The sequence below is a fragment of the Bacillus sp. FSL E2-8900 genome (genome assembly GCF_037966225.1).
Taxonomy (GTDB): domain Bacteria; phylum Bacillota; class Bacilli; order Bacillales; family Bacillaceae_G; genus Bacillus_A; species Bacillus_A cereus.
The window spans coordinates 2857924-2915594 of the sequence record NZ_CP150193.1 but is presented as its reverse complement, the minus strand read 5'-3'; the positions used below and the strand labels follow the sequence as shown (position 1 = coordinate 2915594).

Below are 57671 nucleotides of genomic sequence, written 5' to 3'. Positions count from 1 at the left end.
CATAATGCAGGATCATTAAGTGCGGATGCTGTTAGGGGTGAATTAGTTAACCTTGATACAGATTCAGAGAAAAATATATATTGGAATTATCCAGATACCGATCCATATATTGAATGGGTAAATAAGAATATTGTTAGAATTGGAGATCAAACTTTAGATATTTCACAGAAAGAAACCTATGATTGGCGTGATGATGATAAGCACGTTAAAGAAATGCCTAAACAGTTTAGTAGATAAAACAAGAAAATTTAAATTTATTTAATCTTATTCGTTTAACTATAGATAGGATTATATGAGTGAAAAAGTCCATTTAGATCTTCTAAATGGACTTTTTTAGGTTTCTAGATACGACTACTAATAAAAATGGAACAAACTTGTTATTTAGGTTGTCTATTAAGTATACGTATAAAACAGGGGTTCATGATAGTTCACTCATTTTATGAAAAGTGAGATGCAAGAGAGTGATATCCGATACACTCTTTAATTGTATCGATATGTATAACACCTAAAAAAACTATATATTCTTGAAAGAGGTTGAAAATGTATGATAGTCTTAAACAAGTTTTTTAACATTTTACATTACAAAAAGATGGTACCTGTAGTATTTCTTTCATGTGCAACGCTTATAGGCTGTTCCGATGGTAATACTCAATCTGAATCACTTAAACAAACGAAACAAACAAATCAAATCAAACAAGAAACTAATGGTAATGATTCTTTTGCTAAACTTGAAAAAGAATTTGATGCTAAACTTGGTATTTATGCATTGGACACTGATACGAATCAAACCGTTACGTATCAATCAGATAAACGGTTTGCATACGCATCTACCCACAAAGCTTTAGCTGTGGGAGTACTTTTACAAAAGAAATCAATAGAAGATCTAAATCAAAGAGTTTTGTATACTCGTGAAGATCTTGTTAATTACAATCCAATTACAGAAAAGTATGTTGATAGGGGGATGACTCTGAAAGAGCTTGCAGATGCTTCCCTTCGATATAGTGATAATACTGCACAAAATCTTATTCTTAAACAATTAGGTGGACCTAGCGAATTCAAAAAATCACTGAGAGAAATAGGAGATACCGTTACAAATCCTGAACGTTTTGAACCAGAGTTAAACGAAGTGCATCCAGGAGACGTACATGATACTAGTACCCCAAAGGCATTAGCTACTAGTCTTCAGGCTTTTGCGTTAGGAGATGTACTTTCAACTGAGAAACGGGATTTATTAATAGATTGGATGAAAAGGAATACTACCGGAGACAACTTAATTCGTGCTGGAGTTCCAGGAGGATGGGAAGTAGCTGATAAGACGGGCTCGGGATCTTATGGAACCAGAAATGATATCGCAATTATTTGGCCACCAAATAAAAAGCCAATTGTTCTTGCGATACTTTCTAATCATGATAAAGAGGATGCTAAATACGATGATAAGCTTATTGCAGAAGCAACCAAAATAGCGCTGGGTGTCTTAAAAGCTAAAAATAAATAATAATAGTATTAGTTATTGAAATTTTCCTGTTTTTCCGTCACAATACTGTGACGGTCTTTTTGTGTATTTTACAAAGAATCGTCTTAATTAAAGAAAAAAAGATAGAAACTATCTCTAGTAAGTTTATTAAGTAAGTAACAACAAATATATGCTTTATTGTATACTTATTGCATTTAATGTGGAGGAATAATATGGAGTCAAAAATTCTTATTGTTGATGATGATAAAGAGATTAGAAATCTTATCTCTGTATATCTAGAAAATGAAGGCCTAAAAACTCAAAAGGCAGAAGATGCTATACAAGCTTTACAACTGTTAGAAGAAAAGGAATTTGATTTGGTTATTTTAGATATTATGATGCCGAATATGGATGGCATTGAAGCATGTATGAAAATTAGGGAAGATCGCAATATGCCTATCATTATGCTATCTGCAAAATCTGAGGATATAGACAAAATTCAGGGCCTAGCCTCTGGTGCAGACGATTATTTATCAAAACCGTTTAACCCATTAGAATTAATCGCTAGAGTGAAATCCCAATTAAGAAGATTTAAAAAATACAATACGTCCGTAGAACATAATAAAAGCATTCTAGAAATTGGTGACTTAACCGTAAATACAGATACACGTCAAGTATGGGTAAGAGGAAAAGAAACAAGGTTAACTCCAAAAGAGTTTGCTATTCTCGAACTACTTGCCCGCAATAAAGGGAGTGTTATGAGTGTAGCAAAAATATATGAAGCAGTTTGGAAAGAGGTTTTTTATAAATCAGACAATACCGTCATGGTGCATATTACAAAAATAAGAGACAAAATTGAAGAGGATTCTAAACATCCCATTTACATTAAAACTGTTTGGGGAATTGGGTATAAAATATGAAGAATGTTAGTTTCAGAAATAAGATCATTATAAAACTTCTTGGTGCTGTTGCAATTAGTTTTTTTATTTCATTTGGTTTAACAATCCTCATTTTGGCATACGTCATAGATCCATTATTTATAAAATACGAAGAATTTGGTATGTTTGAATTCAATGTCGCAATGTTGTTCTTATTCGCGTTCGCAATCTTTACCTTTATTATACTTTTTTTGATATTGGTTCGAAAGAAAATAGTATATTTGAAGCTTATTTCTGATAACGTGAATGATATTGCCAATGGAAAACTAGGTCTAACAATTGGGATTAAGGGGAAGGACGAATTGACCCAACTTGCTCAAAATATCAACTATATGTCTAAGGAATTGGAAAATACATTTGAACAAGAAAGACGATTAGAACGTACAAAAAATGAACTCATAACTAACGTATCTCATGACTTACGCACACCGTTGACATCTATTATTGGTTATTTAGATTTATTAAAAAGAGGGCAATACAACAATAACACACAACTACAGGAATACCTTGAAACCACTTATTCAAAGTCACAGAGATTGAAATATTTAATTGATGAGCTGTTTGAATATACTCGTTTATCAGGCATAGATGCTAAGTTAAATCTTAATGAAGTTGATTTATCAGGTCTGTTGGAGCAAATAGTTGGAGAATACATTCCTATATTTGAAAAGGAAAGTTTAATCGTTCAAAAATCAATTACACAAGAAATAATACCTATCTTCATAGATGCAGAAAAAATGGTACGTGTATATGAAAATCTGTTTATGAATGCGATAAATTACAGCATGAAACCATCCCAATTATTCATATGTCTTGAATTAATGGATAACAAAGTAATTTTAAAAGTATCAAATATAGTCGAGAGACCGCCTGTTAGCGATCCAAATAAATTGTTTGAAAGATTTTTCAGGGGTGATAAGGCAAGAAAAAATGATCAAGGAAATGGACTGGGACTTGCTATATCAAAAAGAATTGTTGAACTTCATGATGGTAATATACATGCAGAATATAAAGATGGCTGGATGTCCTTTATTGTTGAACATCCAATCAAATAGACCGGCTTATGGAATTACAGGTTCCATAAGCTTTTTTTTAAAACTTAAGAATTCTTAAGGATTTTAAGGGGTGTTTCCTAATTTTCATAGTTTATCATGGGTGTATTCAAAGTGATGAGGTGAGCAAAGAAGAAAAAAGGAAAGACTTCATTGTAGCTTTAGGGTGAATGCAACATGACGATTTTATTAGTAGTAAACAAACGTAGTTAGCTTATTGTAATGAAATAAAAAAATGTAGGAGGATATAAATGATAAAGCCAGTTGTAGATGTAAAAAACATTCAAAAATTGTACGGTAAAAAAGGTGAGAATCAATCACATGCATTAAAAGGTGTATCATTCTCAATTCAAGAGGGGGAGTTTGTCGGTATTATGGGGCCTTCTGGTTCTGGTAAAACAACATTATTAAATGTAATTTCAACGTTAGATAAAGCGACAGGCGGCATTGTTGAAATTGCAGGAACGGATATTACGAGAATGAAGCAAGGTGAACTTTCTGATTTTCGTTCACAAAAGTTAGGGTTCATTTTCCAAGACTTTAACTTATTAGAAAATTTATCTATCTATGAAAATATCGCACTCCCACTTTCACTTCAAGGTGTTTCATCTCGTAACATTGGAAAGAAAGTAGAAAAAGTAGCTGATATGTTAGGCATTACAGCGATACTTCAAAAATATCCTTCTGAAGTATCTGGTGGACAAAAGCAACGTTCTGCAGCAGCACGTGCGTTAGTTCATGAACCAGCAATTATTTTGGGAGACGAGCCGACTGGAGCTCTAGATTCTAAAAATGCAACGAGTTTACTTAATGCCATGACAAGCTTAAATAAAGAGCAAGGTGTATCCATTATGATGGTTACGCATGATCCTTATAGCGCAAGTTACTGTCAGCGTATTTTATTCATTCAAGATGGTGAGTTATATAAAGAAATTCATCGCGGTGGTACCCGTGAAGAATTCTATAAAGAAATTTTAGACGTGCTTGCAAACTTAGGCACACAAAAAGCGTAAGGAAGGAAGTTCAATCATGTTATTTAAGCTTTCTATGTCAGGCCTAAAAAGTAAGTTGCAAGATTACATTGTTTTACTTGTTGGTCTTATTGTCTCTATTTCAACTTTTTATATGTTTCAAACGCTAGCATCCAATAAAACGTTCCTTGAATCTAACTCTTCTATTAGGGATATTGTGGCTGTCTTTAAAATTGGTTCCTTTTTGTTAGCAGTTATCACATTTTTTTTTATTTTATATGCAAACTCTTTCTTATCAGCTCTTCGTCAAAAAGAATTTGGTATGTATATGATGTTAGGAGCAAAAAAGCATAAAGTTACATTACTTATGTTTATCGAAACAATCGTATTAGGCGCTGCGTCTCTTGCGATTGGTATTACAGTTGGTGTGGGACTTGCAGAAGGGATCGGTCAGTTATTAATGAAACAACTCGAGTTTGCTGGTGAAGGTTATAAAGCATTTTATCTGCCATCAATAGCTATTACTTGCGTCTTCTTCTTTGTACTATTTGTATTATCTGCAATTATGAATAGTATTAAATTATCGCGTATTTCTGTACTGCAACTTGTACATGCAGATGCACAAACAGAACGTGTTGCCATAAAAGGAAAAATGACAGTTGTAATTGCATTCCTTGGTATTCTTTTATTAGGTATTGGTTATGCATCACTGATCTATATGTCATATGCAAATTCGCTAATTGCTTTGGGATTAATGGCCGTTGGATTAATCTCAGCAACCGCTGGTACTTACCTTATATTTGGATCCCTTCTCCCAGTTATGATTAACAAGCTAAAGAGTAATAAAAAACGTAGTGAAAAAGGCCTCAATGCTTTTACTTTTGCACAATTAAATTTCCGCATTAATAGTCTAACAAATGTGCTTGCAACAGTAGCAATTTTAGTGGCTCTTGGTGCTGGTGGAATTGCTTGTGGTATGGCATTTAAAAACAACATTATAAACATGACAGATCAAATGCGAATTTACGATTCAGTCATTCATAATCCAACTGCGGAAGAAAAGACAATTTTGGGTGGTATCTTATTTCAAGAAAAATTTGAATACCATTATAAAGTTGATGATAGGTATGTTTATTATCTTAAAGAAGATGTAGAAAAAAATCGCCCTTTCTTGCAAGGCATGAAAATAGAAAAAGTTTCAGAGGAAATACCAATTGGTGCATTTTCAATAAAATGGGTTAAAGGAGAAATCGACACAAAACAATGGATTCAGGCTTTCAGAACGATCCAGCCAAATTATATGTATCCTCATTATGAAATCAAAATTGTAGAACAAAACATATACGATGGGTTGAAGGGTAAAGAAAGTACTGTGTTTATAGGGAAAACAGATGATTTTGGATCATACATAAAAGAATGGAAAAAACTTGATGAATTACAGATAGCAAAATATAAAAATGTGAAAGCGGAAGAATTGGATAGTAAGTATCAAAAATATATTATGAGTCATGATTTTGCCAGCGGACTAATGTTTATGGGTTTCTTCGTTGGAATTGCATTTTTAGCAATGATGGCAAGCTGCTTAATGTTTAAAGTTCTGTCGGGAGCATCAAAAGATGTAGCACGTTATCAAATGCTTCGTAAAATTGGTGTTCGCCAAGAATTATTAACAAAATCAATCTATAAAGAGTTATTCTTCATATTCTTATTCCCAGCAATTGTGGGGATTACTCACATATTAGTTGGTATGAACATGTTCAGCGTTCTTTTGGCTGATCCGTACTTTCGTATTTGGTTACCACTTGTTATTTTTGTAGTAATTTACTCGATTTATTACTTGATTACAGTTCAATTATATAAAGGGATTGTACTCCCTAAAAAGGATTAATGTAATGATGTTATTTATACGAAGTATAGACATAATCGGACCTCGTTTTATTGATTATCTTGAATCGGTACAAGAAATTTAGAAATAATAGGTGGACTAGCACTACGGTCCATAAACTATTTATTTTAGATTTTAAATTAAAAATTTATCTTTTATCTAAGAAGGGGCGCGGCAACGATTACTACTTTTAGGGGCCATTGGCAAGTTTTATTTAACAGGATTAATTTGTATGAGTTTTTTTAAAAGCTTGTAATGCTATAATCTCATAAGTTAAAGTTTTACCCTGAAAATCTATTATTTATAATGAGTAGCCCGAAAGAGAAAGGATTGTTGCCGTGTCCTATCACCATCGAGCAAGGTTGATAGGTATGCGTCACTACGCCATATAGTAAAAATAAAGGCTCAAAAACGGCTTTTATTGATTTAAAAGCTGCACGGATTTGTTTAATTTTATGAAAAAAAGTAAGAATCACCAATATAATTGGCAGTTCTTACTTTTTTTTACATACATATTATTAGCATGATAACATTAAAAATTTTTGTACGGAGAGAGAGGTTTCTATATGCTCTATGATGAAAATATAAGTTTAACAGGACGTATTGTATCGCCTGGTGAAGCGCAATATGATTCAGCACGTCAAGCGTTCAACACATTTTTTAATAGATTCCCTTTTGTTATTGTCTTTGCACAAAATACTCAAGACGTTGTGAATGCAGTACGATGGTCGTTACATAATAACGTACCTATCCGAGTACGTTCAGGAGGGCACAATTATGAAGGCTTGTCAGTTTTAGATGGTGGTATTGTAATTGATGTCAGTGAGATAAATCAAATAAAAATAGATCCAACATCAAAAACTGTTACAGTAGGAGCTGGTTGTAAAAATCTCCATCTAGCTGAGCTTCTTGGGAAAGAGGGATTAGCTATTCCTAATGGGGTCTGTCCTAAACCAGCTATCGCAGGAATAGCGCTAGGTGGTGGGCAAGGTATTCTTTCTCGACCATTAGGACTATTACTTGATCATGTCGTAGAAATAGAAATGGTTGATGCTAACGGCTGTGTATTGCAGGTTAATGATCAGGAGCATCCTGATCTATTTTGGGCTTTACGTGGTGGAGGCGGAAGTTTCGGTATTTGTACATCTTTTCGCTTTCGTACTCAGGAAATTAAGACTGTTGGTTTTGTTGAAGTTAGTTGGAGGCATCAAGATTTAAAAGCCGTTATACAGGAATGGCAAAAGTATACTCTACCTACTTCTGATAAACGCTTTACTCCTACATTATTATTGTCTTCAGAAAAGACAGCTCCTGTGTTGATGCATGGGATTTTTCATGGATCAGTTACAGACTTACAGAAATTGATACAACCACTTCTCAAAATTGGATCACCTATAAAGGTAGACATAAAAGAACTCTCTTATTTAGAAGCTATAACGTTAATATCCAATCATCAGCCTACAACTCCTTTTCCATTTAAAAGCGTAGCACCTTTTATGGATTCTTTATTACCTGAAGAAGGTATTGCTACGATTCAACATTTTATGAGTCAATCTCCACCTAATTCTACTGTTTCTATATTTTTTCAGGGCTTAGGGGGGACTGTTTCTGCAGTACCCAAGGAAGCAACTGCTTATTTTTATCGAAAAGCTCTAATGAATATGGTGTTATTTTCCACTTGGGACAAACCTGAGGGAGCTGCACAAGGGATTCGTTGGGTAGAAGCTTTTCGTCACGCGTTGATTCCTTTTACGAAAGGTGTCTATGTTAACACACCTGACCTCTCAATGAAAGATTGGTCGGATTTATATTATGGTGAAAACTTTAAACGATTGACTCAAGTGAAAGCTAAATACGATCCAGAAGATATTTTCAATTTTCCACAAAGTATTCCACCTGTTTATAAAAAATAGAAATCCTTTGCCGACCTTAAATTTTGCAATTTATAAAGAATGATAGATAATCCTTTTTGGAAAGAACAATTAATAGAGAGATAACATTAATTATCGACTGTATCAAAAGTTAAATCACTTCTTTACAGAAGGAGATGGAGAATTAAGTCAATCGAATGAATATTATAGCCTGCTAATATCCCAGAGTATGTTATAAATGATATTGCAACTTGGGTGCAAGGAAGAGTGAAATGAAATTAGCAACTATATTTTTAAATGACTATTTTCAGAGACAACAAGTGAATTAGGGGGGACTGGTTTAGAGGAATCCCCACATGAAAAGACCTAAAACTGTCTTCCGTATAGCGATAATAAAGATGTTTAATTTCTAATATAGAAAACAATAGCGTTGCTACATTCAATACGTAGTAACGCTATTTAAATTTTTTAAAACAGGGTTAAATTTTTCAAAAAAATTACCTATCAAAAATGATATTCAATTAAATTCATAAGTTTATCCCGCATTAACGGACAGTAAGACCCCCACCTCAAAATTCACCGGAAGCAAAGAAGTTAGGTAGGGGCGGCCTGCCCGTAAAAACCCGATTGGTGAGGGCTGATTAAAGTTTCACTTTATCCTTTACTGTATCTTGTAACTACATTTTGCCTTGCTGTAGAGAAACAAAAAAACATTTTTCTTATTCAATAATTCCAATTTCTAGAGCCTTTTGAACAGCTTCTTCTTTGTTACGGACTCCCAGCTTTGTATAAGCTGTAGAAGCATAATTTCTGACCGTACCATTCGATAAATATAACCTTGATGCTATGGTAGTGTATCGAAGTCCCTTGGCTACTAGTTGCAATATTTCTATTTCCCTAGCTGTTAGCTCATAAGCGGCTGCTTTTGATTGTGGTGTCTCTTTTTGCTCATCAAATTTCTCAAATATTTTGTGAGACATTCCCTGATCAATTAGTGTCCCACCTTTGTGAATAAGTCGGATCGTATTGGCTAGCTCCAACGTTTCAATAGATTTAAGTAAAAAACCATCCGCACCGTTGCGAAGTGATTCCACTGCCTGTTCGGTATCTTGAAACGTTGTAAAAATCAATACGCGGATATGTGGCCATTGTTGCTTAATCTTTTTGGTTGCTTCGACTCCATCCATGTGCTGCATATCTAAATCCATAAGTATAACATGGGGTTGAAGGCGCCCACACAAATCGATGGCTTCATTGCCATCTTCAGCTAAACCGACTACATTTAAATCTTCATATCTATCGAGTAGTGTCCTCAAACTTTCCCGGACAAATGGCTGATCGTCTACAATTAACAAACGAATAAGTCCATCTTTTATTTCAGTTTGTCGCGGTATGGTACAAGTAACAAGCATTCCTTCCTCAGGCTTTGTATATACAGACAATTGACCTTGCAAGTTCATTGCCCGTTCTTTCATCGCATTCATACCAAAGCCTTCCTGCCATTCTACATTTCCTTTTCCATTATCTTGAACTTCTAACCTCGTATATTGTTCGTCAAACTGCAATGAAACTATAATTTCAGTTCCCTGACCATGACGTACTGCATTCGTAAGGGACTCTTGTAAGCAACGAATGAATGCGATCTTCGCTTGCCGAGACAGCTGATATTCCTCTCCGAATGTCCTAAAACTTACATTTACCTGAGCGTGCTCCTGAAATTCGGCTCCAAGATTTTGTAGAGATTGAATTAAGGAAGGCGATTGACATGGAGAATCCATTTGATGTAGGTAACCTCTCACGTCCTCGATACTTTTCCGTCCCATTTCAAGCAGAGAGTCTAGCCTCTGTATACCCATTTCAGTAGAAAGTTCGGTACGCAACGTTTCCATCCCCATAATAATAGAAGTATAAGCATGACCAACTGTATCATGAAGCTCACTCGACAGTCTGTTCCGTTCTTCCGCCAGTGTGATGCGTTCAATCTGAGACATATATTGCTCAAGTACCGCGTTTTGTTTACGAATTGATTCATTTTGTTTATGATTGACGATTAATAAATGAAAAGCGAAGCCCATTACATATGCGAATCCATAATAGGTGACCATAACCCAATAGCTATTACTTGCCGCAACCGCATAGAAAATTCCAGTCGTTATAAAAACCGTTATTGGAGCTGTCCAATAATAGGACAAATGCTTACTATTCGCAGCAATTAGAAACACTGATATAAGAAATGTGTTGTAAGCTCCTGGAAATAATGAGGTTAAATATATACATAGTCCACCATACAGCAGTATTTCTGTGAACAAATAATATTTATAATTGAATAGTAAGGCTACCCATGGAATAGAGAAGGCAATAATTTCCCAAAGAATAATACTCCAAAGTGGTAATGTTAAACCATCCTGAAAATTTAATGTAGCTAGAATGATAGACACACTAGCAAGTAGGCGTACCCCCAACATAATCCAATCATACCAAAACCAATACTTAACCATATCTAACAAGTTCTTTACCCCCTAAATGGCCTACCATTTTCTTCCTATACTATAATTTAATTCTTCCTGTCTTATTATACTTTTTAATTTAAAACTACGATACTACTCACAGACTGCAAACTTTTATTGATTTAGTTGCCGAATCATGCTACGTGTATAGCCCCCAATTTTCTTTGTCCAACCATCTACTATTCTAATACTTATGGCGGTAAATACTATACCCATAAACATTACAAAAAGTGACTTGGAAAACGTATCTATCTGTATGAAAATAATATTCATTTCAATGTAGCGATACAGTAGTGGTGCCAACAGGAGCATAAGTGGCATTACATAAAAAACGATTGCACTAATGAGACTGAAAATGCCAATCACTAATTTCTGCATTAACCAAAAGACAGCAGACCAAGTACGACGATCTGTAAGCACTAATTTCACCTGAGCCCAGTTCGATGTATCCATTGTTATACTTTTATCATAAGAGTCTGTTGAAATATCTGTATAAATTTTCGTCTGTATGCGCTCGAATTGGATAAAAGGTGTCGTAGTCTGTAGTACGCGCATAATTAATGGAATCCCAACAACAGTAAATGAAAGGGTTAAACTAAATAGCAGAGCTATAAGATAAAAACAAAAATAAAACAATCCTGTAACGAAAGTTAGCAATAAAAAATAACCATTCTGGATGAATTTTGATTTCATAAAGTTCATCGCTCCTATCTATGTAATAACCGAATCATACTGCTTTTTTTGTCATTCTCACTAGTGTAAAAGTGTCATATGACAGTTCTAAATGATATTAAAAAGGGGGAGAGCAGTTTACTTCTAGTTAACAAAGATGCTTTTATCCCGCTATTTGCCAGGCAGTAAGACCCCCGCCTCAAAATTAAGCGTTAGGTGGGGGGCAGGCTGACGGTAAACGCACGATTGGTGAAGGCTAATAATAAGTGGGGGATGAACAAAAACTTGCTGATTAAAGTTTCACTTTATTAATCCCCACAAAACAATCCCGTTCTTACATCTGCAAGAACGGGATTGTTTTGTACTTTTATTTAATATGAGATGGACTTGTTTTTCGAATATGAAAAATAATATCAAATTGCTCAAGCAATGAAGTATCAAAGTATACCGAACTGTTGGGGATGATTTGTCCTCCTATACTTAGTAATGGTCTTTTTGCTTTAACCCATTTCTCTGCTTGTCCTTTAAGGTGACGGTTATCCAATAAAAACGTTTTATAGGGCACTTTTCCGAGAGTGTAATTGAAACTTTTTACATCTTGTGGAATAGCGTCTGTTGTAATCTTACCTCCGGTGGAAGGATTATATTCGCTATATAAGGTGAAATTCCCCTCCGTAGTTGTACTACCAATTGTGACATAATTATCGTCTAAACGTTCCTTTAAAAACTGCCCCGCAACATCAGGATATAATTGCTCATCGATAATTCCTTTAGCTATATGAATATTGTGTCCCCATACCATCGTTTTACCACCAAATGTCTCTTGTGCCCACATTGCATGATCGGCCAAGTATTGCTCATGTAGCTTTAACATACTTGGATAGTCGTTAGGAATTAGCATTGTGGTAAATTTCTCTATTGCACTTGCCGTTGCTTGCGCCCAGATGTACTCGGGTGAAGCTATTTCTGTGTTGGCTTGCCCATTCTCATCTTTTAGTAATTGGGCTACTCTCTCAGCGTTTGCTTTGAACTTTTCTTTTATTTCAGGAGCAAGGTCCATATATTCCTTTGTACTTCCATTAAAAGCCGACAATTCTTTATAATTTTCTTCTACTTCTGCCAGCAAATCTGGTCGATGTAGTCTTACATAATCAATCACTTTATTAAAGCAACCTTGGTCCAACTCCTTTAAGTCGAGGCCAATAAATTGGATCTTTTTTTTATTGGATGGATCAGCATTATAATCTTTCATCCACTCAATCATGGCTATAATTTCATCAGTAGGATATAACAAGTTTAAAAATTCCCTAGGGTTTCCTTTTCCTGTTTGGATATATTCATTTAGTTTTAAGCCGTTTCCCCAATCTTCTTCCATTGTGAAATTTGTAAAACCCATCTCAGTAACCAAATATTTCACAAGGCGAAACTTCATAGTGAAAATTTCAGAGCTTCCATGAGTATTCTCTCCTAATCCTACATATTGTGCGCTCCCAATCATTTTCTTAAGTGGTTTTAAATCCTCAAATGATTTTGACGGCTCTATCGTTTTTAATGGGTAAGCCTGTGATTGTATGGATTTAACTATATTTTTTTGTATTGATTGACTTGAATTTTCGACTGCTACTGTTTGAGCCTTTCCTACTTCCGCGCATCCTGTGACTAATAAAGCTGTACTAACCATTGCAATTATTTTTTTCTTATTCATTTTTTTCACCTCAATTGAATTATTTGTAAAAGCAAGAATGATTCATTGTACTTGCACGAATCAATTGCCTTAATTCAATTGTTATTTATTCCATATCATATTTTCTAGTTACATAGTGTCATAAGGTTAATTGACACAGGTCATAGACTAATCATTACACTTTTGTACTATCGGTTATGACAACTTATAAATAATAATTACATGGATGAGTTGCAAGTAAAACTAGATTATAAATTTGGGAGTGATGTTAAAGATGAATGAATCTGTATGCCAAAATATTTTTATTCTAAGGTGTGTCTGTAGAAATGACAAGAAGTAAATTCGATAAACAAGTGAATGAAAGGGGAAGGGCGGATTACAATGATATTACACGCAAAATCGTTCCACAATAAAGATAAAATCCAACGTGCTAAAATAGGACTTCAACTCTTTCTGAGTATCTTAATCATTACTTCTATTATCCTAAATGTAGTAATAATAATTACGAAAAGTATGCCGCTTATTGTGGTATATATGTTTACCCCAGCATTATCTTCTATTTTGACTCGCATAATACTGAAAGAAGGGTTTAAAGATGTATCTTTTAGTCTCGGTAACTTAAAGATATGGAAGGGGATCGGTTTTGCTCTGCTAATCCCTATGATTATTTGTGGAATTACTTATTCTATCGCCTGGCTGAGCGGAATTGCAGGGTTTCAGCATCCTGAAGGTGGTATGTTAGAACCGATCTACAATATGCTTGGACTTCAGTATGTAGCGGCACCATTCAGTTTCATTTATCTAGTTGTATTGAGCGGCGTCTTCGGAAGTTTGCTTAACTTAATCCCAGTTTTGGGAGAAGAAATGGGTTGGCGAGGTTATATGCTCACAAGGCTAGTCGATGCAGAGTTTTCACGGCCGATCCTTATTAGTGGATTGATTTGGGCAACGTGGCATGTTCCAATTGTTATTGCTGGTCTATATGTAGAGGGACCATCTGTCCTACTTTCAGTGCTTGGCATCTATTTTTGTATTGTGCCATTCAGTTATATTACAGCTTATTTACGACTAATCACAGGTAGCGTTTGGCCTTCGGTTATCATCCATACTACTTGGAATGCCATTATTCAAGGACCTTTCGCACGTGCAAGTACAGGATATCAAACTGAGATTTGGGTTGGAGAATCTGGCTTGATAACCGCTATTATTATTTTAATTACTGCAATAATTACGTCTCGAATCGTAAATTTTACTAAATAGCATACGGATGTGTTTTAAATTCAATTAGTGAAATATGACGAGGCGAAATAAGATGCTCCTAAAAATATTAGAAAAAATCTAGTTGAACAGACTCTTACTTAATCTTAGGCTGCTGGATATGTGGGTACATCAAGCTAAGAAAATAAACTTGGTTTGCCATAAAAAACATAATGTTTTCATTTAAAGGCTATGAAATGAAATTTCATCATCTTCATCACGTTTGACCTTCAGGAAATAAAAAGTTAAACGATTATCAAATACTCTAACTGAAAAAACGATAGTCCTTCTACATTTTAGATAGAAGGACTATCGTTTATTTTTTTGACAAAATTAGGAGGTGATGTTTATAAAATGGATAATATAATTCGTATTTTACGTAAAGAGAAGAAGTTTTCCGAAGAAGATGTAGTTAATTCCTTTGGTATAACGGTTGATTGAAATTTCATTTTATGACTTGTAAAGGACTGTTCAATGCATCGTACTATTAAAAAATCTAAATTTAATCATTAAATTGCGATAAAATGTGTTCGGAAATAATGAAATTTTAGGAAAAATAAGGTACACTAGTTTATGATTTTAGTTGAAAATCGTTTGACGTTAATGCATACGGGGGAAAGATTGATGAACAACAATACAACAAATGAATCAGTTGAAGAAATTGATCAAAAACGAGTAAGATCAAAAAAACGTTATACAAATTGGAAGTTTATCGCAGTGGGTATTGGTGTAATTGCACTTCTTATTGGGGGAATGAGTTATTATCAGGCAACTCACTTCAATTCGAATGTTACAATTAATGACACAAAAGTTGGTGGTCTGAGCGCTGATCAGGCAATACAGAAACTAAAGACATCTGGACTAGCAAACAAAGTCTATGTTGATCAACAACAAATTTTAGATGAAAAAGATACAAAAACGGAACTTACAGAAAAAGATTTGCCTCAGGTTAAGAAACTATTAAAAAGTCAGTGGACATTTTTTCCTTCCTCAAAGGGAGAAAATTATTCATTGCTACCAGAGAAGGCAGATCAGTATCGTAGTGAAACGATGAAAAAACTTGTAGAAGAAAAGCTCATCTCTATGAATGAGAAATTAAAAGCGCCTCAAGATGCTATGGCGAAGCTAGAACAAGGGAAAATTGTTATTTCGAAAAGTGTTGAAGGAAAACAGTATGATGTTACTAGTCTACTGAAAGATTATGATAAACAAAAATATAAAAGCGAAATTCATCTGAAGTCTGCATACATAAAACCTATTAAAGAAGACGATCCGATTGTCAAAAAAGAGGAGAAAGCACTACAGAATCTTCTTGGGCAGTCTGTTGAGTATAAAGTGCAGGATGAAGTTTATCCTTTAAAAGCGAAAGATTTAATTCAAAATGCCTCTATGTCAAAGGATATGAAAGTTACAATTGATGCGAGTGACATTAAGAAGAAAATTACTGAAATTAATAATGCCAAATCAACATTAAATAAAGATTTCTCATTTAAAACTCATTCCGGTTCAGTCATATCAGTAAAAGGACAAGGATACGGCTGGGCACTAGATGTTGAAAAAGAAACTAAACAAGTTCAACAAGCCTTTGAGAAAGGCGACAAATCGCTTTCTGCTTCTAATATTCACGGGAATGGTTGGGAGAAGGAAGGTATCGGTTATAAAACAACATCGAATAATGGCATCGGAGACACGTATGCAGAAGTTTCAATTGCAGAGCAACAAATTTGGATTTACAAAGATGGAAAATTAGTTGTTACAACAAATGTAGTAACTGGTAAACATAGTACTGGTGAAGATACATCACCAGGTGTGTGGTACGTCCTTTATAAACGAACACCATATACGCTAAGAGGTAACGCAGTAGGAAAAGCTGATTATGCGGTTAAAGTAGATTACTGGGTTCCATTCACAAATAGTGGTCAAGGATTTCACGATGCCGGCTGGCGAAAAGACTGGGGAAATAATGCTTATTTAACAGGAGGATCAGGTGGGTGTGTGAACCTTCTTCCTAATGTTGCAAAAACTGTATATGATAGTTTGAACACGTATGATCCAGTTATTGTGTATTAAAAAATAGCTACGTATCAAGAAATAAACAAAGCAGGAAATCTTACCTGATGGTATATGAAAAAACACCTCTTGCATTCGCATACTAAGTGTGCAAATGTAATGGAGGTGTTTTTGTTTGAATATAAAAGTGTGTTGCTTATAAGAAACAAAGTAGAAAGAAATAATAAGTATTCAAATAGTCAATAAAATTGACGATGAATATCATTTTCATTTAATATAGAATCGTTGCATGTAATTAGACATGAATTTTTTGTTAATATAATAGATTTCTATTAAGTTGTCACATTTAAGAACTATCATTAAATATTTTAAGAATTTAAACGTAGGAAAGGGTAATATAAAATGAACTGGAAAAAAGGCGGATTATGGGTTATTATTTTTTTTGTTGTAAAAGGCACGATTTCTACACTTTTAATCGTTACAGGTGCTAAATATTTTGATTTATCATTTATGCAACTTATCTTATTAATTCTGACCTTATTAGTGATTTCTCTAATAAGCCGAAAATTGCTGTATAGACATAAACAAAACAAAAAGCAAAAAGAGCTAAATATATAAGGAAGCCCCAGAGACCGTTGGATTTCTGGGGTTTTATTTTGATAGTTTTTTCGCATGTATATCAATTTAACAGAATAGGTTGTCCAAAATGATAAAATCGATGATGTTTAAAATGCGTCAGTTATTTTTAATAACGATTGATACCCGTATTTCTACAATCTATATAAATGGCTCAAGCTTCACATCTTATGAATTCCTTGAAGCGCTAAACTTAAGCAAAATAATGAACTATCCTATGGAAGAAAGTTGAGGGAGCCAATCGCATATGTTTTATTGAAAGGATGTGATTGAATTATGGAACGGCCGAATTGGGGAATTGGAGGATTAGTATTCGTTGGCTGTATGTTTCTTGGTGGAGGAGTGGGATCTATGTTAGGTAATGCCCAAACTGGATGGCTAATAGGAATGGGCGCTGGATTTCTTGGTATGGCTTTAACGAGACTGTTCAGAAAATAATGTAACTGGGATTCTTCTTCTGGTAAATAAGGAAATATGTAAGTAAGTCATGACATAAGAGTTCTATAAATTATAGTTAGAATCTTCTCTTTTGTATTTGTTTTTTCTAAATTTCTCCATACATAGATACGATTCTCAAGTCGGAGGATAGCACCTTAGGGTGTCTTTTTTATGCTTTTTAAAAATGTCTTACCATATAATAGCTGAGTTTTGCTTTCAGTCTCCGATGCCCATTAAGCATAGAATAAAAATTCTGCACCATTTAAACTCTGATAACAATTCATACAATCAAGAATAATTGAGTTAATAGCTTTCGGTAGATTGCCATCATTTTTTTTATAATAGATTAGATTCATTGCCGTTTCAGACCTATGTATGAATTCATAATCTAATAGTAAAAGGAGGAATGATTAAAGGTATGGCGGTTAATGAGGAATCAATTTGTCAACAGTTTGCAAGAATCATTGGCGGTCAAGAAGGATTCGCCGGTGGGAAATGCGTGGCAACAATAAACCGAGATGAAATACGAGCAACAATCTTGGGAAAACGTTTTAGAGTAACAACTTCCTTTTCATTCGAATCACGAGACAATAAAACCGGACGGGCATTATGCCTAGGCCGAGTAGCACTCTTACAAAAAGAAGTCACTGAATTTGTGGCGACAATTATTAAACAAGGAATAATCGTTTCGTCTATACACAATGAGTGGTTATGTGATGATCCAAATTTAATTTACGTTAATATCGAAGACGTTGATGATCCACTAAATTTTGCAAGAAAAGTGAGAAGAGCGTTATGCACGTAATCAATTTCTTTAGTTAAACGAGTCATTATATTAAATTGAAAAGTTCAGCGTGTTGGATGGTTTTATAAAACGAAAGAAGGTGTTTCATATTTGGAATGCCTTTTCTTTATGTTTTCGTTACTAATGTGGGTGGTTAACTGATTACATGCTGTTTATCTTGCAACAGCAAGAAAACTGGATGAGGTATCTTTAAAGGTGTTTGACTGTCTATAGATACCATATTTTATCAAATGTTATTAGCATATCATAAAACGATAAGGGAGAAATCGCCAGAGAAATACGTCAAATTAGTCATTCCTTCTATAATCTAAAGGGACGATTTGGTTTTCGAAAAATAATAGGTAAATCATTTGACAATTAAAATAATCTACTTTAATATATGTGCCATAGCATATATATGGTGAAACAAATACATTCATTGTGAATGATTGACTGGTATGCTGTATCCTTTTATATCTTAATTTATAGAGGTGATATATGAACTTACATGATTTAATAGGCTATCTTGTTCACCGTACTGATGTGAAAATGACCAATTATTTTACGAAGAAATTAAAGCCGTATGGAGTTACGCCAGAGCAGTGGGGGATTATTAGTGTTCTTTGTAGCCAAAGGAGCACTACTCAAAAAGAGTTGGCGGAAGCTATTGATAAAGATCAAACTACTGTTGTTAGAATGATACAGTCAATGGAGAGAAAAGGGATTGTAAGGAAGGCTTTGAATGACCAAGATAGGCGTTCACATAACCTTTTTTTAACTGAAAAAGGCGACGAGCTAAAGAAAACAATCTTGCCTGTAGTGAAAGACGCTCACCATTTCGTTACGAGTAATTTGAGCGAGGAAGAAATTAAAGTATTACAATCGTTATTAAACAAATTGTATGATACACACTATTAATATTTGTTCCTTATTGATGCTATGCTATTCATAAGGAACAAACTTTGTTTTAGGTATTATATATGCTGTAGCATATAATTTTTTGTTTGGACGAATGGGAAGATAACTTTATTTTGTATGATATCTGATTCAGGGTCACTTTTTTGCTTAGTACCAGTCAAATTTTTTGTATTATATATGCTATAGCATGTAATTTCTGGCCCTTTAATATTGAAAAGGGTAATGTAAATTGAAGCGACTTCCATACGGGTAATCTCAGGAAATAGGATAAAGGTAGTGACTACTATCTGAACAATACTGAGTTTTTACCAAATAATAAGAAAGGTGTGATTACTATTTTAATTTTCATCAATATTGTAAAAGTAGTGTTGTTTCTGTTCTTTTTAATGACAGGAACGAAAATTATATCCGGGAAAATGGCAGATGAGTTCAAACGATTTGGTTTACCTTCGTTTTTTAATTTCTTAACTGGAGCTTTTGAGATTGTAGGAGCGATTGGAATGTTGATAGGAATCTGGATTCCAGTAATAGCTTTATGGGCAGGAGTGTTATTAGCTGGTACGATGCTTGCAGCCGCATTAACTCTAATTGTATTAGCGAGAGATCCCTTTAAGAAAGCGATACCTGCACTTGTTTTGTTTGTCCTTAGTTTAGGGATAAGTTTGTATCACATTTTTTAAAAATAACCGAAAACTATTAAACTTTCACTTTATGCGTTCAAGTTACTATCATTATGTGATTATTTTACAAATAGGGGGATTCTCAAATTAGTGCTTGAATAATAATAGCAATACGGATTTAGACATTACTATCATTTGAATCATAATCAGTAAAAGAACGGGAAGAATTTTATATTAAAATAGGAGTGAGTGAAGGTGGCATATTTACTACAAGTTGATTTTCCGTTTGAAGGTCCTTTTGGTGAAGAAATGGAAAAAACATTTTGGGATTTAGCAAATAGTATTAACGAAGAAGAAGGATTTCACTGGAAAATATGGACTGAGAATGAAGAAAAAAAAGAAGCTGGAGGCATTTATGTATTTGAGGAAAAACAAGATGCTGAAAAATACGCTGAAATGCACAAGAACAGACTTGAAGCAGTTGGTGTTAAAGATATTAGAGTAAGAATTTTTAACATCAATGAAAAATTAACGGAACTGAATCGTGGGTATATTAAATAATTTCGACAGTCGGAGCAAGCGTAAAAAGGAGGGGGGATAATCCCCTCTTTTTTAATTCTTAAATTGACGGTGAGGGGACTTGCACAAAAAAATCCCTATATAAATAGGGATTTGTATATCGGTATATTGTTCCTTGGAAAAGGATGTATGAAGTGTAATATATGAGAGTTCTTACATTTGTGAAAGTGATGTAAAAGTACTTTAAAGAAATTTTATTGAAATAATTTCTTCTCCTTTAATTCTTTCAGTCTGCTTTTTCTTAACGTTCCATGCCCATCAAGCTAAGAAAACAGATGAACCCAAAAACAAAAAAACTTCGCAAAATTTGTGAGAGAAAAGGAGAGATAAAGGTATTTTAACCTTATCTCTCTTTTTCTATATTAATTTATTTTCAGGTAAGGAGTTGATTAGTTATTACTAGTAATAAGAACGTGAAGAAGTGTTGATGCCGGTTGGAACTGTTGTAAAGGTTGAGGGGGGATGCAAGGAAATATCAGAGATGTGCATGATGATTTGGCGCAGGGGTATTAATCCATCTTCTATGAAATCGTGGGATTATATAAGCAGTTATTATCCTGGGGATTTTAAAATAAAACCTACCTAATTATAGAAGTGATTTGAACGTAAGGAAATTGTAAGAAATGCATAAGAAAAAAGAAATTTTTATTATGTAGGATACAAATATAGAGAAGCACAAAAGAGGGAGGATAAATAGGATTTATTTATACGAAAACCAAACTAGTAATAAGTACATTCTAAATAAAAAAATCATTTATGGTACTAACATACATGTGAAAAAGAGAGGTTTTACCGTTTGTTACGACAGTAGGGATAAAGCCAGAATAGTAGTTTATGTGATGTTTGTAATTGAACAAATAAAAGATGAAATTAATCATTTATCTAAGGAGGCATTTTTTTATGGAAAATAAATTATCTGGGGTGTTAGCCGCTACTTTAGCTCTAACGATGAGCCTGCCAACAGGAGCGATAGCGTCTTCTAGCAGTAAGGCTCCGGTTGTATCTAGCCAAGCAGTTGCTAGCAAAGATTTGGAGAAGATTGCTGCAGAGAACGCTGAACTACTCACGAAGTCCTATGAGACGACTAGCGTGCAGTATGCGCTGATTGATAATGGTAAACTTATTTTGTCGGGGCAGACAGGCAAGAACGACATAGAAGGGAAAGAACCATTAACTAAAGATACTCTATACGGAATTGGTTCAACCAGTAAAGTATATACAGCAGCGGCTGTTATGAAACTAGTAGACGAAGGAAAAGTTGATTTGGATGCTCCTGTTACTGGCTATATTCCTGAGTTCAAAATGAAAGATAAACGATATAAACGCATTACACCGCGTATGCTGTTGAATCACTCCTCAGGTTTGCAAGGTTCGACGTTCAATAATGCATTTTTATTTAAAGATAATGATGCTTATGCCCATGATATCTTGTTGCAACAATTGTCCAACCAAAACTTGAAGGCAGACCCTGGCGCGTTTTCAGTATACTGTAATGACGGTTTTACGCTGGCTGAGATCTTGGTAGAAAGAGTCAGCGGTATGAGTTTTACTGAATTTCTACATCAAAAGTTTACAGAGCCATTAAAACTGAATCAAACGATAACATCGCAAGACAAATGGGAAGACGAAAAGCGGGCTGGACAGTATTCTCCGACATACCAGGGACAGCTTCCAAGTGAAATGGTAAATGTGATTGGTACGGGAGGAATCTCCTCTACTGCAGAAGATGTGGTGCGATTCTCACAAATATTTATGGGACAGGGAAAAGAAATTCTCTCTAATAAAGCAATCAAGGCGATGGAACAAGAAGAATATAAAAAAGGAATGTGGCCAGGAGATAGCGGAAATATGTTCAACTATGGTCTTGGCTGGGATAGTGTGAAACTATACCCATTCAGTGAATATGGGATAAAAGCGTTGACTAAGGGTGGGGATACGATGCTGCAACATGCTACATTGGTCGTGCTTCCAGAACAGAAGATGGCAGCAGCTGTATTGTCCTCCGGTGGGAGCAGCATGACAAATCAACTATTGGCAAATAAATTACTGCTAGCTAGGCTTAAAGAGAAAGGGGCAATTAAGGATATAAAACCAGATAAATCCTTCGGCAAGCCAGTCAAGGCTAAAGTGCCTCAAGATGTGGTAAAAAAAGCAGGATTGTATGGAAATATCCAAAGCCATTTCAAAATAGAGATTACGAAGAAGGGAGAACTGTTTTTACCAACTAAACCGGAAGAAAAATATGTATATACGGCGGATGGAAGCTTTATAAATGAAAAGGGTACTTCCAAGCTTAACTTCGTCACTGAGAAGAATGGAAAAGTTTATTTAAGAGAGAGCACATATGAATTATCACCGGGATTGGGGCAAAATGTGCTGACTCACTATTTAGCTCAGAAATTAGAAAACAATGTGTTACCGAAGAAAACAGCTGCTGCATGGGCGAAGCGCGAGGGCGGCAAGTTCTACCTTGTTAACGAAAAATTTAATTCTATAAATTATCTAGGACAACAAATACCTCTTAACACACAAATTACGATCAAGGATGGCTATTGGGACGGCAAAAAAATTACAGGTCCGAATACGGCGACGCATCAAATTCAGATTCCTGTGATGAATGGGAGGGATACGAAGGAAGCTCATTTCTATACAGAGAATGGTACTGAATATATGGAGATGGCCAGCTTTTTATACGTCAGTGAATCTAACGTAAAATCCCTTGATGCAGGTCAATTATCGAAAGTTACACTGCAAAAAAATGGGCATGCGAAATGGTTTACGATTCCGCAAGAGGTAGCAGGGAAAACGATGAATGTGGAGTTGCCATCAGGAAGTTCATTCGCGGTGTATGATGGGAATGGAGTATGCGTCAATTTTAGCGTTGTTAGTAATAATAACAAAGTGAAACTACCAGAGAACGGAACAGTTGTATTTGCTGGCGAACCGAACTCCGAATTTACAGTCGCATTGAACTAGCTATAACTCGGGATAGACTTCAATAAAACAGTGCGACATGGAAAAGATATTTTATCTGTATCTTAAGTATTACCTTAAATGATATTACACTTAAATTCTTAGCTTAATAGCAATGGGATAGCACCACATGTCTACTAACCTAAGAAAATAAATCAACCCCATGTCCATCAAGCTAGTAAAAATAAATACCCCAAAAATAGTAAAATTGACATTCTCATAGTAAAAATGTAAAAAATTATTGTTTAGGGGCAGCGTAAAACATTAGTTTGATAGCGATATGGCGCTACTCATAAAAAAAGAAATAGGATAGAATATCCTATTTCTTTTTATTGATATAATAAAATGTAAAGAATAGATCCAAAGTAATGATAATAATTAGAAGTAACAAGTGTATAAGTGCATCAGTTTTTCCGTTTAGTAAAGACTTTACAAAGAAATCCCATTCTGTTTCATAGGGAGATTCTACCCAATTTCGTTGCAGACCTAACACCATTCCATTTATGAAATAGAAAATGCTTAATAGAATCCTTCCAACAAATAAGGCAACTATTTTTATATTCCAATCCTTTATCTTGATTACATAAAGGATTGGAAATAGTATCAGTATCCAAAAAAACAATAATAAAGACTGTATTTCCCATTCTCTCCTCCTAACAAAATGATTGTGTTTTTAATCTTGGTAAATTCTTAGGTTGGAGGTATGTTTCATTGTTACTGGTTAAAAACAAGGGGCGGAATTCCGGCTCCTTTTCTATCCCGCAAAATAAAGGTTTGCTTTATCTCTCCGTCTCAAAAAACTCAATCCACTCTCCATCAGGACCAGCGAAGAATATGTAACGTGTTTCATCTGGTAATGTTTCGATTTCTTCTCCTAGTAAAAAGGTTACTTTTTGTTTCTTCAGTCTTTCGATCTCATCCTCTAATGAATCCACTTTAAAGCAAATGTGATGTACTTTTCCTTCTGCCGGAAGAGAAGAGTTGTAGCCTTCAATGAGTTCTAGTATCGTTTCTTTTGATTCTTCCACACCTAAAAAAGCGAGTTTTAAGTCTGGATTTGGATGACCCATACGTTTCATGAGCTGTAAGCCGACTACTTCTTCATAAAATGAAATAGATGTTTCTAAGTTTGCAACCATAAGTCCAACGTGTTCAATTCTTCTAACTGGCATGTAGATTCCTTCTTTCTGAAAATTATACACAATATATTATTGAAAATTAAGAAAATAAGCAAGATAAAAACCTTACAAATTTTAGCGTGTTATATGGTATAGTGAGAAAGTATGTTTGGGGAGAAGGAAGGAGATTATACGATGAATACAACTACTCAAACTCCTTCATTATCGGAAACGATGAAAGAGTGGCATTATGCATTAGCATATGAAATTAAACATTGGAAAACGATAGGTGGTAGTAAAATTTCTATCATGAATGGTCGTTTTTTATATACAGATTATGAAAGTACAGTATACGTATTTCAGCTTATTTCGGAAGTAAGCTTACCTGAAGGTTCACCCATTCGAATTGAGTTTGATGGTGAGGAAGCGACAGGAGAAGTATTGTCTGTACATGGATTAGAAATAGAACTGAAATTAAATGATTATATACAAGGTGAAATACGAGAAGCTGTTTTATATAGTGAACCGTGGCAATTGTTAGAGCAACTACAAGAGAGGTTGAAGGAAGCACGTAAAGATAAGCTAAAACGTAATCGTATAAAGCGTCTTGTTGATGGGACGAGCAGTCCGAAACATATTGAGAAGATGAAAAATCCGAAAAATGAATTGGCATATCGTGCGTTTTATAATCCAACAACTTACGTATGGGGACCACCAGGAACAGGGAAGTCTTACAATTTATCACGTATTATTTCGGCTCATTATCAAAAAGGAAAATCGGTACTTGTGTTGGCTCATAGTAATGCGGCAGTAGACGTATTAATGAGTGAAGTAACGAAGCAAATTGAGAAGAAAAAGAAATGGATGCCTGGCGAAATTGTTCGTTACGGTTATAGTCAACATGAACATATACGAAATCATGAAACGTTACTTGCGTCGAAGTTAGTTGAAACGACGAACGGATCTTGGGGTGAGGAAAGACTCTATTTAGAAGAGACACGACAAGATCTTCGTGAAAAAATCTTATCGTATAAAGCAACATCTGCTGATAAGAAGCGTATACAAGAGATTGAAAGTGATCTTCGAAAGCAAAAGGCTAAAATTAAAGAAGTAGAAAAAGAATATATTGAAAATGCGAAAGTAATTGGTGCAACTTTATCAAAATGTGCCATTGATTCACTTATTTATGAGCGCACATTTGATTTAGTTGTTGTAGATGAAGTAAGTATGGCATATGTTCCGCAAATTGCATTAGCTGCTTCACTTGGAAAACGTATCGTCGTTTGCGGTGACTTTTTACAGTTACCTCCAATTGCGATGGCAAATCATGAACTCGTTCGCAAATGGCTTGGGGAAGATATGTTTTACCATGCTGGGATTGTTGAGTCTGTTAATAAATCAGAAGCACACCCAAACCTATTTATGTTGCAGGAACAAAGACGTATGCATGCGGATATATCGAAGTTTACGAATTCGTTTATTTATAAAAATAGAGTATACGATCATCCGTCTGTTTCAGAGCGTAAAGAACTTGCGCAATTGCAGCCGTTCGCAAATGAAGCGAGTGTTTTATTTGATACGAGCCAAATGGGAGCTTTTTCGTTAAAAGATGCTGCTTCTGGTTCACGTTTTAACATTATGTCTGGTTTAGTAGCAATGCAAATGATGTTAATCGGATTGTTAGACGGTGTGCAATCAATTGGTATTGTGACACCTTACAGGGCGCAGTCACGCTTTTTATCAACGTGTATTAGAGAAATGTTGCAGAGAACAAAATATCAAAACATACCAGTTTTAGCGGCGACAGTTCATAAGTTCCAAGGTTCTGAAAGAGATATGATGATCTTTGATACGGTTGACAGTTATCCGCAAGAACGACCTGGTGTATTATTCTTTGATCACAAAAACCATCGCCTCGTCAATGTAGCAGTGACAAGGGCGAGAGGGAAGTTCATTCAATTATCAGATTGCCATTATATGCGTAAAAACCTTTCTAGAAAACAAGCGTTATCACAATTAACAGCTCATATAGAACGTCACGGAGATGTGTATGATCGCACGACATCAAGACAATTGTGGGAACGGAAAATTTCGAAACGTTTACGCTGGTTTATGGAAATGAATCTTGAAGAGCCGAAAGGGTTATTAAAAGATATTTTAGCCGCAAAACGAAAAGTTATTATTTCACTTCCAAGTACAAAACAAGTGGATAAACGAGTATGGCAAGCGTTAATGCGTACAAATGCGCAAATAACAGTGTATAGTGATGGACCAGTTCCACTGAAAAATGTAAAGTTACAAAGACAAAATAAAGCATTCCCATTCTTAGTAATTGATGATGAAATCTTCTGGGCAGGCGCACCGCTTACATCTCAAATGATGTTTGAAGGTAGTACGGAATTTCCGTACGTATGTGCAAGACTGCAAGCACCTGAGACAATTGGTGTATTAAAAGGATTTTTAGATATTCGGTAAATTCGGATAGGAATTCCTTGACTTTTACTTGGAATGAACTTAGAATAAAAAATAATTTAATATAATTTTATGAAAATTCTTATCACGAGAGGTGGAGGGACTGGCCCTATGATACCTCGGCAGCGGATTCGTTATGAATACTGTGCCAATTCCAGCAAGGTAACTTGAAAGATAAGAAAGAAGCTCATTTTGACTGTATATACAGATGCCTCTTTCTATCTTTTAGAAAGAGGCTTTTTTATGTGAAAATAAAAGGAGGAAGAAAAATGGGAGCGACAGGAGTAGCGTCACAAAGAAAAACAATTGAAGAGAGTATCGAAAGAAATAAGGAAAAGTACATAGAAACAAGTCATGATATTCATGCGAATCCGGAAATTGGTAACCAAGAGTTTTATGCATCTAGAACGTTAAGTTTATTGCTAGGCAGTGCAGGATTTCAGTTGCAGCACAATATAGCTGGACATGAAACGGGATTTATCGCGCGAAAAAGCTCTGGAAAACAAGGACCTGCAATCGCATTTTTAGGGGAGTACGACGCTTTACCAGGACTAGGTCATGCGTGTGGTCACAATTTAATTGGCACAATTAGCGTTGCAGCAGCAATCGCATTATCAGAAACGCTTGAAGAAATTGGCGGGGAAGTTGTCGTGTTTGGTACGCCAGCAGAAGAAGGCGGGCCAAATGGTAGCGCGAAATCAAGTTATGTAAAGGCAGGTTTATTTAAAGACATTGATGCGGCGCTTATGATTCATCCGAGCGGAAAGACAGCAACAACGAGTCCTTCACTAGCAGTCGATCCACTTGATTTTCATTTTTACGGAAAAACAGCTCACGCTGCAGCTTCTCCAGAAGAAGGGATTAACGCATTAGATGCGGTTATTCAGCTCTATAACGGTATTAACGCACTTCGCCAACAACTTCCGTCAGATGTGAAAATTCATGGCATTATTACTGAGGGCGGAAAAGCACCTAATATTATTCCTGACTATGCCGCAGCAAGATTCTTCATCCGTGCAGCAACGAGAAAAAGATGCGCGGAAGTAACAGAAAAAGTAAGAAACATTGCTGAGGGAGCAGCATTAGCAACAGGTGCGAAAGTAAAAATCCATCAATTCCAAAATGAAATCGATGAACTACTCGTAACAAAAACATATAACGACATTGTAGCTGAAGAATTAGAATTACTAGGTGAAGATGTAAATCGTAAAGAAAGACTCGGGATCGGCTCAACTGACACAGGAAACGTAAGCCAAGTCGTACCGACAATTCATCCGTACATTAAAATCGGTCCAGATGATTTAATTGCGCATACGAATGAATTTAGAGAAGCAGCGCGTTCAGAATTAGGAGACAAAGCATTAATTACATCGGCAAAAGCATTAGCAAATACGGCGTATCGATTAATTATGGAAGAAGGGTTGTTAGAGAAGGTGAAGGCGGAGTTTAGAGAGGCGCAGAGGAATCAGGGATAATAAGGGGATTAAGGTGCTCTTTTCGCAGAGCAATCTAATTAATAAGTAGAGGTATAAAAAAGAACATTGAAAATCAATGTTCTTTTTTTGGTTACTAATCATTGATTTTGTTGGATTTTCTCATAAAGGAAAAGCTTGTACTGTTAGCGGAGGATAATACGTATCCCTTTATTAGAACGACAATTTCTCCTCAAACTCACTCTTTAAAATAATTAAAGGAGATGACAAGCCAAATTGCATTAAAGAGTCTAAAAATGCAGCGAGAGAATCCATCGAATCGCTCATGACCTTCATCATATAATTAAACTCCCCACTAATTCGATATAAATCTGTTACTTCAGGAGCGGCATTACAAAATTGAATAAAATCAGAGCATTGGCTCGTTTTAAACATGATGAATGCTTGAATGTTTTTATTAATTTTTGCAGGCTCAAATTTCGTTCGATAAGCCGCTATAACTCCTTGATCTTCAAGCTTGTTAATACGTTCTTTTACAGCAGGTTGCGTCATGGATATAATTCGTCCTATTTCTGAAACAGAAATTCTCGCATTTTCATACAACAAGTTCATAATTTTATGATCGATTTCATCCAATTTTACTGCGTTTGGCATTGTGTAGCCTCCTTATTTTATTTTTTTAAGTAAATAACAAATTATAACTATAATATTATAAGTGAACGGACTGAATTACCTATAAATCTATATTTAAAATTATTGGTGTTTGAATAAAAATATAAGTATAGGATTTATCGAATAGAAATTTAGGAAGGATGGAAAAAATGAAGAATCTTGATGGGAAGGTAGCGTTAGTAACAGGGGCGAGTCGTGGTATTGGTCGTGCGATTGCGAGGAGATTGGCAAACGATGGTGCATTAGTTGCGATTCACTACGGCCGAAATAAGGCAGCTGCAGATGAAACGATTAGTGATATTGAATCTAGTGGAGGAAAAGCGTTCTTAATTGAAGCTGAACTCAATTCAATTGATGGTGTCAAAAAGCTAGTAGAACAGTTAAAGAATGAATTACAAATAAAAGTTAGTACATCAGAGATTGATATTTTAGTAAACAACGCAGGGATAGGTACACAAGGGACGATTGAAAATACGACAGAAGAAGTTTTTGATGAAATTATGTCTGTAAATATTAAGGCACCGTTCTTCTTAATTCAGCAAACATTGCCGTTACTACGAGCAGAGGGGCGTATTATTAACATTTCATCAGCTGAAGTACGACTTGGTTTTACAGGCTCAATTGCATACGGCTTAAGTAAAGGTGCATTAAATACGATGACACTTCCTCTAGCTAAACATCTCGGAGAAAGAGGTATAACAGTGAATACAATTATGCCTGGATATACGAAGACAGATATTAATGCAAAATTGCTAGATGATCCGGAAATACGAAGTTTTGCTACGAATTCATCTGTGTTCGAACGAATAGGGCAAGTTGAAGATATTGCAGATGCAGTAGCATTCTTTGCTTCTGCTGATAGCCGCTGGATAACAGGGCAGATTTTAGATGTTTCTGGAGGGTTTTGTTTATAGGTGCACTACTCCATATCCATCAAGCTAATATTTTCATATCCCCCTAAATTTAAATTTTCTTTCTCTACAGATAGCTATTTTGAGAAGCCGCTCATTTTTTCGTTTTGGGGGCATTTCTTTTTCTTAAGTTGATGAGCATGTATGGTGACCTCTATTAGACGATAGTGAATTAACAATTTCGGGGTTCAGTTCAACTTTATTCAAAATAAGATTTTTTTGCAGTAAAATCAATGTTAGTGGAACTTTTTTAATCAAAATTTTTTCTAAATTAACATAAATACTTGCAATATTTAAATTAGTACTATATAGTTCTAGTTATGACAAAGGTAAAATTAATGAATCAAAGACGTGTGATTGAAGTAGCTGCAACATTATTTTTAGAAAAAGGGTTTGCTTATACAAGTATGGATGAATTAGTACGTGTAAGCAAAGTTTCAAAGTCTAATGTGTATTATCACTTTTCTAATAAGGAAGTATTATTAGAAGGGGTCGTTGATTATTGGATTGAAATGTATCAATCTGCAATTGATGACGTACTTTCTCAGAACCAATTTTTAGTTGAAGATCGTATCCAACTGTTTTTAAAGCAATTATCACAAGGAGTTCAGTCGAGAGAGTATAAGGGGAGCTGTCCATTTATTACTCTTTATATTCAAAGTCCTAAACAGGCCACGCAAATAAAAGAAAAAATAGGTCTTTTTTTTACAGGATTACAAAAGAAAGTTTCTCTATTACTTAAACAAGGGGTAGAGAATGGAGAATTCAGAAATACGATTCATATTGATGAGGTTGCATCACTTTTTATTACAAATCTTGAAGGAGCGTTATTTATTTCAGAAACATTGAAGGATGCAACTGTAATCACGAAAACAGCAGATCATTTTTTAAAATTGCTTCGATAAAAGAAGCATTTTTTTTACATCAAATTAGTACTGATTAGTACTAAAAAAGGGGATTTTATATGAGAACAGTATTTTTAACTGGTGGAACAGGCTTTATTGGAAAGCAATTAGTGAAAGAATTAGCCAAAGAGGATGTGAAAATTCTTCTTTTAGTGAGGTCGAAAAGTAAAGCAATACGCCTTTTTCAAGAAAGAGGCATCTTAAAAAAGGAAGTTATGCACTTTATTGAAGGTGATTTGACGAAAATAGATTTAGGTCTAAGTGCTGAAGATAAGGAGAGGGTATTGAAAACGGATGTGATTATTCACGCAGGAGGCCCCATGGATATTCAAGCGACAAGTAAAGAGGCAGCTTCCGTATTTTTAAATGGCGCCAAACATATTAGTGAATTAGCTAAAAGTATTCATCAATTGAAGGGCTTGCAACAATTTATTCATGTTGTAGGTTATATGAGTCCCTTTGATGATAAAAATAGCAAGATTGCAATTGATGTGTTTAAAGAAGGAAACAGTTATTTGAAAATAAAAAATCCATATGAGAGAACAAAATTTTTAGCAGATCTTTATATCCGTCAGCAGGCATCAGCAGTAGGTTATCCGCTTTCTGTAATTAATCCACCAACTGTAGTCGGTAGTAGCAAAACAGGGAGTACAGAGCAGATAGCAGGATTAGGTTTGCTTGTGATGAGTATGCGAAGAGGGCTCATGCCAGTGATTCCTGGAGGTAAGGGATATAGGTTACCACTTATTTCAAACGATGAGTTTGCGAAGTTTATTGTGCAGGTTTTCAGGTTGGAGCAACCGACTATTCAAACATATACACTTGTTGAAGACAAACAGCACGATCAGAACATGGCTGAGTTATTAAGTATTATGTCGGAAAGTATGAATATGAGGGCACCAAAAATCTCGGTTCCAATGCCGCTTATGAAAACAATTATGAATAGTGGAGTAAGTAAAATAACAAAAATTCCTTCTGATGGACTGAATTTTATTACAAAACGAAAATTTTCAAATGTTTCAGCGAAAAAAATTATGGGAGGAGATTGGTTTAGGAAGACGAGTGTAATGAAATTTTTCCCTGCCGTAGTAGCTGATCTGGATTATCGAATGATGTATCAAAATGGCCAGCATAATCATGTATTTAAACGAACATTATGCGATAACAATACCCTTTACCAATTACAAGGAGAGGGTAAACCGTTTATTTTATTACATGGTTTATTGAGTGATGGAGAGGATTTATTTCCTTTAGCACAAGAGCTTCATGAAAAAACTGGTCAACCTGTATGGATCTTGGATCTTCCAGGTTTGGGGCGTTCTCCTTTTAAACGAGATAAAAATCTTCTAAATATCTATTTGAATGTAGTGAAAAAGTTATTGGAGAAAGCTAAGAATGGTGCACATCTAATTGGTCATTCATTCGGTGCATTTATTCTTCTGGAAGCATTGGTACAAGAGTACATAGATAAGAAGTATGCAATCACTTTACTTCAGCCACCTGTAGTTAAAAAAAATGCTAAATCGCTAAATGTTCCTCAATTTATGAACAAATGGACATTAAAACTGGCAACTACTAATTTCATAGAGCGATATTTATTAAGTAATGGTTTGTTTGAAAGTATGGAGAGCATCCCTGAACATTATATCGAAAAAGTAAGTAACAGTTTTACTTCTCCTAGAATTTTAAATACTACGGTTCAGCTTAACAGTTTACTACTGAAAAAAGATCAAGGTGATTTCAAGGAAGTAACAAAGTATAATCTTCACATTATTTGGGGGGATTATGACAGAGGTTATTCTGCTCCATCGTATCTTGGTAAGGTTGATTTTGTTCCATATGGCCATCATTTTCCTCTTAGCCATCCGAGTGAAACGGCAACATTAGTAATGAAAAATAGTGATACTAGCAGATGAGAGTGTGGGATAAATAAAAAGTGTGTAGTAAAATCGTTGTGTTTTTGAAATAAAATCGTACTGTGTGGGGGCCCACCCCATCACTATCAGACTAAGAAACGCAAATACCTCAAAACGAAAAAATGAGCATTTTGTTACAAGATAGTACAAAATTTTGTTCTGGGGGTGCTATAAAATTTTAGCTTGATGGCGATGTGGGCATGGGGTCCCACCAACAAACCGCGAATTTCGTACGCTAAGCAAAATTTGAATGTACTAAAAACTTCCCGTAAGATGCATTCCCTACAACTTCATTTAGAAACTTGAAAAATACTGGGATTTTATATACGAATAGGATGAAAATGGTTTGTATACATAGTTGTGTTTTTGTCAGGGGGATAAGTTCCTAGTAAAATAAGGATACTATAATAAAAGAGAAAGCTTTGCATAATATGCAAAGCTTTCTCTTTATTTACTCACAAAATATCCAATTGTATAGATAATCCATAAGTGGACCGGATAGAAAATATAAAACATATATTTTGTTAATGAATTATTTACACCACGTTCTCCACTGTATAAGAAGAAGAATGGTAAAGCAAATATCATCATCCATTGGTTGTTAAAACCAAATAAACCCATTTCCGTAAAAATTTCTCCAGACATAAGTGATGTTGGTACCTCTATTAATGAAAGTAATACATATGTGATAATTAACCACATTTTCTTCTCTCTAAAGAAATAGAAGATTAATGTCATAATGACGCCAATATCACTTGCTTCTGTAAACAGTCCTAATATAGCCGCAATAATGGTAGCTGGAATTCCTAGTAAATAGTTTTTTGTACGTTTCGTATAATCAATCGTACAAAGTAAAACAATACTCATTCCAAGTGACAAGAAAATATTATTGTGAAGTCCACCTTCCCTTGGGAACAAGTACTGAATTAGCGCTGAACCTGCAAACATAATCGCTGCCCACATAAATACACGTGTAGCATACTTTGTACGATTTCGTGTATAGAAGAATCCTTCCACTACAAAATAGAAGAAAATTGGCGCTACAATACGTCCTGGATGATGCATCCACATTGGTATACCCGGAATGTAAGTATACACGTGGTCAATGACCATAAGGATCATTGCAAAAATCTTTAATTGAAAAGCATTTAACCTCATAATATATAAAACCTCCACTTTACATGTTACTCAGATACTATTAATCTTTTGAAAACACAGTTTTGTTTTCTTACATACACAATATACTTTCATAAAAAAGTATAAATTTTTTGTCCAAGAGGTTCTTTTATAAAAAATAGAACCTCTCGAATAGTAAAACTTTGGGTAAACTTGCTATATTATTTTTAGATGAAGTATCTAAAACATTAAATACATGTATTGTTAATTCATTAGTTTTTTCAAATAGTTTCGTCGTATGATGAAAAAGCTTATAACAAATAGCAATAAAAATATTCCTACACCTATTGCTGTGACTCCATAAAATGCTGATGAAAAATGGTTACGCATTCCAATCGTTATTCCACATAGAAGAATAGATGCAAGTGCAAACGGGATAAAAATTAAAGTTGCCAACTCCTTAGTCACCACAGTAACTAATTCTTTCGTAGAAAAGCCAAGTTTTCTGATTCCTGCATATTTTTCTTTTTCGCCTTCAAATGACGTTTGCAGATAGAAATAAAGAATACTCATTGCCGCGCTCAAAAAGATAAGGCTCAACATGAAACCGATAAAGAATAGGAGGCTCACTGTAGTTTTTTCAGTCTCGTAAAAATTAATTTTAGAAGAAATTAGGCGCTCATTTGGTATTGTTGAAATTTTGGAAAGAATCGTTTCAGACAAGTCGAGCTTTTCTGTCCAATTATCAATTTCATAAGCAAATACTTTAAATACAGGATAGTCAATCGTTTCATAAACAGCATCTGGGACGATATAGTACATCTTTTTAAAACCTGAAGTTAAAATATTTCGTTTCTCAAGGCCCGCATATTTAAGTTTTCCAAACGGGTAGTCACGAATAAATTCTGTACTTGGAAGAGCATAGTTATTTCCTGCTGCAACATAGTACTCATCATCCTTTAGTGAAATTTCCTTATGAAAGCCAAGTGCATTATAATTTGAAACCGACATAAAACCGATATTATGATCTTTATCTGTTTTAAATGCTGAATGATATGCATCGTATTTACCGTGTTTTGCTAATGAATTTTCAATAAATGAAATATCATCCTTTTCAACTTCCGTTGCATTTCCTGAGAGTGAGATATATTCAAAGCTGTACGGCTCTATTGATTCTACTCTCGTATCTATATTGTAATAGGAACTGTACAGTACATTTGTACATACAAACACACCTAGCAACAAAACTGTTAATAAATAGATAAGATAGGAATGTGAGCGTCCTTTGGCCTTTATGTTCGAAACGTAAAGCATATTTGTTTTTTGGTAATACGACGGTCGTTTTTGTAATACACGAATCGATAAAAACATTCCCTGCGTGATAATAAAATAAATGGCTAATAGCGAACTAACAAATAGTAAAATGTAATGGATCGTTCCAGATGATTCAACCCAATTCATTTCTAATATGAGCGATAGTGCTAAGAATACGCTCGTAATTACGGATAGTAACAACTTCCATGGTGCAGGCGCTATTAACTTTTCCTGTGTTACATCTGCTTTTAACAGATGAACAGCTTCTTCTTTGTTAATAAAACGTGTTATAAATTTAGAAACGATAAAGAATAAAATTGCAAATAGAAAAATCGTTAATGCGATAGCTTGCATTGGTATATACATACCAAAGCTACTCGCTTGTAAAACCCTTTTGGTGACCATTAAAAACAAAGGGGCGATTACAAGCCCAAGCACAATCGCTGTTAGAATTGCTACACCAGCAATAAGCATATTTTCTCTGAACACCATCTTACGCACTTGCTTCATAGATGCTCCAGTAATCATAAAAATGCCAAGGCTTTTCGTTTTCTTTTTCAAAAACGAAAACATCGAATAAATGATGAAAGCGAATGAAAAAATATACACAATACAGCTCGTAAGTATCATTACAAGGCTAAGTGTGCTTCCTGTTTGAATGATCGCCAGCATTGGATGGAATGCTACAATCGAAAATAAGAAAAATATCAAAATGGAAAATACACTGCTTAAAAAATAGGAAATATATGTCCATTTATCGCGCAAGATGTTTTGAAGGACAATATGATTAAAACTCATGCTGTCCACCACCTAAAAATGTAAGTGTGTCCATAATTTCTTGATAAAACTTCTGTTTATTATTGCCTCGATGCACCTCATTATAAAGAATACCGTCTTTTATAAAGATTACGCGATGTGCAAAACTAGCAACATAGGCATCATGTGTCACCATTAAAATAGCTGTGTTAAAGGTCTTGTTAATTGACTCAAACAAAGTCATAACATCATTTACCGCTTTAGAATCTAGGTTTCCAGTTGGTTCATCGGCTAATAATAATCCAGGTTCATGAATAACAGCTCGCGCAATTGCCACACGTTGTTTTTGTCCTCCTGAAATTTCAAATGTACGTTTCTTTAAAATTTCTTTAATACCTAAAAAAATTGCAACTTTCTCTAAACGTTTGCTCATTTCCTTAGCTTCTACAGAATCAAGTACCAAAGGTAATAAAATATTTTCCTCTACTGTTAAAGTATGAACAAGGTTAAAATCTTGAAAAACAAACCCTAATTCTGTACGACGAAACTTTGCTAGTTCAGTATCATTTAATTCATAAGGATTTTTCGAATTAATTGTAACTAATCCTTTAGTTGGAGGATCGATTGTGGAAATGCAGTTAAGGAATGTTGTTTTACCGCTACCGGAAGGACCCATTACGGCAACAAACTCATTCTTTTCTAAATGAAAATCAATCCCTTTTAATGCTTTATAAATAATTTCCCCTGTATAGTCCTTTTGAAGATTCTTTACATTTAAGATTGTGTTTAACATTAATATTTCACTCCTTTGTATCTTTCAGTATTTTAGTATAAATATGCTTGTAACTTCTTAACATCTCTCAATGTGACAGCAAGATGACAAAATTGTCACATTCAAAACGGCTACCTTATTTGGTAGCCGTTTCTATACTTCTTGAGAAATCTATTGTAAATGTTGTTTCATTATCTTTAGAATGTAGGTGGTATGGATGATTTAATGTAGTAAGGATCCTATTTACTAAATAAAGACCGATACCAGTTGCTTCCCCTTTTGTACGTCCTTTCGTTCCTGTGTAAAATAATTCAAAAACACGTTTTATTTCACTTTCAGGTATCGTTTCTCCTTTATTTTGAATGAATAACTGTCCATTTTCATAATGAATCATAATAGAAGAGTGTTTTTCGCCATATTTAACAGCGTTACTTAATAACTGGTAAACCACAACTTTTAGCCATTTACGATCTGAATAAAGCAATATATGCTCCGGTATGGTGCTTTTAGGAAAGATTTCTTCCTCAATAAAATAATCTCTTAAATCGTTAATAACTTCCTGTACGACATGCTTTAACAGAATTGGTTCTATTTTTAAATCAGCTAATAATTTAGTAGAGCGACTATACGTTAGTAACTGATTTAAAGAGAAGTTCAGTTTATCACATTCAACTTTTACTTTTTGCCACTCTGCAAGGGAATTTGGTTCCTTAAACTGATTGGACTGTATAAGCAGTTGAATGACAGAAAGTGGCGTTTTCATTTGATGAACTGCATGAGAAATCATTAATTGCTGATTATGTAAAGAACTCTTATACTCCTCTTCTTTTGATAAAAATAAGGATTGAATATATTGCAATTGAGTTGCGTATGCTTTCTCGTATGGAGCAATTGGCTGATAAATCATGAAACTGTCCGTATGGATGTTCTTGTTCCCAATATGTGCATACATTTTTTTACGACGTAAATAACGACCAAAAAGTAATACGATTAATAGAGAGCAGGCTAGAAATATAAAATAGGTATAATGATTTTCAAAACCATCTAATCGATGAATAACGATTGGTAAGCTAATAAATGTAATAATATAAAGAATAATAAAGCTCAAATGGTCTTTTAAAAATAACTTCATGTGAGTTTCTCCGTTAATTGATAGCCAATTCCTCGAATAGTTCTAATTTCTAAAGTAGAATGAATGGCTTCTAATTTCTTTCGTAATCTTGCAATATTTACTGTTAATGTATTTTCCTCTACAAATTCTTCCTCATCCCAAATGGCTGTAAGGAGTTGCTGTCTTGTTACAACATTAGGATATGATTCAAAGAACATTGTACATAGCTGGAATTCTTTTATCGTTAATAGCTCCTCCTGATTAGGTGCGCATAATCGTACAGTATCTAAGTTTAAAATTGTATTTCCTATTTTGAAAATTTTCTCCTGTACATTTCTGGCATATTCGCCATATATACGACGAATTTGTCCATTAATTTTTGCAAGAACGACTCCTAATAAAAAAGGTTTGGTAATGAAATCATCAGCTCCATTTTCAATGCCATATACTTGATCCGTCTCACTCATACGAGCAGAAAGAATCACAATGGGACAATTCGATATTTGTCTGATTTTACGGGACCAATAATAACCATCAAAGGCAGGAAGGGTAACATCCATTATGACGAGATGGGGTTGGAAATCTTGAAAAATTTCTAATACCTTTTGAAAATCTTCTACAATGAGGCAATGATATCCATATTTTTCGAGATGTTCTTTTAGTGTATCCGCTATATTTATTTCATCTTCAACAATCAATAATTTATACATTTCATCCTCCGATTTATTTATTAACTTTATCTCATACCTTAATTTTAAATCATTATTACTTATGGTCAAAATGAGACACATTCTTATACTATATAAGAATAATCTTTATCTCAAAGTTATATGATCTTTACATCAGAACTAAAGAGGGGTATCTTCTCTAAAAGAATCGTTTTCATCTCGTTCAGAGTAAATAGGCTTTTTTGAATATTCATAAAAAACTAATGCTAAGTAATTTTTAACAATTGAGAGATAAAATCGAAAAATCAAGATATTTTTCAATTTGAAAGGGAATGCCAATAACATTAAATAAATTTTCAACACCCTTAAGAAAGACTTTCTTTGATTATAGCTGCCATTTTGGCAGCTATTTTTATCTCACAAAAAGGGGCTGATTAGTAGAAGGGGAAATTTTCTATATTTCTTTTTTTATTGGGAACATCTCATATATTTTTTCAGTTAAAGATTGAGGAGACTCTCTTGACGATCTTTTGATCCAATCAATGAAGACATTAAAGAATCCACCAATAAAAAATAATGCTTGAGCTTTGCTCATGTTATTACTGATCGGATTGTCTGTTTCAAATATAGATTTTATTGCGGAATTAACATAATCAAGAAGAAGACCAGACATATTGGAATCTATTATGTTTTTCATTAGGATACGCTCATTGGCCATAAAACTTATTAAACCTTCTATAAAAAGTTGAAGACTATCATGAGAATCTAAATAAGTAATTTCTTCTAAAAATTTGTCGATACCTTTTTGCATAGAGGCATTAAGCACATCGTAAATGGTACGATAGTATTTGTAAAATGTAACTCTTGCAACTCCAGCTTTTTTGCAAAGTTCCGTAACTGTTATATCCTCCAATTTTTTTTCTTGCAGCAGCAGACCCAAAGCTTCTGTAATGTATTCTTGGGAATATATACCATCCTGACGTGAGTTTCTCAGCGCTAACACATCCTTTCATTTTGTTAGTTTTAGCTTCTATTTATCTAAAAGTGCTTGAAAAACCACCCCTCTCTTTTATACTTACATGTGTAAGTGCTAATGTTAATACAAATGTTTCGATAATGACTATGCTTATTCTATAAAAGGAATTTGATTACTGTCAATGTATGCAAAAAGGTCATTTGAAACCATGTACTTACTATTGTAAATAACGAAGTTGGAGGAGATTAAAATAGCAAAGTATCTTTACAAATTAGGTGGTTGGGCAGCAAAACATGGGAAGAGTATTGTTTTTAGTACCTTAGGAATTTTATTCATCTTGGGGGTACTAGCTGGAAGTTTAGGTCCCTCTTTCAATGATGAGTTAACGATTCCAGGCACACCAGCTGAGAAGGCAAGCAAGTTGTTAGAAAAAGAATTCCCTGAATCTCAAAGTGCTGGTGCCCAAATTAAAATAGTTTTTAAAGCCCCAAAAGATCAGACATTAGATTCGGAACAGGTAAATAAAGTGATTACGGATACTTTGTCTGATATTAAAAAAGATGATTCAAATGTTGAATCAATTGCAACCCCTATGCAACTTAAAAATTTAACCAAAGATAATACCATGGGGTATGCTGTTGTCAATTATAAAAATGATGCTGAAGATATAAAGGAATCGTCTAAGAAGAATGTATTAAACAAAATTGAACAAACTCGTGAGGAGGGAATCCAAACGGAGTTAACCGGTGATGTGAAATTTACTGTAGTCGAATCAAATGGTGAATCGGAGGCTATTGGAATAGTTATTGCCTTTATAATTTTGGCGATTACATTCACATCTTTCCTAGCAGCTGGGATGCCTATTATCACTGCTATTATAGGATTAGGAACTGGAATGCTCGTAGTTATGATAGGCTCTAATTTTATTGAATTGCAGGATCTTTCGCTTTCAGTGGCTATCATGTTGGGAATAGCCGTTGGAATTGATTATGCTTTATTTATTATGACTCGATTTAGACAACAACTTGGCGAAGGACATTCCGTTAAAGAATCTATTGCTATAGCAACTGGTACTGCAGGGAGTGCCGTTGTTTTTGCTGGAATCACTGTAATAATTGGACTTCTTGGATTATCTGTCATGAAGATTCCTTTTTTAACCAAGATGGGAGCAGTATCATCTATTAGTATATTAAGTGCTGTATTGGTTTCCATTATCGTACTTCCAGCTTTACTAGGAATAGTAGGGCATAGATTTCATCCCTCTACAGGAAATAAATTCTTGAAAAAAATTACAGGTGCAAAAGAAGGCAAAGTACCTTCGAATAAATGGGGAAAGCTTGTCACAAAACATCCGTTAGTTATGTCTTTCCTGGCTATCGCATTACTTGCTGTCATTAGTCTTCCATTTTTCCATATGAACCTAGGACTGCCCGATGACGGGGATACCATGTCAAAAGATACAACGGAAAGAAAAGCATATGATCTCATGACAGAAGCATACGGGGAAGGTGTTCACTCTTCTCTAGTTGTGGCAGCAAAAATAGATAGTAAAAAACAAGACCCACAAAAGACACAAAAAGCAATGGCGGAGATTACAGAAGAAATTGGTGAGCTAAAGAATGTTAAGAGTGTAACACCAGCTTTCCCTAATTCTTCTGGTGACGTTTTTATTATCACTGTGACCCCAAAAACGGGACCAAATGATATAGAAACAAAGAATCTTGTGAAGCATATTCGAGAAAAGTCGAATATAACCAAAAAAGAAAATGACATTGAGTTATTAGTTACTGGTACAACGGCGGTCAATATAGATATAACAGAAAAGCTAAATACAGCATTACCTATATTCGCAGTGCTTGTAGTAGGACTGGCATACGTCCTGTTAGTGTTAGTATTTAGATCCCTATTACTTCCTTTAAAAGCAGTAGTAGGCTTCCTCCTTTCATTGGCTGCAACACTAGGATTTGCCGTGTTTGTTATTCAAGATGGAAATCTTCTTGATTTATTTGGTTTCCCTTCTTCTAGCGCAATTCTTGCCTTCTTGCCAATCCTTACAATTGGTATCCTTTTTGGGTTAGCAATGGACTATGAAGTGTTTCTTGCAAGTCGTATGCGGGAAGTTTACACGCATACAGGCAATCCAAAGGAAGCTATACTTGCAGGGATGAGAGACAGCGGAAAAGTTGTAGCTGCAGCAGGATTAATCATGATAGCTGTATTTTTTGGCTTTATGCTTATGCCAGACCCAATGGTAAAGGCTATAGGGATGAGTCTAGCATTTGGAGTTCTATTTGATGCTTTTGTGGTTAGGCTGACGATTGTTCCTGCCGTTATGACATTGATGGGAAAAGCAGCTTGGTATATGCCGAAATGGCTGGATAAGATTCTTCCAAATATAGATGTTGAAGGTGAATCTATCTTGCATAAATCAGAAAGTAAAGATAAAAAAGTGGGATAAGCGTAGCTATGAGTTAAGGTTTGATAGAAAATATCGTTTGAACCAACATGGGGTTTAGCCGAGATACCAAGAGAAAAAGAACCAGCAGAAGTTCGAGTAATTTTCTTTGGAAAACATGGTGAATTACGAGAACGAGCGCTACAAGATTAGCTTCAAAGAAGTAGCGCACTAAACCTTTTAATTAATGCGATTAGTGTATGGAATACGGTTTATTTAAATGAAGCAATAAAAGTTTTGAAGAAAAAATTTGATGAAGAGATATTAAAACATATTTTTCTATTAGGGTGGGAACATATTAATTTCCTAGGAGAATACCGATTTAATAAGAAAGAAATTGCACCTTTGGAATCTCTTCGACCACTACAAACAAATTAACAGTAAAAAGCCGATTATCCTGAAGTGAACCCCGAAAACGGGACACCTATCAAAACACCTAAACCACTTGTTCCCTAAATTCTTTAGGGGATAGGTGGTTTAATTTTCTTGAATTCGCACACAATTGTAGTAATGAATGTATTCTAGCACAATCTTTCGCACAGTTGTGTTGGATACTTTTGTTATCTCTTGTGAATAGAAAGCTTCACTTTTCAAATGACCAAAGAAGCTTTCCATGACGGCATTATCATGGCAATTTCCTCTCCGGGACATGCTGGTGATCATGCCGTTTTCTTTGGCATACGCTTGAAATTCTTTTGCTGTATAAATACTTCCTTGATCCGAGTGAAGAATGACATCTTTTACTCTTCGCCCTCTCATTGCTTGTTTCAATGTCTTCATCGCTAATGTCAGTGTTTGTGATTCGCTGATGACACAACTAATAATTTCACGATTAAAGGCATCCATGATCGTTGATAAATACAAGGTACGTTCTCCAAATAAGAGATACGTCACATCTGTAAACCACTTTTCATTTGGTCTGGATGCATCGAATTCACGCTCCAATCGATGAGGGGCTACCATTGGTTCCGCACCATTGATATATTTCTTTTTCTTTCGACGTACTTTTGAAAGAATGTGATTTCGTCTCATGATTCGTAATACTTTTTTATGATTCACACACAGCCCATTTTCCGAAGAGTTGCGGTCACTCTTCGATATCCATATCGTAATTTATGCCGAAGACAAACATCCTTTATTTTCTCTTCTATCTCATCTCTCAAGTCCACTGTTCGTTGTAACCAACGATAAAATGTAGACCGGGGTAATTCTAATACATTACACAATTCTTTTACCGTTAGTTTTGTTTTTAAATTGGTCCATAAAGTAACTACAGTTTCTGGTTTCAGCCCCTTTCGATTTCCAGATACTTTCCCCATACAAGTAATTTTGTTTTTAGATGTTTATTTTCTAAACGTAGCTGTTCTAATTCACTGAGCTCTTTTGGTCCTTTTCCATAAGAATATTGTTTTCCTACAGGTTGTTGAAAACGATACGTTTGATCTGTACGATACCATTTCATCCATGTCTTAATTTGGGAAACATTTTTAATTCCGAGTTTCTCCATAATTGCACGATTTGAATAACCGTCTTTCTTCATTTCAATGACTTTCCACTTTGTTTCTTCTGGGTAATGAACTCTTGTCTTCAAACGAAAAACACCTCCAATGAATTTGCATACTTAGTATGCGAATTCAGGAGGTGTTTTTTTCATGTACCACTATTCGGGTTCACTTCATCCCTTAGCGTACTGGAAATCGGCTTTTTCTATGTGGAAATCCGCTTAGCGTACGAAATTCGCGTTTTGTTGGTGGGACTCCATTCTATATTAGTAACAAAAAATATTTATGAAAGGTCTGCTTTCTTGTCTCATTAGGAGAAAATGATAGACTAAATTTATGTTAATGGGCATAGGAAAGGATTCTACAAACATTAAATACGATTGACAACGTGAGATTACAAGTGTAATATTCAGTTATAGATTACAAATGTAATACAGAGAGGTGTAATTTTAACCAATGAAAGAATTACCTAAAATTTCGGAAGCTGAATTAGAAGTAATGAAAGTATTGTGGTCAAACTCTCCACAAACGGCAAATGATGTAATTGAAGCGTTGGAGGTAAAAATGGATTGGAAACCGAAAACGATTAGAACGTTGATTAATCGATTAGTTCACAAAGAAGCAGTGGCTTATCATCAAGATAAAGGGCGTCTGTACTCTTATTATCCTTTGGTATCGCAAGATAGTTATTTACAAGTAGAAACGAAATCTTTACTTAAACGTTTCTATGGTGCAGCATTTAAACCTTTACTTGTAAATTTCTTAAAAGAAGAAAAGCTGTCTTCAGAAGATATTAACGAACTTAAACGTATTCTGGATGAGAAAACTGAGGAAAATCAGAGGAAGGATAGATTATAGTGATAGAAAAATTTATAAATATCTATCTACCTGCTTTTTTTGATTGGATGATTGAGACCTCTATTATGGCTAGTATATTAGTGGGCCTAATCTTGTGTATCAAGGTCTTGTTTAGAAATAAGTTAACGCCACGTTGGCAGTATATGCTATGGATCATATTAATGATAAGACTTGTATTACCTTGGTCTCCAGATAGTTCCTATAGTATCTATTCTGTTCTTACTTACAAGAATGACGATGCATTCATTTCTAGGGGAAATCCTGTAGCTAAGTTTCTTACAAAAGAGAGTACGCAAGAATTAAAAGGTATAGACGATACAAAGGTTCTCACAAAAGAAGATACTTATACCTCAAGTTCAACAAAAACTGTTCAGGCAAACAAGACACAAGCAGGTATTAATGAAAAGCAGGACGATGAGTCGATTTCATTTTATACAATCTGTATATACATTTGGCTTACTGGCGTTATCCTTCTAAGCGTTGCTACGTTTATAATGAACAGGCGTTTATTACTTTACATAAAAAAACAACCTGTTATTACAGATGAGAAGATTGTCCAGATTTTTGAAAAGTGTAAGCAATCTATGTCTATTCAACGGAATATCCCTCTATTTGTATCTGGAAAGGTTTCTAGTCCAACGGTGTTCGGATTTATTCGCCCCAAGTTGTTGTTATCCAGTGTACATATGAAGATTTTAGATGAACAACAATTACGATATATTTTTTATCATGAATTAGCTCATATCAAGCGAAGAGATGTTGGTGTAAATTGGCTTATGCATGGGTTACTCATTTTAAATTGGTTTAATCCCATTCTATGGTATGCCTACTCATGTATGCGGGAAGATCAAGAGCTAGCATGCGATGCATTAGCTCTTACATGTATAGATTCAGAGGAACAAATTGCGTATGGACATACTATTATTAGTCTATTGGAACACTACTCAAGTTATTATCAAGTACCAAGTATAGCAAATTTTAGTAAAAACAAGAGAGCGTTAAAAAGGAGAATTCTAATGATTAAAAAATTCCAAAAAAAATCATATCGTTGGTCTGCGATAGGCGCTGTGGCAGTGATTGCAGTATCATCTGTATCCTTATTAAACGCCCGTGCTGATCAGCCGACTAACCCTGAGAAACAACAATTAGAAGTGAAAAATAATATGAAAGAATTAAAAACACGAACAGATGCTCCTATACAGCGAATTGTAGAAAAAATGATTGGTACAAAAGAACAAGCAGAAGCAGAATTTTTTGTTTCCGAAGGAGACTATAATACTTTACTTACAGAGATTGGAGTGGCGAGGAATCTGTTTACGAAAGAAGAATTTGATCGATTCATTACATTGGAAACAGAAGCACATATTTTAGATAAAAAAGTAAGGCAAGTAGGAAGTCCTGAAAAGTTAGACCCAGAAGAGGAAAAAAAATATGAGAAAAACAGTGAAGAAATTGGACCATTTAGAGAGAAAATTCATTCGCATTTTAGATTAACTAAAAAGGAAGCACAAAAATATGTTGATTTTCCAATTAACACCCCAAGTTATGTGGTAAAAGGGTTTAAATTAACTGGAGAAGGTGTTAATACACCGATGACTACTGGAAAAATGAATCCCGATTTTATTTATGAATATCAAAATGAAAGTAAAGATAATGTATATATTGTGCACCAATCTGCAGTTACTGCTGAGGGAATAGAATTCTCGAATAAAAAAGCGGATTATAATGAAAAGGTAACAAATTATGAATTAGAAGGTACAAAAATAACCTTAGTTGAAAGTCTTGATACAGAGGAAACCTATAAAGTAATGCAAATGATAGTTCCTGCAAAAGGAAAGAATAGCGCTTTTCAAGTCTTTATTATTGCAGGTGATTTAAGTAAAGAAGAAACAGAGAAAGTTATGCTGTCCTTTCTAAAATAAAAATAGAGTCTCAGGATCCCGTTCTTGAGGCTATATTTTTTAGCTTAAACGAAACCTATAAGTGGGAAGAGAAATTAGTATAGTCTATATAATAAAAAAGTAAAATGATATTTAGTTTTGCTAGCTTGATTGAAATGAAAAAAAATAACAATTTAAAACATAAATTGAATCTAGGTAGGTATATTGTATGGAGAACAGGAGGGAGTATAATTCAAAAAGAAGTAATGGAAGAATACTAGCAAATGGTGATGTATTTTACCGCTATCACCTGGATCTCAAGTAAAACCTCATCATTTAGATATAGTTTTACTTGAGATGAAGCGGTTTGAGGTAGCAGATTCATATTAAAGCCAATTCCAGTGATCCATCTAAATTAGGAGAGAATAACTCATACTGTCAACTGATGCGAAAACGTGGAAAAAGAATCTACTTAGAAGTAAAGAGATTACTGTTATTGAATATACAACAGACTATAGTAAAGCGGTAGAAAAAGAAGAATACAAGCTAATAATGTATTCTTAAGTTTTTAAAGGACGTGAAATGAATATGAAACCAGTTTTAAAATATATAATTATTTCCCTTGTTTTTTCAATAGTAGGGGTGTGTTGGGCGCTGTTTGACATCTGTATGTTAGATGCAGACTGGCTATTGATTTGGATAGGTGTATTAATGGCATATCTATCGTTGTATATCGTGATAGGTCTATATAGTAGAAAATCGTACGACTCAAAATTGGCTAAAGTGCTTCTAAAAACAATAATTACAACCTTTAGTTTTGGAGCATTAGGAATATCATTCGGAGTTGTACACATGATATTAGGACCATTGAGCCTTACTTTAATGACATGGTATTGGTTTATAATGCTATTTTTATATTTAATACCCATAATATTATTAGTGATTTTAGTATTGGTAAATTGTAAAAATCATAATTTCCCTGGGGTATATAGTATACTTATACTTGTAAATATACTTCTTACGTTATGGCCGTTATTATGGCCGTTATTTATTACTTTTATGGGTTCTGGTATGAATGCAAGTGCAGGATGGTAGCAGCTCCACAGATTATAAAAGGGTTAAAAGAAAAAGGTTATGAACTTGAAGTTTATAACCAGAATAATCATTTTCCAATAAACTTGTGGCATGATAACCGAATATAAAAAATTATTTATTAGTTAAATGAATGGAATAAGAAATTAATGCAGGGTTTAAATATTTGTAAGAGCGTGTTTAGCAAAACATATAACAACACACTATTTTAACTGGCTATTTTTTATTATTTAAATTTTAAAAATAGTATTGATTAAATGAAAAAGAGAGTTTTGCTCTCTTTTTTTGCATTTCAGCAAAGCCTAATTAAATGTGAACTGAAAATTCATTTGGAATTTATATTAGTAGCGGAAGATATTCAAGAAGTATCTACTTTCGTGTCTAAAAAGTATCCACTTTCATGTCTTTCTACACCAATAGTATGATTTTATTTTGTAATGAAAAAAGCCCTAGATAGGGCTATATAATTTTCTTCATACCACATTGACGGCATTCTCTTAAGAAGATGAAATCTTTAACGGAACTTTTAAATGCGGTGTTGCCGCAATTATCACAGCGACCACTGATTTTATTATCAAGACCTAAATCTAAAAAACACTTAAAATATCACGCTCCTAACATATTATATATGACTAACATGTTAGGAGCGTTTATTTTTGGTAATGAGTTTTGAAACTGAATTTAAATAGTATTTTTCTCTATCTGGATAGAAATAAGTAAAGTACAATAAACGGTCGTTTTTGGAACTTGGGTGTTTACACGAATTCACTAAATATATCACCTTCCATTTGTTATGGTTTTCAAAATAACTATTTACATATAATTTACATTAGTGTACTATTTGTCTAGTACACTAATACAGAGGAGGAAAGAAATGAAAACTGAGTTTTCTCCTAATATCCCTATTTATGTTCAGGTAATGGAATACATCAAAAAAGAAATTGTAACAGGACGTTTGGCACCAGGTAAAAAAATTCCTGCTGTACGTGAATTAGCGGGTGAATTACAAGTTAATCCAAATACAATTCAACGTACGTTTCAAGAGCTAGAACGGAAAGGTATTGCTGAGACACGTAGAGGAACAGGAAGATTTGTAACAATGAATGAAGAAAAAATTACAGAGCTACGCAAAGAAATGGCAAAAGAGTTGCTTGATAATTTTATAAATGGAATGAATAACTTAGGATTTATGGAAGAAGAGGTTCTCCCAATACTCCGTTCTTATTTGGAAAAGAAAAAGGAGGGAAATGAATGAAAGAATTATTGAAAGTTGAAAATCTGTCGAAAAGATATGATTTAAAAACAGTGATTCAAGATATAAGCCTAACAATCTCAGAAGGAAAAATTATCGGTCTTGTTGGTGAAAATGGTAGTGGGAAAACGACATTATTAAAAATGATTTCGGGTTTACGTTTTCCTTCTAAAGGAAGTATTACAATTAAAGATAAAAAGGTGGGATTAGAAACGAAAAAAATCGTTTCATTTATGCCCGATAGTCCTGTTTTTGAAAAATGGATGACTGTAAAAGATGCTTTGTTGTTCTATCAAGATATGTATGCTGATTTTAATCTACAACAAGCAATAGATTTGATAGCTAACTTTAAAATCCCGCTAGAGGAGAATATAAGCATCTTATCAAAAGGGAAAACAGGGATATTACAGCTAATATTAACTTTTTCAAGGAAAGCAACGGTATATGTATTAGACGAGCCATTAGGTGGAATTGATCTTGTTTCTAGAAAGCATATAGTAGATTTAATTCTTAACTTTTATCGTGAAGATAGTACCATTCTTATTTCGACTCATTTAGTAGAGGAAATTGAAAATATATTTGATGAGGTAATCTTTTTAAAAGACGGGAGTATTGTATTGCATGAAAATGTAGAAGAAATTCGTTTTCACCATGGAAAATCAGTACATGAGTTATTTAAGGAGGTTTTTGAGAAATGAACCCACTTTTTCGTTATTTGTTTAACTGTAATAGAAAAAGGATAGCTGTATTTTACCTTGGATTTATTACTATTTCATTACTTCTTTTATTTAAGATGGTGGGATTATCAAAGGTGACAAATCAAATTACAAAGGATATAACTTTAGGTATATTTATATTCATCATAGGTGGCGCTGCATTTTTACTACTTTTAATAGCTTTGCCTTCTTTCAATAAAATGCTAAAAAATACGATGATTCGTTATACAGCTATCTCAGGAAAAAAGTATATATATGCAAATTTATTTTTTTTCACATTAATGTTTATTCTTTTATTAGTAATAGGCTTAATTTTTCTATACTATTTTTCTCAGAGTAACCTTGGAGAAAAAGTATCTGAAGGCTATCAACAAGAATTTCATAAGTTATATGCATATGGAGTTTTTCATCACATACTTTCCGTTTTTTTATGGGGAATCGATTTCATGAGTATATTAATTTCCTGTTATTTCATCATGGTAATTACAAAACTCATTCCTATAAAGTCATCATTGAGTAAAAGATTTTTATCAATGACTTTCTTTGCTTTATTTTTAATCATACAAACATTAGTATTGGATTTTTTTAGTAAATTAGGAGAATATGTAATCACCATAAAGAGTACGTGGTTCATAGATAAAAATGGTTTTATTGACACTTCACTGTATCCTAGTGAAGACTTCACTATTTTAGATGTATGTTTTACTTGCTTATTCATAATTGTTCTAACAGCTATTACAGGTCGTATCATAGATAAAAAATTAGAAATATAAAGCTCCACTTTAAAGGTAAAGTATATTTAGGAGGAAAAAATGAGGACAACTAATCCAATATTAAAAAAAGAAAAATTTCATAAAGAAAAGAAAAATGCTTCTACGATGACTATCGGTGGAACGATAGCAAAAACATTCATTTTGCTTATCTTACTTCTTGCAGCGTCTGTCTATTCATACGTACAGATGACACAAGGGACAATGAAAATACCTGTGTTAATTGGAATTATAATAGTTACTCTAATTGTCGCATTTTTAGTTATATTCATTCCTCGTATATCACCAATCTGCGCACCGATTTACGCAGTATTACAAGGAATTTTATTAGGAAGTATTTCAGCTTATTATACAAAGCGATTTGGTGATTCTATCGCTTTAACTGCCGTATTACTAACGATTTCGATTTTATTTGCCATGTTAGTGTTATACGCAACGCGAATAGTAAAAGTAACTAAAAAGTTCCGTGCGGTTGTAACGGTTGCAACACTTGGAATTCTTATTATGTATTTTATTGTTTTCTTACTAGGCATCTTAGGGGTGACTGTTCCATATATTCACCAAGGTGGGACAATTAGTATCATCATAAGTACAATTGTAATTATTGTTGCTGCATTAGATTTATTACTCGATTTTGATTCCATAGAAAATGGTACTCAGAGTGGAGCACCTAAGTATATGGAGTGGTACAGCGCAGTAGGGCTTATGATGACATTAGTATGGTTATACTTAGAGATCCTTCGTTTGATTTCTTACATTATGAAAAACAAAGACTAGAAAACATCCTGCATGGTTCAAACATGCAGGATGTTTTTTGTATCTCGTATTTTCAATTAAATTTATATAGGTAGTAACAAATGTACGATGTTACTGTACAAAAATTCCAACCAATGCTTATAAGCTTTCAGCTCCCTCTCTGTAACCTTTCTTCGATTACTACAGACAATTTAACTGTAAAAAAAACAATAAGCTGTCCACATGGACAGCTTATTTACATAATTCTTGATTATCGGTAGCAAGTTTGTCATAAAATCCTTGTTTTTACTAAATTTTTTGTCTCTATGTCTATCTATCTCTTATACAAGATTTTATATATCATTGATATAGCGGGGATTCTAGGGATCGTTGCTATTCTTTTTTGCATAAAATCTTGTATGAAAAAGTGGTTAGACTAGTGTGCTTTACTCCGGTTCATTTCAAAATATAATTGAAAATTCATCTTTAAATTAAAAAAGAAGTGTTACCTATATATTAATAACTTCGAAATATTGTATAACAGATAATTTTTATTGTGCAAACGAATCAGGATAGTGTGGCGACCGACCAACTAAATAGTTGCTTATCCTCAATTATTAGAAGGAAAGTTCTATCATTTCACGAATTGATTAGACATAGACGAGTGCTATAATTTTCTATATATACATAAAGAGGTGACTACGTATGAATCAAAGACCGTCAGAAGAAGAATACGCTGGGAGCTCCGGCGAATATATTCGTTTGGTGCCAGACGGTAACATCATCGACATTCTGCTCGCTCAGGAAAAGCAAATGACCGAGCTCCTGGCATCGTTGACCGAAAGCCAGGCCGCATATCGGTATGCGGAAGGAAAATGGACACTAAAAGAAGTTGTGGGCCACATTACAGACGCGGAACGCGTCATGACTTACCGCCTGCTCCGGTTCGCAAGAGGGGACCAGACGCCGCTGACCGGTTTCGATCAGGAATTGTTCATGCCTCCTTTCGGAAGTTGGACAACCGAGCAATTGGCTGAAGACTACCGGGCCGTACGGCAATCAACGATCACATTGCTGCGCGGGCTACCGGCGGAGGCGTGGAACCGCAAGGGTACAGCCAACAACCTAAGCATTACGGCGCGCGCCCTCGCGTACGGCATCGCAGGACACGAACTTCATCACATGGGAGTCATCCGAAACCGGTACTTGAGTTAATCGTCGGCTGAGGCCTTTTGAATGGAACTAACACCTTTCATACAATCGTAGATACCGTTCTTATTGGGGCCCGCCCCACAACCATCAACTTAAGGATTTAGACTATTTTTGAAATTGAAAGCACGTTACTATTCTCTTATGTTAATGAGAAAGGGTGACGCGCTTTTTATGATTATGCACTAAAAACAAGAGTTATCTTTATTTGCCGAAGAGTTATATCGATTTTTCTCATTTTAAGGTATTTGTTTTTCTTAGATTGATGGTGATGGGGCACTACTCTATTATGATCAAATTAAAATTAAAAATAGTTATAGAGACTCCATTTCTCGGAAATATTATAACTATTAAGTTGTAAAAAGAACCGTCGTTTTTCATTTTTGAAAAGGCTAGGGTACTTTTTAGTTGTAGCGAAGATATAATGGGAGGAAGTTTTTCTAAATCAAAAAAAATTGATTAATAAGTTGCATAATAAACTCACTAGCGTATATACTATAAACATCAAAAAAAGTTGATGAAGGGAAGTGAACTACAGTGGCACAAAATTTTCAGTTATATGAGAAAAAGTTTAAAGCGTTGGCTGATCAGAAGCGTTTAGAGATTATGTATGAACTTTGCCAGCGAGGCCAAACTTGTGTATGTGATTTAACGGAGGTTTTTGAAATGACGCAATCTAAATTGTCCTATCATTTAAAGATTTTATTAGATGCAGGTTTAATTGTAAAAGAAACAAAAGGTACGTGGAGTTATTATGATTTAAATGATGCGGAAGTAAATAATTTATTATCAGAAGAATTATGCTGTATCTTTAGAAAAACAGGCAAAGGTAGTTGTTGTTAAAATTTCGTACTATTAATCAAAAAAAATTGATTAATAACATATAAAGAGGAGGAATAAGCTATGAGATATGTTCACGTCGGTATAAATGTTACGAATTTAGAGAAGTCTATTGAATTCTACGAAAAGGTATTTGGTGTGTCACCAGTTAAGGTGAAAGTGGATTATGCAAAATTTTTATTAGAGACGCCAGGACTTAACTTCACGCTAAACGTACGAGATGAGGTGAAGGGAAATCAAGTAAATCATTTCGGTTTCCAAGTTGATACAGCTGAAGAGATTACATTGCATAAAGAAAGATTAGAAAAAGAAGGTTTCTTTGCGCGTGATGAGATGGATACGACTTGTTGCTATGCGGTTCAAGATAAGTTTTGGGTAACGGATCCTGATGGGAACGAGTGGGAATTCTTTTATACAAAAGCACAGAGTGATGTTCATAAAATAGAAGAGGCATCTTGTTGCACGACTTCTAACGTAGTAGAACAAAATTCTTGTTGTTAATAGGAGATGGAAAATAAAATGAAACGTTTATCTTTTCTAGATCGATATTTAACACTATGGATTTTTCTAGCTATGGCTGTTGGGATTGGTTTAGGGTTTGTATTTCCTAGTGTAGTAGACGGACTGAATACATTACAAGTTGGAACGACGTCTATCCCGCTTGCTGTTGGTTTAATTGTCATGATGTATCCACCATTAGCAAAGGTTCGTTACGAGGAAATGGGCCGAGTATTTAAAGATGTAAAAGTATTGGTTTTATCTTTAGTACAAAACTGGATTATTGGACCTGTACTTATGTTTGTTTTAGCAATTATTTTTCTTCCTGATAAGCCAGAATACATGGTCGGACTCATTATGATTGGTTTAGCACGCTGTATTGCAATGGTAATTGTTTGGAATGACCTTGCCGATGGGGATAAAGAGTATGCGGCAGGTTTAGTAGCTTTTAACTCGGTATTTCAAATGCTTTTCTTCTCCGTTTATGCATACGTGTTTGTAACAGTCATTCCAGAATGGTTAGGAATTGAAGGGGCTATTGTCGATATTACAATGATAGAAGTAGCGAAATCCGTATTTATCTATTTGGGAATTCCTTTTATAGCAGGTATGTTGACACGCTTTGTATTCGTTAAGTTAAAAGGAAGACAATGGTATGAAAAAGTGTTTATACCGAAGATTAGTCCACTTACATTACTTGCATTACTATTTACAATCATCGTTATGTTCTCTTTAAAAGGGGAAATGATTGTTAGCGTACCATTAGATGTAGTAAGAATAGCAATTCCGTTATTAATCTATTTTATTGTCATGTTTTTTGTTTCTTTCTTTATGGGAAGAAAAATTGGTGCAAACTATCCAGTGACTACAACGTTAGCATTTACAGCAGGTAGTAATAACTTTGAGTTAGCGATTGCAGTAGCAGTTGGTGTGTTTGGTATTCATTCAGGTGCAGCATTTGCAGCTGTTATGGGGCCGTTAGTGGAAGTACCTGTAATGATTGCGCTTGTAAACGTCGCTTTTTGGTTTAAGCGAAAATATTTTAGTGATCAGCCAGTCTAAATTTAAAAACAAAGGCGGAAAACAACATGGAAAACAAAAAGACAATCTATTTCTTATGCACAGGAAATTCGTGCCGAAGCCAAATGGCAGAAGCGTGGGGCAAACAATATGTAGGTGATAAATGGAATGTATATTCTGCAGGAATCGAAGCACACGGAGTAAATCCAAATGCGATTAAAGCGATGAATGAAGTAAATATTGATATAACGAATCAAACATCAGATATAATTGATGCAAATATTTTAAATAACGCTGATTTAGTCGTTACCCTTTGTAGTCATGCGGATTCTGTTTGTCCTTCGACACCTCCGCACGTAAATCGTGTTCACTGGGGATTCGATGATCCAGCAGGAAAAGAGTGGTCTGAATTTCAACGTGTTCGTGATGAAATTGGGGAACGTATAAAGCGATTTTCTGAAACAGGGGAGTAAATAAAGGAAAGAGCCAATCTTCTATTGTGCTGGAGATTGACTCTTTTTTATTATGTATTTCATTTACTTATCATTTCGCTTTAAAACCACTCTTAGAAATAATACAGAATATTATGTGAAGATGGTAAAGTTTCATTTTATAATTTTTACTTTATTAAAAGTTGATTTGTTAGAAAGGATAATCATTTATTGATATAATGAATGGGTGCGTGGCAGGAAATAGATAGAAAGATACTGCTAGTAATTTATACTTAAAATGTAGGGAGATTGAACAGAGTTATGGGGACAGAAAAAGAAATTAGTTCCGCTAAATTAATATGGAAGATGACGCGCCCACATACATTAACGGCGACGTTTTCTCCTGTAATTTTAGGAACAGTGGCATCACTTTATGTTGCCAAAATTGATTGGCTGTTATTTATTGCGATGATGGTTGCATGTTTAGCATTGCAAATAGCAACGAACTTATTTAATGAGTACTATGATTTTAAACGTGGATTAGATACCGCTGAATCCGTTGGCATCGGTGGCGGAATTGTCCGTCATGGATTGAAGCCAAAAAATGTGTTAACAGTTGCGCTTTTATTATATGTCGTAGCAGCTTTTATTGGCATTTATATTTGTATGAATAGTAGTTGGTGGTTAGTGGTTATTGGTTTAATTGGGATGGCAGTTGGCTATTTATATACAGGTGGTCCACTACCAATTGCGTACACCCCGTTTGGAGAATTAGTTTCTGGATTGTTAATGGGGACATGTTTTGTACTCATTGCTTTCTTTATTCAAACGAATACTGTAACGATTGAAAGTGTATTGATTTCCATTCCAATTGGAATTTTAGTAGGTGCAATCAATATGTCAAATAACATCCGAGATATCGAAGAAGATATTAAAGGTGGAAGAAAGACATTAGTAATCCTCCTTGGGAGAGAAAAAGCTGTGGTAACACTAGCGGTAGCCTTTTTCATTGCGTATTTATGGATTGCCGTAATTGTATTAATGGGTTATATAAGCCCTTGGGCATTAGTTATGTTCCTAGGTTTGAGAAAGCCAATTTCTGCGATTCAAAGTTTCCAAAAAGGGGCAAAGGATCCTGGATATATGCGCATCGCAATGAAATCAACAGCGATGACAAATACGATTTTCGGCTTCTTGTTGTCAGCAGGATTATTAATTAGTTATTTGTTTTAAATAACTTAACCCCAATTTCTCGATTTTAGTATAGAGAAATTGGGGTTTTATTTTGAGTTTTTTACGTTATAAACTATTATCATTTGAAATGTATATACCAATAAATTGCAACTTCATCACTTGTCTTATCCAAACCTTTATAAACAAGAAAATCAAACCCACCAATTACAAATCCACATTTTTCATAAAATTTACATGCTGCGACATTATTATTTTGCGTTTCAAGCATGATACCTGGCATATTTCCTTTTTTTGCCCACTGCTTTGCTTGATCAACTAATCTTTTACCAACTCCGAGTGTACGATATTTTTTATCTACCGTTATATCTTCTATGTAAGCATAGTGGTTCCAATTCTTTTTCAATACCATTAATCCAATGATTTGGTTATGTAACAGTGCTATGTAAATGACTTGATTAGGTTTATTTATATATTCATTGTAAGCCAGTTCTTCATTATCATCTTGATTTTGCAAATAACTTTTTTCATAACTCGGAACGTCTTCTACTGTATATTCTATGTGTCTATTTCCTTTGGAAAGAGAAAGAATTAACCGAGTATTCACTATAAAACTGTCATCAATCTCCGGGAGATTATCTAAATCATTTGTTTCTAACTCTCTAATTACAAGGTTCATCGGGGCACCTCCACATAATAATATTTCTTCTAGTTCTTCATTTGGTTCAAATGAATTCCAATTACAAAATTATAATAGAATTTCAATAGTACGGCTATCTTTGTATTTTATCTTTATACCAGTATGTTGTTATCTTGATATGAAAATATTGTTTAGAAAGAGTAGTATCTTTTATTTTGGATGTATATCCAGTTTTCAAATTTAACTGTAGTAGAGAAACAAATATTTTTTTAAAGAGTGGATGCCATACGTTATTCTTTAACTAAATTCGACATTATCTGCATTTTATCTTCACCTTCCTCTATTAATCTATTTATTGTAAACATCAGCTGGAGTTAATGCTCAGCTGTATAAATAATGAATATAAAAATTAATAGGGAAAGGATCGAAAAATAATGAAAGAATCACAAAGTAAGAAAAAAACAAGTCGACTAACTAAGGTAATAATATCTCTAGGAGTTGTTTTAGCAACGACCTTTTTCACGTTCTTTTTAATAGGAAAATGGAACTCTATTCCAGCGAAAGGAGTAGCTAATGAAAGTATTAAGCTAGCTAATACGCAACAACAAAAAAAGAAAGAGGACACATCACTGGCAAAACAGAAAAGACCTGATGGAAAACCGGTAGGAAAGGTTGTGTATTTAACATTCGATGACGGTCCTAGTGAATTAACTGGGAAATTTTTAGATGTACTAAAAAAACAAAATGTTGCCTCGACATTTTTTATGCAAGGTAGCAATTTACAAAATACAGGTTTTCAGGAAAATGTAAAAAGAGCGGTAAAAGAAGGACATTATATTGGTGCTCATAGTATGACACATAATAGTGATAAGCTATACAAAAAGGGACAATTTGTACCGGAGATGAAAGAAACGTTAGCTCTGATCCATAATATTACGGGTACAACTCCTAAACTAGTTCGTCCGCCATATGGATCTGCACCGGGATTAAAGGGTGAGGAAATTCGTAATCAAATTGTAGAAGCAGCAATAAAAGTTTGGGATTGGACAATAGATTCAAATGATTGGAAACTAAAAGGTAACCCACAGCAAATTATAGAAAATGTAAAGCGTACAACAACAGAAGATGTGGAAGTAGTTCTAATGCATGAAAAACCACAGACATTACAAGCGCTTCCGGAAATTATTAAATTTT

The 57671-nt window shown here is 34.4% G+C and carries 48 protein-coding genes, 5 pseudogenes and 1 riboswitch (2 of these 54 only partly in view); of the genes and pseudogenes, 38 read left to right on the top strand and 15 right to left on the bottom strand.

The window, feature by feature from the left end:
• The 7 genes from NST90_RS14900 to NST90_RS14870 all read left to right on the top strand — a co-directional run.
• Positions 1 to 237 carry the 3' portion of a DUF5412 domain-containing protein gene (locus NST90_RS14900; protein WP_000022540.1) on the top strand. It extends 192 nt beyond the left edge of the window, so only the last 237 of its 429 coding nucleotides appear in the window; its start codon lies beyond the left edge, outside the window; its stop codon occupies positions 235 to 237.
• A 307-nt stretch (positions 238 to 544) separates the two neighbouring features.
• Entirely contained in the window at positions 545 to 1495 is a 951-nt protein-coding gene (gene bla, locus NST90_RS14895) for a class A beta-lactamase (RefSeq protein WP_025708667.1), read from the top strand.
• A gap of 191 nt (positions 1496 to 1686) precedes the next feature.
• Complete coding sequence (locus NST90_RS14890; RefSeq protein ID WP_003313232.1) at positions 1687 to 2373, top strand: response regulator transcription factor; 687 nt, start codon at positions 1687 to 1689, stop codon at positions 2371 to 2373.
• Positions 2370 to 3446 carry a HAMP domain-containing sensor histidine kinase gene (locus NST90_RS14885; RefSeq protein WP_025708663.1) on the top strand — a complete coding sequence of 359 codons (1077 nt, stop codon included), beginning with the start codon at positions 2370 to 2372 and terminating at the stop codon, positions 3444 to 3446. The genes NST90_RS14890 and NST90_RS14885 overlap by 4 nt, the downstream gene beginning before the upstream one ends.
• Before the next feature lie 248 nt (positions 3447 to 3694).
• On the top strand, positions 3695 to 4456 hold the full coding sequence (locus NST90_RS14880; RefSeq protein WP_000595165.1) for an ABC transporter ATP-binding protein: 762 nt from the start codon (positions 3695 to 3697) through the stop codon (positions 4454 to 4456).
• Between the two features lie 16 nt (positions 4457 to 4472).
• Positions 4473 to 6302 (top strand): ABC transporter permease, encoded by a 1830-nt coding sequence (locus NST90_RS14875; protein ID WP_098770194.1) that lies wholly within the window; start codon positions 4473 to 4475, stop codon positions 6300 to 6302.
• Between the two features lie 563 nt (positions 6303 to 6865).
• Positions 6866 to 8212: an FAD-binding oxidoreductase gene (locus tag NST90_RS14870; protein WP_025708658.1), complete on the top strand. Its 1347-nt coding sequence runs from the start codon at positions 6866 to 6868 to the stop codon at positions 8210 to 8212.
• Between the two features lie 677 nt (positions 8213 to 8889).
• Here the strand turns inward: NST90_RS14870 and NST90_RS14865 are convergent.
• The 3 genes from NST90_RS14865 to NST90_RS14855 all read right to left on the bottom strand — a co-directional run bounded on the left by NST90_RS14865 (position 8890) and on the right by NST90_RS14855 (position 13054).
• Positions 8890 to 10677, bottom strand: coding sequence for a hybrid sensor histidine kinase/response regulator transcription factor (locus NST90_RS14865; RefSeq protein ID WP_025708656.1), 1788 nt, complete (start codon positions 10675 to 10677; stop codon positions 8890 to 8892).
• A 114-nt stretch (positions 10678 to 10791) separates the two neighbouring features.
• Positions 10792 to 11370 (bottom strand): sensor domain-containing protein, encoded by a 579-nt coding sequence (locus tag NST90_RS14860; RefSeq protein ID WP_283748152.1) that lies wholly within the window; start codon positions 11368 to 11370, stop codon positions 10792 to 10794.
• Positions 11371 to 11716: 346 nt separating this feature from the next.
• Complete coding sequence (locus NST90_RS14855; protein WP_025708652.1) at positions 11717 to 13054, bottom strand: erythromycin esterase family protein; 1338 nt, start codon at positions 13052 to 13054, stop codon at positions 11717 to 11719.
• 360 nt (positions 13055 to 13414) lie between these two features.
• On the opposite strand from NST90_RS14855, the gene NST90_RS14850 reads away from it, so the two are divergent.
• From NST90_RS14850 to NST90_RS14810, 9 genes are all read left to right on the top strand, one after another.
• Complete coding sequence (locus NST90_RS14850; RefSeq protein WP_025708650.1) at positions 13415 to 14293, top strand: CPBP family intramembrane glutamic endopeptidase; 879 nt, start codon at positions 13415 to 13417, stop codon at positions 14291 to 14293.
• 621 nt (positions 14294 to 14914) lie between these two features.
• Positions 14915 to 16360 carry a L,D-transpeptidase family protein gene (locus tag NST90_RS14845; protein ID WP_001064068.1) on the top strand — a complete coding sequence of 482 codons (1446 nt, stop codon included), beginning with the start codon at positions 14915 to 14917 and terminating at the stop codon, positions 16358 to 16360.
• Positions 16361 to 16702: 342 nt separating this feature from the next.
• Complete coding sequence (locus tag NST90_RS14840) at positions 16703 to 16918, top strand: hypothetical protein (protein WP_001104104.1); 216 nt, start codon at positions 16703 to 16705, stop codon at positions 16916 to 16918.
• Positions 16919 to 17212: 294 nt separating this feature from the next.
• Entirely contained in the window at positions 17213 to 17374 is a 162-nt protein-coding gene (locus NST90_RS14835) for a hypothetical protein (protein WP_000441008.1), read from the top strand.
• A 418-nt stretch (positions 17375 to 17792) separates the two neighbouring features.
• Positions 17793 to 18179 (top strand): DUF1259 domain-containing protein, encoded by a 387-nt coding sequence (locus tag NST90_RS14830; protein ID WP_001986336.1) that lies wholly within the window; start codon positions 17793 to 17795, stop codon positions 18177 to 18179.
• A 477-nt stretch (positions 18180 to 18656) separates the two neighbouring features.
• On the top strand, positions 18657 to 19076 hold the full coding sequence (locus tag NST90_RS14825; protein ID WP_001048566.1) for a MarR family winged helix-turn-helix transcriptional regulator: 420 nt from the start codon (positions 18657 to 18659) through the stop codon (positions 19074 to 19076).
• Between the two features lie 329 nt (positions 19077 to 19405).
• Positions 19406 to 19756 carry a DoxX family protein gene (locus tag NST90_RS14820; protein WP_029960785.1) on the top strand — a complete coding sequence of 117 codons (351 nt, stop codon included), beginning with the start codon at positions 19406 to 19408 and terminating at the stop codon, positions 19754 to 19756.
• Between the two features lie 195 nt (positions 19757 to 19951).
• Complete coding sequence (locus tag NST90_RS14815) at positions 19952 to 20257, top strand: monooxygenase (protein ID WP_000323774.1); 306 nt, start codon at positions 19952 to 19954, stop codon at positions 20255 to 20257.
• 918 nt (positions 20258 to 21175) lie between these two features.
• Positions 21176 to 23251, top strand: coding sequence for a serine hydrolase domain-containing protein (locus NST90_RS14810; RefSeq protein ID WP_000428428.1), 2076 nt, complete (start codon positions 21176 to 21178; stop codon positions 23249 to 23251).
• A gap of 316 nt (positions 23252 to 23567) precedes the next feature.
• Here the strand turns inward: NST90_RS14810 and NST90_RS14805 are convergent.
• A pseudogene (locus NST90_RS14805) lies at positions 23568 to 23892 on the bottom strand (hypothetical protein).
• 135 nt (positions 23893 to 24027) lie between these two features.
• Positions 24028 to 24420 carry a VOC family protein gene (locus NST90_RS14800; RefSeq protein ID WP_001145285.1) on the bottom strand — a complete coding sequence of 131 codons (393 nt, stop codon included), beginning with the start codon at positions 24418 to 24420 and terminating at the stop codon, positions 24028 to 24030.
• A 111-nt stretch (positions 24421 to 24531) separates the two neighbouring features.
• Between NST90_RS14800 and NST90_RS14795 the strand changes: the two genes are divergently transcribed.
• Positions 24532 to 26841, top strand: coding sequence for an AAA domain-containing protein (locus tag NST90_RS14795; protein ID WP_283748153.1), 2310 nt, complete (start codon positions 24532 to 24534; stop codon positions 26839 to 26841).
• Positions 26842 to 26917: 76 nt separating this feature from the next.
• Positions 26918 to 27019: riboswitch (SAM riboswitch) on the top strand.
• Between the two features lie 88 nt (positions 27020 to 27107).
• Positions 27108 to 28313: a M20 family metallopeptidase gene (locus NST90_RS14790; protein ID WP_283748154.1), complete on the top strand. Its 1206-nt coding sequence runs from the start codon at positions 27108 to 27110 to the stop codon at positions 28311 to 28313.
• Between the two features lie 171 nt (positions 28314 to 28484).
• Here the strand turns inward: NST90_RS14790 and NST90_RS14785 are convergent, their stop codons facing one another.
• Positions 28485 to 28925 carry an Lrp/AsnC family transcriptional regulator gene (locus NST90_RS14785; protein ID WP_001132318.1) on the bottom strand — a complete coding sequence of 147 codons (441 nt, stop codon included), beginning with the start codon at positions 28923 to 28925 and terminating at the stop codon, positions 28485 to 28487.
• A 167-nt stretch (positions 28926 to 29092) separates the two neighbouring features.
• On the opposite strand from NST90_RS14785, the gene NST90_RS14780 reads away from it, so the two are divergent.
• The 3 genes from NST90_RS14780 (at position 29093) to NST90_RS14770 (ending at position 32675) form a co-directional block, all read left to right on the top strand.
• On the top strand, positions 29093 to 29857 hold the full coding sequence (locus NST90_RS14780; protein WP_000792678.1) for an SDR family oxidoreductase: 765 nt from the start codon (positions 29093 to 29095) through the stop codon (positions 29855 to 29857).
• Positions 29858 to 30192: 335 nt separating this feature from the next.
• Positions 30193 to 30759, top strand: a complete 567-nt coding sequence (locus NST90_RS14775) for a TetR/AcrR family transcriptional regulator (protein ID WP_001076337.1) — start codon at positions 30193 to 30195, stop codon at positions 30757 to 30759.
• Between the two features lie 59 nt (positions 30760 to 30818).
• Positions 30819 to 32675: an alpha/beta fold hydrolase gene (locus tag NST90_RS14770; RefSeq protein ID WP_001261145.1), complete on the top strand. Its 1857-nt coding sequence runs from the start codon at positions 30819 to 30821 to the stop codon at positions 32673 to 32675.
• A 447-nt stretch (positions 32676 to 33122) separates the two neighbouring features.
• Here NST90_RS14770 and NST90_RS14765 read toward each other — a convergent pair whose 3' ends face one another.
• The 6 genes from NST90_RS14765 to NST90_RS14740 all read right to left on the bottom strand — a co-directional run bounded on the left by NST90_RS14765 (position 33123) and on the right by NST90_RS14740 (position 39415).
• The gene (locus NST90_RS14765) at positions 33123 to 33833 is read right to left on the bottom strand and encodes a TraX family protein (RefSeq protein ID WP_001238740.1); all 711 of its coding nucleotides are present in this window, start codon (positions 33831 to 33833) and stop codon (positions 33123 to 33125) included.
• A gap of 222 nt (positions 33834 to 34055) precedes the next feature.
• Positions 34056 to 35903, bottom strand: a complete 1848-nt coding sequence (locus NST90_RS14760) for an ABC transporter permease (RefSeq protein WP_000009434.1) — start codon at positions 35901 to 35903, stop codon at positions 34056 to 34058.
• On the bottom strand, positions 35893 to 36654 hold the full coding sequence (locus tag NST90_RS14755; RefSeq protein ID WP_000935297.1) for an ABC transporter ATP-binding protein: 762 nt from the start codon (positions 36652 to 36654) through the stop codon (positions 35893 to 35895). Before NST90_RS14755 ends, NST90_RS14760 begins: the two co-directional genes overlap by 11 nt.
• Before the next feature lie 115 nt (positions 36655 to 36769).
• On the bottom strand, positions 36770 to 37765 hold the full coding sequence (locus NST90_RS14750; protein ID WP_000765292.1) for a HAMP domain-containing sensor histidine kinase: 996 nt from the start codon (positions 37763 to 37765) through the stop codon (positions 36770 to 36772).
• Entirely contained in the window at positions 37762 to 38454 is a 693-nt protein-coding gene (locus tag NST90_RS14745; RefSeq protein WP_000277459.1) for a response regulator transcription factor, read from the bottom strand. Before NST90_RS14745 ends, NST90_RS14750 begins: the two co-directional genes overlap by 4 nt.
• A 412-nt stretch (positions 38455 to 38866) precedes the next feature.
• Positions 38867 to 39415, bottom strand: a complete 549-nt coding sequence (locus tag NST90_RS14740; protein WP_001986429.1) for a TetR/AcrR family transcriptional regulator — start codon at positions 39413 to 39415, stop codon at positions 38867 to 38869.
• 208 nt (positions 39416 to 39623) lie between these two features.
• On the opposite strand from NST90_RS14740, the gene NST90_RS14735 reads away from it, so the two are divergent.
• Both NST90_RS14735 and NST90_RS14730 read left to right on the top strand, forming a co-directional pair.
• Positions 39624 to 41846 carry an MMPL family transporter gene (locus NST90_RS14735; protein ID WP_000391146.1) on the top strand — a complete coding sequence of 741 codons (2223 nt, stop codon included), beginning with the start codon at positions 39624 to 39626 and terminating at the stop codon, positions 41844 to 41846.
• 93 nt (positions 41847 to 41939) lie between these two features.
• Positions 41940 to 42221, top strand: a pseudogene (locus tag NST90_RS14730) (Tn3 family transposase); the annotation flags it as partial.
• A 58-nt stretch (positions 42222 to 42279) separates the two neighbouring features.
• Here the strand turns inward: NST90_RS14730 and NST90_RS14725 are convergent.
• A pseudogene (locus tag NST90_RS14725) lies at positions 42280 to 43434 on the bottom strand (IS3 family transposase).
• Between the two features lie 367 nt (positions 43435 to 43801).
• On the opposite strand from NST90_RS14725, the gene NST90_RS14720 reads away from it, so the two are divergent.
• The 4 genes and pseudogenes from NST90_RS14720 to NST90_RS14705 form a co-directional block, all read left to right on the top strand.
• Complete coding sequence (locus NST90_RS14720) at positions 43802 to 44203, top strand: BlaI/MecI/CopY family transcriptional regulator (RefSeq protein WP_000661430.1); 402 nt, start codon at positions 43802 to 43804, stop codon at positions 44201 to 44203.
• Entirely contained in the window at positions 44203 to 46125 is a 1923-nt protein-coding gene (locus tag NST90_RS14715; protein WP_000570341.1) for a M56 family metallopeptidase, read from the top strand. The genes NST90_RS14720 and NST90_RS14715 overlap by 1 nt, the downstream gene beginning before the upstream one ends.
• 546 nt (positions 46126 to 46671) lie before the next feature.
• Positions 46672 to 47178 carry a DUF3902 family protein gene (locus tag NST90_RS14710; protein ID WP_000805755.1) on the top strand — a complete coding sequence of 169 codons (507 nt, stop codon included), beginning with the start codon at positions 46672 to 46674 and terminating at the stop codon, positions 47176 to 47178.
• Positions 47172 to 47285, top strand: a pseudogene (locus tag NST90_RS14705) (polysaccharide deacetylase); the annotation flags it as partial. The gene NST90_RS14710 and the pseudogene NST90_RS14705, both read left to right, overlap by 7 nt.
• Positions 47286 to 47634: 349 nt before the next feature.
• Here the strand turns inward: NST90_RS14705 and NST90_RS14700 are convergent.
• Positions 47635 to 47736: pseudogene (locus NST90_RS14700) on the bottom strand (hypothetical protein); the annotation flags it as partial.
• Between the two features lie 313 nt (positions 47737 to 48049).
• Here NST90_RS14700 and NST90_RS14695 point away from each other — a divergent pair.
• From NST90_RS14695 to menA, 10 genes are all read left to right on the top strand, one after another.
• The gene (locus NST90_RS14695) at positions 48050 to 48430 is read left to right on the top strand and encodes a GntR family transcriptional regulator (RefSeq protein WP_000845513.1); all 381 of its coding nucleotides are present in this window, start codon (positions 48050 to 48052) and stop codon (positions 48428 to 48430) included.
• Entirely contained in the window at positions 48427 to 49125 is a 699-nt protein-coding gene (locus NST90_RS14690; protein ID WP_000661383.1) for an ABC transporter ATP-binding protein, read from the top strand. Before NST90_RS14695 ends, NST90_RS14690 begins: the two co-directional genes overlap by 4 nt.
• Positions 49122 to 49916, top strand: coding sequence for a hypothetical protein (locus NST90_RS14685; RefSeq protein ID WP_001068594.1), 795 nt, complete (start codon positions 49122 to 49124; stop codon positions 49914 to 49916). Before NST90_RS14690 ends, NST90_RS14685 begins: the two co-directional genes overlap by 4 nt.
• A gap of 39 nt (positions 49917 to 49955) precedes the next feature.
• Positions 49956 to 50690, top strand: coding sequence for a Bax inhibitor-1/YccA family protein (locus NST90_RS14680; RefSeq protein ID WP_001260970.1), 735 nt, complete (start codon positions 49956 to 49958; stop codon positions 50688 to 50690).
• Between the two features lie 663 nt (positions 50691 to 51353).
• Positions 51354 to 51863, top strand: a complete 510-nt coding sequence (locus NST90_RS14675) for a DinB family protein (protein ID WP_001076317.1) — start codon at positions 51354 to 51356, stop codon at positions 51861 to 51863.
• Between the two features lie 531 nt (positions 51864 to 52394).
• A complete protein-coding gene (gene arsR, locus NST90_RS14670) occupies positions 52395 to 52700 on the top strand; it encodes an arsenical resistance operon transcriptional regulator ArsR (protein ID WP_002026021.1) in 306 nt (101 codons plus the stop codon).
• 60 nt (positions 52701 to 52760) lie between these two features.
• Positions 52761 to 53198: an ArsI/CadI family heavy metal resistance metalloenzyme gene (locus NST90_RS14665; RefSeq protein ID WP_001271031.1), complete on the top strand. Its 438-nt coding sequence runs from the start codon at positions 52761 to 52763 to the stop codon at positions 53196 to 53198.
• Between the two features lie 18 nt (positions 53199 to 53216).
• Positions 53217 to 54257 (top strand): ACR3 family arsenite efflux transporter, encoded by a 1041-nt coding sequence (gene arsB, locus NST90_RS14660; protein ID WP_000826565.1) that lies wholly within the window; start codon positions 53217 to 53219, stop codon positions 54255 to 54257.
• A gap of 26 nt (positions 54258 to 54283) precedes the next feature.
• A complete protein-coding gene (gene arsC, locus NST90_RS14655; protein ID WP_025708621.1) occupies positions 54284 to 54688 on the top strand; it encodes an arsenate reductase (thioredoxin) in 405 nt (134 codons plus the stop codon).
• 279 nt (positions 54689 to 54967) lie between these two features.
• A complete protein-coding gene (menA, locus tag NST90_RS14650; protein ID WP_000536385.1) occupies positions 54968 to 55879 on the top strand; it encodes a 1,4-dihydroxy-2-naphthoate polyprenyltransferase in 912 nt (303 codons plus the stop codon).
• A 79-nt stretch (positions 55880 to 55958) separates the two neighbouring features.
• On the opposite strand, the gene satA is transcribed toward menA, so the two are convergent.
• Positions 55959 to 56516, bottom strand: a complete 558-nt coding sequence (satA, locus tag NST90_RS14645; RefSeq protein ID WP_025708620.1) for a streptothricin N-acetyltransferase SatA — start codon at positions 56514 to 56516, stop codon at positions 55959 to 55961.
• Positions 56517 to 56911: 395 nt separating this feature from the next.
• On the opposite strand from satA, the gene NST90_RS14640 reads away from it, so the two are divergent.
• On the top strand, positions 56912 to 57671 hold the 5' portion of the coding sequence (locus tag NST90_RS14640; protein ID WP_000665179.1) for a polysaccharide deacetylase family protein. Its footprint extends 83 nt past the window's final position; only the first 760 of its 843 coding nucleotides appear in the window; the start codon lies at positions 56912 to 56914; the stop codon falls past the right edge of the window.

What these genes read in the sequence shown, in the direction of transcription:
- NST90_RS14790 (WP_283748154.1), top strand. Translation starts at nt 27,108, where the DNA reads ATGGGAGCGACAGGAGTAGCGTCACAAAGAAAAACAATTGAAGAGAGT.
- arsB (WP_000826565.1), top strand. Translation starts at nt 53,217, where the DNA reads ATGAAACGTTTATCTTTTCTAGATCGATATTTAACACTATGGATTTTT.
- NST90_RS14745 (WP_000277459.1), bottom strand. Translation starts at nt 38,454, where the DNA reads ATGTATAAATTATTGATTGTTGAAGATGAAATAAATATAGCGGATACA.
- NST90_RS14880 (WP_000595165.1), top strand. Translation starts at nt 3,695, where the DNA reads ATGATAAAGCCAGTTGTAGATGTAAAAAACATTCAAAAATTGTACGGT.
- NST90_RS14785 (WP_001132318.1), bottom strand. Translation starts at nt 28,925, where the DNA reads ATGCCAAACGCAGTAAAATTGGATGAAATCGATCATAAAATTATGAAC.
- NST90_RS14860 (WP_283748152.1), bottom strand. Translation starts at nt 11,370, where the DNA reads ATGAAATCAAAATTCATCCAGAATGGTTATTTTTTATTGCTAACTTTC.
- NST90_RS14780 (WP_000792678.1), top strand. Translation starts at nt 29,093, where the DNA reads ATGAAGAATCTTGATGGGAAGGTAGCGTTAGTAACAGGGGCGAGTCGT.
- menA (WP_000536385.1), top strand. Translation starts at nt 54,968, where the DNA reads ATGGGGACAGAAAAAGAAATTAGTTCCGCTAAATTAATATGGAAGATG.
- NST90_RS14755 (WP_000935297.1), bottom strand. Translation starts at nt 36,654, where the DNA reads ATGTTAAACACAATCTTAAATGTAAAGAATCTTCAAAAGGACTATACA.
- NST90_RS14835 (WP_000441008.1), top strand. Translation starts at nt 17,213, where the DNA reads ATGGAACGGCCGAATTGGGGAATTGGAGGATTAGTATTCGTTGGCTGT.
- NST90_RS14800 (WP_001145285.1), bottom strand. Translation starts at nt 24,420, where the DNA reads ATGCCAGTTAGAAGAATTGAACACGTTGGACTTATGGTTGCAAACTTA.
- NST90_RS14710 (WP_000805755.1), top strand. Translation starts at nt 46,672, where the DNA reads ATGAAACCAGTTTTAAAATATATAATTATTTCCCTTGTTTTTTCAATA.
- NST90_RS14695 (WP_000845513.1), top strand. Translation starts at nt 48,050, where the DNA reads ATGAAAACTGAGTTTTCTCCTAATATCCCTATTTATGTTCAGGTAATG.
- NST90_RS14690 (WP_000661383.1), top strand. Translation starts at nt 48,427, where the DNA reads ATGAAAGAATTATTGAAAGTTGAAAATCTGTCGAAAAGATATGATTTA.
- NST90_RS14775 (WP_001076337.1), top strand. Translation starts at nt 30,193, where the DNA reads ATGAATCAAAGACGTGTGATTGAAGTAGCTGCAACATTATTTTTAGAA.
- NST90_RS14680 (WP_001260970.1), top strand. Translation starts at nt 49,956, where the DNA reads ATGAGGACAACTAATCCAATATTAAAAAAAGAAAAATTTCATAAAGAA.
- NST90_RS14850 (WP_025708650.1), top strand. Translation starts at nt 13,415, where the DNA reads ATGATATTACACGCAAAATCGTTCCACAATAAAGATAAAATCCAACGT.
- satA (WP_025708620.1), bottom strand. Translation starts at nt 56,516, where the DNA reads ATGAACCTTGTAATTAGAGAGTTAGAAACAAATGATTTAGATAATCTC.
- NST90_RS14750 (WP_000765292.1), bottom strand. Translation starts at nt 37,765, where the DNA reads ATGAAGTTATTTTTAAAAGACCATTTGAGCTTTATTATTCTTTATATT.
- NST90_RS14675 (WP_001076317.1), top strand. Translation starts at nt 51,354, where the DNA reads ATGAATCAAAGACCGTCAGAAGAAGAATACGCTGGGAGCTCCGGCGAA.
- bla (WP_025708667.1), top strand. Translation starts at nt 545, where the DNA reads ATGATAGTCTTAAACAAGTTTTTTAACATTTTACATTACAAAAAGATG.
- NST90_RS14845 (WP_001064068.1), top strand. Translation starts at nt 14,915, where the DNA reads ATGAACAACAATACAACAAATGAATCAGTTGAAGAAATTGATCAAAAA.
- NST90_RS14760 (WP_000009434.1), bottom strand. Translation starts at nt 35,903, where the DNA reads ATGAGTTTTAATCATATTGTCCTTCAAAACATCTTGCGCGATAAATGG.
- NST90_RS14855 (WP_025708652.1), bottom strand. Translation starts at nt 13,054, where the DNA reads ATGAATAAGAAAAAAATAATTGCAATGGTTAGTACAGCTTTATTAGTC.
- NST90_RS14665 (WP_001271031.1), top strand. Translation starts at nt 52,761, where the DNA reads ATGAGATATGTTCACGTCGGTATAAATGTTACGAATTTAGAGAAGTCT.
- NST90_RS14825 (WP_001048566.1), top strand. Translation starts at nt 18,657, where the DNA reads ATGAACTTACATGATTTAATAGGCTATCTTGTTCACCGTACTGATGTG.
- arsC (WP_025708621.1), top strand. Translation starts at nt 54,284, where the DNA reads ATGGAAAACAAAAAGACAATCTATTTCTTATGCACAGGAAATTCGTGC.
- NST90_RS14890 (WP_003313232.1), top strand. Translation starts at nt 1,687, where the DNA reads ATGGAGTCAAAAATTCTTATTGTTGATGATGATAAAGAGATTAGAAAT.
- NST90_RS14885 (WP_025708663.1), top strand. Translation starts at nt 2,370, where the DNA reads ATGAAGAATGTTAGTTTCAGAAATAAGATCATTATAAAACTTCTTGGT.
- NST90_RS14875 (WP_098770194.1), top strand. Translation starts at nt 4,473, where the DNA reads ATGTTATTTAAGCTTTCTATGTCAGGCCTAAAAAGTAAGTTGCAAGAT.
- NST90_RS14795 (WP_283748153.1), top strand. Translation starts at nt 24,532, where the DNA reads ATGTTTGGGGAGAAGGAAGGAGATTATACGATGAATACAACTACTCAA.
- NST90_RS14810 (WP_000428428.1), top strand. Translation starts at nt 21,176, where the DNA reads ATGGAAAATAAATTATCTGGGGTGTTAGCCGCTACTTTAGCTCTAACG.
- NST90_RS14830 (WP_001986336.1), top strand. Translation starts at nt 17,793, where the DNA reads ATGGCGGTTAATGAGGAATCAATTTGTCAACAGTTTGCAAGAATCATT.
- NST90_RS14840 (WP_001104104.1), top strand. Translation starts at nt 16,703, where the DNA reads ATGAACTGGAAAAAAGGCGGATTATGGGTTATTATTTTTTTTGTTGTA.
- NST90_RS14685 (WP_001068594.1), top strand. Translation starts at nt 49,122, where the DNA reads ATGAACCCACTTTTTCGTTATTTGTTTAACTGTAATAGAAAAAGGATA.
- NST90_RS14720 (WP_000661430.1), top strand. Translation starts at nt 43,802, where the DNA reads ATGAAAGAATTACCTAAAATTTCGGAAGCTGAATTAGAAGTAATGAAA.
- NST90_RS14770 (WP_001261145.1), top strand. Translation starts at nt 30,819, where the DNA reads ATGAGAACAGTATTTTTAACTGGTGGAACAGGCTTTATTGGAAAGCAA.
- NST90_RS14870 (WP_025708658.1), top strand. Translation starts at nt 6,866, where the DNA reads ATGCTCTATGATGAAAATATAAGTTTAACAGGACGTATTGTATCGCCT.
- NST90_RS14765 (WP_001238740.1), bottom strand. Translation starts at nt 33,833, where the DNA reads ATGAGGTTAAATGCTTTTCAATTAAAGATTTTTGCAATGATCCTTATG.